Source organism: Pseudomonas nitroreducens NBRC 12694 (assembly GCF_002091755.1).
GTDB lineage: Bacteria > Pseudomonadota > Gammaproteobacteria > Pseudomonadales > Pseudomonadaceae > Pseudomonas > Pseudomonas nitroreducens.
Window position 1 is genome coordinate 1 of sequence record NZ_BDAI01000012.1, and the last position, 55,516, is coordinate 55,516.

Annotated in this window: 52 protein-coding genes (1 of these 52 cut by a window edge); 31 read left to right on the top strand and 21 right to left on the bottom strand. The window is 66.0% G+C overall.

From position 1 onward, the window contains the following. Window positions 1-72: 72 nt before the first annotated feature. The 3 genes from PNI01S_RS23115 to PNI01S_RS23125 form a co-directional block, all read right to left on the bottom strand. Entirely contained in the window at window positions 73-894 is an 822-nt protein-coding gene (locus PNI01S_RS23115) for an SPOR domain-containing protein (RefSeq protein ID WP_084359324.1), read from the bottom strand. A gap of 6 nt (window positions 895-900) precedes the next feature. Continuing rightward, the gene (gene argS / locus PNI01S_RS23120) at window positions 901-2,640 is read right to left on the bottom strand and encodes an arginine--tRNA ligase (RefSeq protein WP_037013402.1); all 1,740 of its coding nucleotides are present in this window, start codon (window positions 2,638-2,640) and stop codon (window positions 901-903) included. 205 nt (window positions 2,641-2,845) lie between these two features. Further along, window positions 2,846-5,065 carry a primosomal protein N' gene (locus PNI01S_RS23125; protein WP_084359326.1) on the bottom strand — a complete coding sequence of 740 codons (2,220 nt, stop codon included), beginning with the start codon at window positions 5,063-5,065 and terminating at the stop codon, window positions 2,846-2,848. A gap of 217 nt (window positions 5,066-5,282) precedes the next feature. Between PNI01S_RS23125 and rpmE the strand changes: the two genes are divergently transcribed. From rpmE to PNI01S_RS23155, 6 genes are all read left to right on the top strand, one after another. Then, the gene (gene rpmE / locus PNI01S_RS23130) at window positions 5,283-5,498 is read left to right on the top strand and encodes a 50S ribosomal protein L31 (protein ID WP_024766509.1); all 216 of its coding nucleotides are present in this window, start codon (window positions 5,283-5,285) and stop codon (window positions 5,496-5,498) included. 24 nt (window positions 5,499-5,522) lie between these two features. Continuing rightward, window positions 5,523-6,323, top strand: a complete 801-nt coding sequence (locus PNI01S_RS23135; RefSeq protein ID WP_084359328.1) for a thermonuclease family protein — start codon at window positions 5,523-5,525, stop codon at window positions 6,321-6,323. Next, window positions 6,320-7,771, top strand: coding sequence for a M48 family metalloprotease (locus PNI01S_RS23140; RefSeq protein ID WP_037007575.1), 1,452 nt, complete (start codon window positions 6,320-6,322; stop codon window positions 7,769-7,771). The genes PNI01S_RS23135 and PNI01S_RS23140 overlap by 4 nt, the downstream gene beginning before the upstream one ends. Before the next feature lie 103 nt (window positions 7,772-7,874). Then, the gene (locus PNI01S_RS23145) at window positions 7,875-9,143 is read left to right on the top strand and encodes a malic enzyme-like NAD(P)-binding protein (RefSeq protein ID WP_024766512.1); all 1,269 of its coding nucleotides are present in this window, start codon (window positions 7,875-7,877) and stop codon (window positions 9,141-9,143) included. Between the two features lie 180 nt (window positions 9,144-9,323). Beyond that, window positions 9,324-10,097, top strand: a complete 774-nt coding sequence (locus tag PNI01S_RS23150; RefSeq protein ID WP_037007577.1) for a phosphatase PAP2 family protein — start codon at window positions 9,324-9,326, stop codon at window positions 10,095-10,097. A gap of 64 nt (window positions 10,098-10,161) precedes the next feature. After that, window positions 10,162-10,896: a substrate-binding periplasmic protein gene (locus tag PNI01S_RS23155; protein WP_024766514.1), complete on the top strand. Its 735-nt coding sequence runs from the start codon at window positions 10,162-10,164 to the stop codon at window positions 10,894-10,896. A 119-nt stretch (window positions 10,897-11,015) separates the two neighbouring features. Here PNI01S_RS23155 and yccS read toward each other — a convergent pair whose 3' ends face one another. Beyond that, entirely contained in the window at window positions 11,016-13,211 is a 2,196-nt protein-coding gene (yccS, locus tag PNI01S_RS23160; protein ID WP_084359330.1) for a YccS family putative transporter, read from the bottom strand. Between the two features lie 203 nt (window positions 13,212-13,414). Then, the gene (gene dbpA, locus PNI01S_RS23165) at window positions 13,415-14,791 is read right to left on the bottom strand and encodes an ATP-dependent RNA helicase DbpA (protein WP_024766516.1); all 1,377 of its coding nucleotides are present in this window, start codon (window positions 14,789-14,791) and stop codon (window positions 13,415-13,417) included. A gap of 320 nt (window positions 14,792-15,111) precedes the next feature. On the opposite strand from dbpA, the gene PNI01S_RS23170 reads away from it, so the two are divergent. Continuing rightward, entirely contained in the window at window positions 15,112-15,321 is a 210-nt protein-coding gene (locus PNI01S_RS23170; protein ID WP_017520182.1) for a cold-shock protein, read from the top strand. A gap of 112 nt (window positions 15,322-15,433) precedes the next feature. Further along, window positions 15,434-15,943 carry a retropepsin-like aspartic peptidase RloA3 gene (gene rloA3, locus PNI01S_RS23175; protein ID WP_065086269.1) on the top strand — a complete coding sequence of 170 codons (510 nt, stop codon included), beginning with the start codon at window positions 15,434-15,436 and terminating at the stop codon, window positions 15,941-15,943. Here rloA3 and mdtD read toward each other — a convergent pair whose 3' ends face one another. Beyond that, a complete protein-coding gene (mdtD, locus tag PNI01S_RS23180; RefSeq protein ID WP_024766518.1) occupies window positions 15,944-17,380 on the bottom strand; it encodes a multidrug transporter subunit MdtD in 1,437 nt (478 codons plus the stop codon). 294 nt (window positions 17,381-17,674) lie between these two features. On the opposite strand from mdtD, the gene PNI01S_RS23185 reads away from it, so the two are divergent. After that, a complete protein-coding gene (locus PNI01S_RS23185) occupies window positions 17,675-18,217 on the top strand; it encodes a DUF2780 domain-containing protein (RefSeq protein WP_024766519.1) in 543 nt (180 codons plus the stop codon). A 97-nt stretch (window positions 18,218-18,314) separates the two neighbouring features. Further along, window positions 18,315-18,869: a DUF2780 domain-containing protein gene (locus tag PNI01S_RS23190; protein WP_054907974.1), complete on the top strand. Its 555-nt coding sequence runs from the start codon at window positions 18,315-18,317 to the stop codon at window positions 18,867-18,869. Between the two features lie 6 nt (window positions 18,870-18,875). Here PNI01S_RS23190 and yihG read toward each other — a convergent pair whose 3' ends face one another. After that, window positions 18,876-19,760, bottom strand: coding sequence for a 1-acylglycerol-3-phosphate O-acyltransferase, YihG family (gene yihG, locus PNI01S_RS23195; RefSeq protein WP_084359332.1), 885 nt, complete (start codon window positions 19,758-19,760; stop codon window positions 18,876-18,878). A 124-nt stretch (window positions 19,761-19,884) separates the two neighbouring features. On the opposite strand from yihG, the gene PNI01S_RS23200 reads away from it, so the two are divergent. The 7 genes from PNI01S_RS23200 to PNI01S_RS23230 all read left to right on the top strand — a co-directional run bounded on the left by PNI01S_RS23200 (window position 19,885) and on the right by PNI01S_RS23230 (window position 26,124). Next, window positions 19,885-21,138 carry a cyclic di-GMP phosphodiesterase gene (locus tag PNI01S_RS23200; protein ID WP_084359334.1) on the top strand — a complete coding sequence of 418 codons (1,254 nt, stop codon included), beginning with the start codon at window positions 19,885-19,887 and terminating at the stop codon, window positions 21,136-21,138. A 74-nt stretch (window positions 21,139-21,212) separates the two neighbouring features. Next, window positions 21,213-21,734 carry a retropepsin-like aspartic peptidase RloA2 gene (gene rloA2, locus PNI01S_RS23205; RefSeq protein WP_054907977.1) on the top strand — a complete coding sequence of 174 codons (522 nt, stop codon included), beginning with the start codon at window positions 21,213-21,215 and terminating at the stop codon, window positions 21,732-21,734. A gap of 65 nt (window positions 21,735-21,799) precedes the next feature. Further along, window positions 21,800-22,489 carry a two-component system response regulator CreB gene (creB, locus tag PNI01S_RS23210; RefSeq protein ID WP_024766524.1) on the top strand — a complete coding sequence of 230 codons (690 nt, stop codon included), beginning with the start codon at window positions 21,800-21,802 and terminating at the stop codon, window positions 22,487-22,489. Then, a complete protein-coding gene (creC, locus tag PNI01S_RS23215; protein ID WP_084359336.1) occupies window positions 22,489-23,904 on the top strand; it encodes a two-component system sensor histidine kinase CreC in 1,416 nt (471 codons plus the stop codon). Before creB ends, creC begins: the two co-directional genes overlap by 1 nt. Window positions 23,905-24,092: 188 nt before the next feature. After that, complete coding sequence (gene creD, locus PNI01S_RS23220; RefSeq protein ID WP_084359338.1) at window positions 24,093-25,535, top strand: cell envelope integrity protein CreD; 1,443 nt, start codon at window positions 24,093-24,095, stop codon at window positions 25,533-25,535. 11 nt (window positions 25,536-25,546) lie between these two features. Further along, window positions 25,547-25,855 (top strand): hypothetical protein, encoded by a 309-nt coding sequence (locus PNI01S_RS23225; protein WP_024766526.1) that lies wholly within the window; start codon window positions 25,547-25,549, stop codon window positions 25,853-25,855. After that, the gene (locus PNI01S_RS23230) at window positions 25,852-26,124 is read left to right on the top strand and encodes a hypothetical protein (RefSeq protein ID WP_037013383.1); all 273 of its coding nucleotides are present in this window, start codon (window positions 25,852-25,854) and stop codon (window positions 26,122-26,124) included. Before PNI01S_RS23225 ends, PNI01S_RS23230 begins: the two co-directional genes overlap by 4 nt. A gap of 32 nt (window positions 26,125-26,156) precedes the next feature. On the opposite strand, the gene PNI01S_RS23235 is transcribed toward PNI01S_RS23230, so the two are convergent. Together PNI01S_RS23235 and PNI01S_RS23240 are read right to left on the bottom strand one after the other, a co-directional pair. Further along, complete coding sequence (locus PNI01S_RS23235) at window positions 26,157-26,780, bottom strand: glutathione S-transferase (protein WP_084359340.1); 624 nt, start codon at window positions 26,778-26,780, stop codon at window positions 26,157-26,159. A 19-nt stretch (window positions 26,781-26,799) separates the two neighbouring features. After that, entirely contained in the window at window positions 26,800-27,750 is a 951-nt protein-coding gene (locus PNI01S_RS23240) for a Vgb family protein (RefSeq protein WP_084359342.1), read from the bottom strand. 80 nt (window positions 27,751-27,830) lie between these two features. On the opposite strand from PNI01S_RS23240, the gene PNI01S_RS23245 reads away from it, so the two are divergent. After that, window positions 27,831-28,688, top strand: a complete 858-nt coding sequence (locus tag PNI01S_RS23245) for a protein phosphatase 2C domain-containing protein (protein WP_084359344.1) — start codon at window positions 27,831-27,833, stop codon at window positions 28,686-28,688. Between the two features lie 184 nt (window positions 28,689-28,872). On the opposite strand, the gene PNI01S_RS23250 is transcribed toward PNI01S_RS23245, so the two are convergent. From PNI01S_RS23250 to PNI01S_RS23260, 3 genes are all read right to left on the bottom strand, one after another. Then, on the bottom strand, window positions 28,873-31,281 hold the full coding sequence (locus PNI01S_RS23250) for a TonB-dependent siderophore receptor (RefSeq protein WP_084359346.1): 2,409 nt from the start codon (window positions 31,279-31,281) through the stop codon (window positions 28,873-28,875). Window positions 31,282-31,472: 191 nt separating this feature from the next. Continuing rightward, window positions 31,473-32,435 carry a FecR domain-containing protein gene (locus tag PNI01S_RS23255; protein WP_084359348.1) on the bottom strand — a complete coding sequence of 321 codons (963 nt, stop codon included), beginning with the start codon at window positions 32,433-32,435 and terminating at the stop codon, window positions 31,473-31,475. Continuing rightward, window positions 32,432-32,935 (bottom strand): RNA polymerase sigma factor, encoded by a 504-nt coding sequence (locus PNI01S_RS23260; protein ID WP_420902314.1) that lies wholly within the window; start codon window positions 32,933-32,935, stop codon window positions 32,432-32,434. Before PNI01S_RS23260 ends, PNI01S_RS23255 begins: the two co-directional genes overlap by 4 nt. Before the next feature lie 177 nt (window positions 32,936-33,112). On the opposite strand from PNI01S_RS23260, the gene PNI01S_RS23265 reads away from it, so the two are divergent. Next, window positions 33,113-33,865, top strand: coding sequence for a glutathione S-transferase family protein (locus PNI01S_RS23265; RefSeq protein WP_084359352.1), 753 nt, complete (start codon window positions 33,113-33,115; stop codon window positions 33,863-33,865). On the opposite strand, the gene PNI01S_RS23270 is transcribed toward PNI01S_RS23265, so the two are convergent. Beyond that, the gene (locus tag PNI01S_RS23270; protein ID WP_084359354.1) at window positions 33,866-34,741 is read right to left on the bottom strand and encodes a LysR family transcriptional regulator; all 876 of its coding nucleotides are present in this window, start codon (window positions 34,739-34,741) and stop codon (window positions 33,866-33,868) included. A 97-nt stretch (window positions 34,742-34,838) separates the two neighbouring features. Between PNI01S_RS23270 and pcaD the strand changes: the two genes are divergently transcribed. Further along, a complete protein-coding gene (pcaD, locus tag PNI01S_RS23275) occupies window positions 34,839-35,636 on the top strand; it encodes a 3-oxoadipate enol-lactonase (protein WP_084359356.1) in 798 nt (265 codons plus the stop codon). Between the two features lie 45 nt (window positions 35,637-35,681). Here pcaD and PNI01S_RS23280 read toward each other — a convergent pair whose 3' ends face one another. Together PNI01S_RS23280 and PNI01S_RS23285 are read right to left on the bottom strand one after the other, a co-directional pair. Continuing rightward, complete coding sequence (locus PNI01S_RS23280; protein ID WP_084359358.1) at window positions 35,682-37,211, bottom strand: NCS1 family nucleobase:cation symporter-1; 1,530 nt, start codon at window positions 37,209-37,211, stop codon at window positions 35,682-35,684. 444 nt (window positions 37,212-37,655) lie between these two features. Beyond that, window positions 37,656-39,833 (bottom strand): malate synthase G, encoded by a 2,178-nt coding sequence (locus tag PNI01S_RS23285; protein WP_084359360.1) that lies wholly within the window; start codon window positions 39,831-39,833, stop codon window positions 37,656-37,658. Window positions 39,834-40,127: 294 nt separating this feature from the next. Here PNI01S_RS23285 and PNI01S_RS23290 point away from each other — a divergent pair, with 294 nt between their 5' ends. Continuing rightward, window positions 40,128-40,577 (top strand): GNAT family N-acetyltransferase, encoded by a 450-nt coding sequence (locus tag PNI01S_RS23290; RefSeq protein WP_038803503.1) that lies wholly within the window; start codon window positions 40,128-40,130, stop codon window positions 40,575-40,577. A 19-nt stretch (window positions 40,578-40,596) separates the two neighbouring features. After that, window positions 40,597-41,115 carry a glycine cleavage system transcriptional repressor gene (locus PNI01S_RS23295; RefSeq protein WP_024763639.1) on the top strand — a complete coding sequence of 173 codons (519 nt, stop codon included), beginning with the start codon at window positions 40,597-40,599 and terminating at the stop codon, window positions 41,113-41,115. Window positions 41,116-41,762: 647 nt separating this feature from the next. Here PNI01S_RS23295 and rarD read toward each other — a convergent pair. The 6 genes from rarD to PNI01S_RS23325 all read right to left on the bottom strand — a co-directional run bounded on the left by rarD (window position 41,763) and on the right by PNI01S_RS23325 (window position 46,318). Then, on the bottom strand, window positions 41,763-42,650 hold the full coding sequence (gene rarD / locus PNI01S_RS23300; RefSeq protein WP_024763638.1) for an EamA family transporter RarD: 888 nt from the start codon (window positions 42,648-42,650) through the stop codon (window positions 41,763-41,765). Window positions 42,651-42,884: 234 nt separating this feature from the next. Further along, the gene (locus PNI01S_RS23305) at window positions 42,885-43,859 is read right to left on the bottom strand and encodes a serine/threonine protein kinase (RefSeq protein ID WP_037015763.1); all 975 of its coding nucleotides are present in this window, start codon (window positions 43,857-43,859) and stop codon (window positions 42,885-42,887) included. Window positions 43,860-43,927: 68 nt separating this feature from the next. Continuing rightward, window positions 43,928-44,299, bottom strand: a complete 372-nt coding sequence (locus tag PNI01S_RS23310; RefSeq protein WP_024763636.1) for a substrate-binding domain-containing protein — start codon at window positions 44,297-44,299, stop codon at window positions 43,928-43,930. 120 nt (window positions 44,300-44,419) lie between these two features. Next, on the bottom strand, window positions 44,420-45,184 hold the full coding sequence (locus PNI01S_RS23315) for a TOBE domain-containing protein (protein WP_038803504.1): 765 nt from the start codon (window positions 45,182-45,184) through the stop codon (window positions 44,420-44,422). Window positions 45,185-45,277: 93 nt separating this feature from the next. After that, entirely contained in the window at window positions 45,278-46,000 is a 723-nt protein-coding gene (locus PNI01S_RS23320) for a ComFC family protein (RefSeq protein WP_084359362.1), read from the bottom strand. Between the two features lie 24 nt (window positions 46,001-46,024). Then, the gene (locus PNI01S_RS23325; RefSeq protein WP_024763634.1) at window positions 46,025-46,318 is read right to left on the bottom strand and encodes a hypothetical protein; all 294 of its coding nucleotides are present in this window, start codon (window positions 46,316-46,318) and stop codon (window positions 46,025-46,027) included. Window positions 46,319-46,562: 244 nt separating this feature from the next. Between PNI01S_RS23325 and bioB the strand changes: the two genes are divergently transcribed. The 9 genes from bioB to PNI01S_RS23370 form a co-directional block, all read left to right on the top strand. Further along, window positions 46,563-47,621 carry a biotin synthase BioB gene (gene bioB, locus PNI01S_RS23330; protein WP_054907998.1) on the top strand — a complete coding sequence of 353 codons (1,059 nt, stop codon included), beginning with the start codon at window positions 46,563-46,565 and terminating at the stop codon, window positions 47,619-47,621. Window positions 47,622-47,705: 84 nt separating this feature from the next. After that, window positions 47,706-48,911 carry an 8-amino-7-oxononanoate synthase gene (bioF, locus tag PNI01S_RS23335; RefSeq protein WP_084359364.1) on the top strand — a complete coding sequence of 402 codons (1,206 nt, stop codon included), beginning with the start codon at window positions 47,706-47,708 and terminating at the stop codon, window positions 48,909-48,911. Then, complete coding sequence (locus tag PNI01S_RS23340; protein WP_084359366.1) at window positions 48,904-49,629, top strand: alpha/beta fold hydrolase; 726 nt, start codon at window positions 48,904-48,906, stop codon at window positions 49,627-49,629. Before bioF ends, PNI01S_RS23340 begins: the two co-directional genes overlap by 8 nt. Next, entirely contained in the window at window positions 49,622-50,428 is an 807-nt protein-coding gene (gene bioC / locus PNI01S_RS23345) for a malonyl-ACP O-methyltransferase BioC (protein WP_084359368.1), read from the top strand. Before PNI01S_RS23340 ends, bioC begins: the two co-directional genes overlap by 8 nt. Before the next feature lie 112 nt (window positions 50,429-50,540). After that, complete coding sequence (gene bioD / locus PNI01S_RS23350; RefSeq protein WP_084359370.1) at window positions 50,541-51,224, top strand: dethiobiotin synthase; 684 nt, start codon at window positions 50,541-50,543, stop codon at window positions 51,222-51,224. A gap of 73 nt (window positions 51,225-51,297) precedes the next feature. Then, window positions 51,298-51,528, top strand: a complete 231-nt coding sequence (locus PNI01S_RS23355; protein ID WP_084359372.1) for a hypothetical protein — start codon at window positions 51,298-51,300, stop codon at window positions 51,526-51,528. Window positions 51,529-51,838: 310 nt separating this feature from the next. Beyond that, the gene (locus PNI01S_RS23360) at window positions 51,839-53,644 is read left to right on the top strand and encodes a phenylacyl-CoA dehydrogenase (protein ID WP_084359374.1); all 1,806 of its coding nucleotides are present in this window, start codon (window positions 51,839-51,841) and stop codon (window positions 53,642-53,644) included. A gap of 165 nt (window positions 53,645-53,809) precedes the next feature. Then, window positions 53,810-55,090, top strand: a complete 1,281-nt coding sequence (locus PNI01S_RS23365; protein ID WP_084359376.1) for a GGDEF domain-containing protein — start codon at window positions 53,810-53,812, stop codon at window positions 55,088-55,090. Window positions 55,091-55,209: 119 nt separating this feature from the next. Then, a protein-coding gene (locus tag PNI01S_RS23370; protein ID WP_084359378.1) for an acyl-CoA dehydrogenase C-terminal domain-containing protein crosses the window boundary here: on the top strand, window positions 55,210-55,516 show its start. The gene runs 1,490 nt beyond the window's last position; only the first 307 of its 1,797 coding nucleotides appear in the window; its start codon is at window positions 55,210-55,212; its stop codon lies beyond the right edge, outside the window.

Consider the following 55,516-nt stretch of genomic DNA (forward strand, 5'->3'; position numbering starts at 1 on the left):
GGCGGGGTTCAAGTCCTGCACCGGACGAGCAGTGCGCATTTCACGCGCCACTCGTCGGTGCGGGCCTTGGAATCAGCGGGTCTGGCGCTGCTGTAACAGCAGGTTGCTGAAGCCGTTGCCGGCCAGTTGCTTCTGCGCGGCGGAGGCCTTGGCGCGGTCGCCGTAGGGGCCGACCATGACGCGGTACCAGGTTTCGTCGCGCACCGTGCCGGACTCCACGCGGGCGTTCTGGCCCATCATGATGATCTGCGCGCGCAGGTGGTCGGCGTCGGTCTGCTTACGGAACGAGCCGGCCTGCAGGTAGTACTGCGTGGCCGCTACGGCCGGCGGCGGTGTCGGCTTGGCTGGCGTGGTATCGCTGGCCGGAGCCTGCGGCAGCGCCTGCTTCTGCGCGGTCGCGACCTGGGTCGCTGGCGGCGTGGTGGGCGTTGCCGGCTTGACCACTGCGGGCGGTGGCGGAGTCTGGCCGCTCAGGGCGGTCAGGGCGCGCTGGGTGTCGATCTTCTCGGCTTCTTCCTTGGTGGCGACCACGGTCGGCGGCGTCTGCGGTTTTGCAGGCTGGGTGGGCGGCGGCACGGCCTCCGGCGGCACGGCGACTTCCGAGCCCGGCAGCAGGGTGTAGAAGTCGTACTTGGGCTTCACCCCGGTGGGCGCGGCCGGCTGTTGCGGCTGCACGGTGCCGGAGGGCTTGTTGGAACCGACCACGGCCTTGGGCGCCTCCGCCTTCTCGCGTTTGACGTCGTTGCGACCCGGCTCCAGCTTCATCAGGAACATGATGAAGCCGCCGATGGCCAGGCCAGCCACCAGCCAAACCCAGCCGGGGACCGAACTCTTCTTGGCCGGGGCCTGGTAGCGGCTGGCGCCGCGCTTGGGAGCGGGTTTCTTCTTCGCCATGGGTGCTTACATGCGCTCCAGGGTTTCCAGGCCCAGCAACTCCAGGCCCTGCTTGAGGGTACGGCCGGTCAGCGCGGCAAGGCGCAGGCGGCTTTCCTGTTGCGCCGGGTCTTCGGCGGTGAGGATCGGGCAGTGTTCGTAGAAGCTGGAGAACAGGCCGGCCAGCTCGTACAGGTAGGCGCAGAGGATGTGCGGCACACCCTTGATCGCCACGTTGTTGAGCAGGTCGGTGAATTGCGCCAGCTGAGCGGCCAGGGCGATTTCCTGCGGTTGCTGCAGGACGATCTTGCCGCCGACTTCGTCATAACCCTTGCCCAGCTTGCGGAAGATGCTCGCCACGCGGGTGTACGCATACAGCAGGTAAGGCGCGGTGTTGCCTTCGAAGCTCAGCATCAGGTCGAAGTTGAAGCTGTAGTCGCTGGTGCGGTGCTTGGACAGGTCGGCGTATTTCACCGCGCCGATGCCAACGGCGTGGGCGATCTGGCGCAGGTCCTGCTCGCTGAAGTCGGGGTTCTTGGCCTTCACCAGGGTGTAGGCGCGCTCCTCGGCTTCGATCAGCAGGTCGATCAGCTTCACGGTGCCGCCGTCGCGGGTCTTGAACGGCTTGCCGTCGGCGCCGTTCATGGTGCCGAAACCCATGTGCTCCAGGTCCATGCTGGCCGGGACGAAACCGGCGCGGCGGGCCACTTCGAACACCTGCTGGAAGTGCAGGGCCTGGCGCTGGTCGACGAAGTACAGCACGCGGTCGGCGTGCAGCACCTTGTGGCGGTAGCGCATGGCGGCGAGGTCGGTGGTGGCATAGAGGTAGCCGCCGCCGGCCTTCTGCACGATCACCGGCAGCGGCTCGCCTTCGGCGTTCTTGAACTCGTCGAGGAACACGCACAGGGCGCCGTCGCTCTCGACCAGCAGGCCCTTGGCGGTCAGGTCGGCGACCACTTGCGCGAGGTCGTCGTTGTAGGCGCTCTCGCCCTTCACGTCGGCCATGGTCAGCTTCACGCCCAGCAGGTCGTAGACCTTCTGGCAGTGCGACAGGGAAATGTCGTTGAAGCGGGTCCACAGGGCCATGCACTTGGGATCGTTGGCCTGCAGTTTCACCACCAGCTCGCGGGCACGGTTGGCGAACTCGGGGGACTCGTCGAAGCGTTGCTTGGCCGCGCGGTAGAAGACCTCCAGGTCGTGCAGTTCGGCCTGGGCGTCCACCGGTTGTTCTTCCAGGTAGGCCAGCAGCATGCCGAACTGGGTGCCCCAGTCGCCCACGTGGTTCTGGCGGATCACGGTGTCGCCAAGGAACTCCAGCACGCGGCTGACGCCGTCGCCGATGATGGTCGAGCGCAGGTGGCCGACGTGCATTTCCTTCGCCAGGTTCGGCGAGGACAGGTCCACCACCACGCGCTGCGCGGGGCCGGCCTTGCGCACACCGATGCGTTCGTCGGCCAGGGCCTTGTCGAGGCTGGCGGCGAGCCAGGCCTGGTCCTGGAAGAAGTTCAGGAAGCCGGGGCCGGCGATCTCGACCTTGGCCACTTCCGGGCTCTGCGGCAGCGCCTCGACCAGCTTGGTGGCCAGGTCGCGCGGCTTCATGCCGGCGGGCTTGGCCAGCATCATGGCGATGTTGCTGGCGAAGTCACCGTGGGTTCGGTCCTTGGTGTTCTCCACCTGGATGTCGGGCGTCAGGCCGGCCGGCAGGGTGCCGTCTTCGGTGAGGCTGACAAGGGCTTGCTGGATCAGGTGGCGAATCGTGTCTTTCATGGTTTTCTCCGTGCTCGCGTGCATCCGGCGCGCGCGACCGGTTATCGGGCTCAGAACCGCGCATTATCCGTGGCTGGGCATGGCTTGCCAACCGCGGAGCGCTCCGAGTTCAGTCTCGCCGCTGTGCCATCCGTCGCGGCTGATGGAAGTCAATGTAGGACGGTTCCGGCACGGCGGACGGGTTCTTGGGAATAAAAGAGGGCCGTCAGAACAGATCGATCGGGTCGACATCCAGCGACCAGCGTACCTGGCGCCCGCTGGGCATGCCCTCTAGCGTCTGCAGCCAGGGGGTGAGAAGACGGTGCAGCGGTGCGCGGGCCGTGCTCATCAGCAGCAACTGGGCGCGATAGCGACCGGCGCGACGCTCCATGGGCGCCGGCACCGGGCCGAGGAGTTCCACGTCGTGGCCCAGGGTGGCCTGCAGACGCTCGGCCTCGGCGCAGGCCTCGTCGAGGAAACCTTCGGCCTGCCCTGGCTTGTGCGCCTCGGCGCGTAGCAGCGCCAGGTGCGAGAAGGGCGGCAGGCCGGCGGAGCGGCGCTCGGTGAGGGCCTGCTCGGCGAAGGCGAAGTAACCCTGCTCGGTGAGTTGTACCAGCAGCGGGTGGTCGGCCAGATGGGTCTGGATCAGCACGCGGCCCGGCTCCTCGGCGCGCCCGGCGCGGCCGGCGACCTGGACGATCTGCTGGGCCATGCGCTCGCTGGCGCGGAAGTCGGCGGAGAACAGCCCGCCATCGGCATCGAGGATCGCCACCAGGGTGACCCGCGGGAAGTGGTGACCCTTGGCGAGCATCTGCGTGCCGACCAGGATGCACGGCTCGCCCTTGTTGATGGTGGCGAACAGGTCGCGCATGGCGTGCTTGCGCGAGGTGCTGTCGCGGTCGATGCGCAGCACCGGGTAGTCCGGGAAGAGAATGCGCAGGCGCTCTTCGGCGCGCTCGGTGCCGGCGCCGACCGGGCGCAGGTCCACGGTGCCGCATTTCGGGCAGTTGCGCGGCGGCCGCTCGCGGTGGTCGCAGTGGTGGCAGCGCAGTTCGCCACTGCCCTGGTGCACGGTCATCCGTGCATCGCAGCGCGGACACTGGCTGATCCAGCCGCAGTCGTGGCACAGCAGGGTGGGGGCGAAGCCGCGGCGGTTCAGGTAGACCAGCACCTGCTGGCCGGCGGCCAGGGTTTCCTTGATCGAGCGCTGCAACGGCATGGAGATGCCGGAATCCAGCGGCAGGCTCTTCACGTCCAGGCGGTGGAACTTCGGCTGGTGCGCGCCGCCGGCCCGCTGGGTCAGGCGTAGCAGGCCGTAGCGGCCGCTCTGGGCGTTGTGCAGGCTTTCCAGCGCCGGCGTGGCGGAGCCCAGCAGGATCGGCACGTTCTCCAGTCGCGCGCGCACCAGGGCGAGGTCGCGGGCGTGGTAGCGCAGGCCTTCCTGCTGTTTATAGGAAGCGTCGTGTTCCTCGTCGATGATGATCAGCCCCGGATTCTTCAGCGGGGTGAACAGTGCCGAGCGGGTGCCGATGATGATGTCCGCCTCGCCGTCGCGAGCCGCCAGCCAGGCGTCCAGCCGCTCCCGGTCGGTCAGCGCCGAATGCAGCAGGGCGATTCGCGCGTTGAAGCGGCGCTCGAAGCGGCTCAGGGTCTGCGGGCCGAGGTTGATCTCGGGGATCAGCACCAGTGCCTGTTTGCCGGCCTCCAGGGTTTCGCGGATCAGTTGCAGGTAGACCTCGGTCTTGCCGCTGCCGGTGACGCCTGCCAGGAGGAAGCTGTGGAAGCTGCCGAAGCCGGCGCGCACGGCTTCGAAGGCGGCACGTTGCTCGGCGTTGAGCGGCAGTTCCGCCTGCGCCAGCCACGGGCCATGGTGCGGTGGCACGCTGTGCTCGCGCACTTCCAGGGTGACCAGACCTTTTTCCTGCAGCAGGTCGAGGCTGTCCTTGTTGATCTGCAACTGGCTGAGCAGGTCGTGGGCGACACCATGGGGGTGCTGCTTGAGGATCTTCAGCGTCTCGCGCTGGCGCGGCGCGCGGGCCAGGCGCGGATCTTCCTCGCGGGCACCGGGTTCGGCGTGCCAGAAGCGCTGCTGGCGCGCCTCGGCCGGGTCGCCCTGGCGCAGCAGGTTGGGCAGTGCCCAGGAGAAGGTGTCGCCCAGGCTGTGCTGGTAGTACTGCGCCGTCCAGCGGCACAACTCCAGCAGGTGCGCCGGCATCGGCGGCTCGCGGTCGAGCACCGCCAGGGCCGGGCGCAGCTTGTCCGCCGGCACGTCGGAGGTTTCCACCTGCTCCACCAGCACACCGACCATCTCCCGCCGGCCGAACGGCACGCGCAGGCGCACGCCCGGCTGCAGGCGCGTCACGTCGACCCCGCGCGGAGGCAGGTAGTCGAACAGGCGGCGCAGCGGCGAGGGCAGGGCGAGACGTAGGATGGCGGGTGTGGGCACGCGACGGATTCCGGGGCGGCTGGGAGCGCTGGATGGTAGCATGGGCAATGCGACGGTCGGTCATGCCTGATCTTGCGTTGAAAGCGTTCTCTGGTATGATCCACGCCCTTAATTTCCGTGCGGTGCCCGGTAAAAGATCCCGCCCGCGGTCCTTGATGACCGTGGCTCGGCTTCTGCCAGAGACTGGGTGGCGGCACACCACTGAGAGGAAGAGACCATGAAACCGGAAATCCATCCCGCGTACGAAGACATCGAAGCCACCTGCAGCTGCGGCAACGTGATCAAAACTCGTTCGACCCTGTGCAAAGGCATCCACCTGGACGTCTGCTCCGAATGCCACCCGTTCTACACTGGCAAGCAGAAAGTCCTGGACACCGGCGGCCGTATCGATCGCTTCAACCAGCGCTTCGCCATGTTCGGCGGCAAGAAGTAAGATCGATTTCCGGAAAGAACCTTCATGGTTTTTTACGGCATCTCGAAAAAGGCGTCCCTCGTGGGCGCCTTTTTTATGGCTGTCCTTTTTTTCCTGGACGCCAGCGCCGCCTGCCCGAAGCCTTCGTCAGCGGAAACGGTACGCGTGGCACGGGTGGTGGACGGTGACACGCTGAAGCTGGCCGACGGCCGCAGCGTCCGCCTGATCGGTGTGAACGCCCCGGAACTGGCCCATCACGGCCGCTCCGAAGAACCCTTTGCCGTTGCCGCCCAGCGTCGCCTGCAGGAGCTGGTGGCGGCCAATGACGGCGAGGTCGGCCTGGTTCCCGGCCAGCAGGGCAAGGATAAGTACGGCCGCACGCTGGCCCACGCCTATGACGCCCGCGGCAACAACCTCGAATCCCGCCTGCTCGCCGAAGGCCTGGGCTACCTTGTAGCTATCGCCCCCAATACGGATCTCACCGCCTGCCAGCGCGCCGCCGAGCGCGAGGCGCGCAGCGCCCAGCGGGGGTTGTGGAGAAAATCTCCGGTGCAGGTGGCGGAACAGCTTCACGAAAGCGGCTTTGCGGTGGTGCGTGGACGGGTGGAACAGGTACAACGCAATCGCGGTGGTCTGTGGATCGATCTCGACGGCCCGTTGGTGCTACGCATTGAGCCCCGACTCCTGAGCCAGTTCGACGATGCAACCCTGCGTGAGCTGAAGGGTCGACAAATAGAAGCGCGCGGCTGGGTCATCGACCGTGCCGAGCGCGGTGGAGTGAAAACCGGACAGGCGCGCTGGATGCTGCCTGTAACCGACCCGGCGATGATGGAGGTATTGCCATGAGCGTGCGCTCGTTCGGAATCCTGGTGTTGCTGGCGCTGCTGAGCGTCCTCGGCGGTTGCGCCACCAACCCGGCCACCGGCAAGTCTGACTTCGTGATGATGAGCGAGCAGAGCGAGCTGGAGATGGGCCAGAAGTACAGCCAGGAAATCGCCAAGCAGTACCCGCGCTATGAGGATGCCAAGCTGCAGGCCTACGTCCAGCAGGTTGGCGAGCGGGTCGCCCGCGCCGGCGACCGGCCGCAGCTGCAGTATCACTTCACGGTCATCGACACCCCCGACATCAACGCCTTCGCCCTGCCCGGCGGCTACATCTATATCCACCGCGGGCTGATGGCGTATCTGGGCTCGGAGGCGGAGCTGGCCGCCGTGCTCGGCCACGAGGTCGGCCACGTGACCGCGCGGCATAGCGTCAAGCAGCAGAGCCAGTCGAGCGCCTGGAGCATCCTCGGCCAGGCCGTGGCCCTTGGCACCGGTGTCGGCGCTGCCGCCGACCTCACCAACGTGCTCGGCACCGCCTTCGTGCGCGGCTATGGCCGCGACATGGAGCTGGAGGCCGACGGCCTGGGCGCCAAGTACCTGGCCCGCGCCGGCTACGACCCGACCGCCATGATCCAGGTGGTGCGGGTGCTGAAGAACCAGGAAGACTTCGCCCGCGATGAGGCGGCGCGCAAGGGCCAGGCGGCCCAGCCGGTCGGCTACCACGGGCTGTTCGACACCCACCCGGACAACGATGAGCGCCTCAAGCAGGTCCTCGGCCCGGCCCAGGCCCTGGCCGGCAGTGGCCAGCGCGAAGTCGCTGCCGAGCGCTACCTGAAAGCCATCGACGGCATGCCCTTCGGCGATTCCGCCGCCAGCGGCGTGCGCCGCGGGCAGAGCTTCTACCACTCGGAACTGGACTTCACCCTGACCTACCCGGCCGGCTGGGGCATCCTCAACCAGCCGACCGCGCTGGTGGGCTACACCGCCGACCAGCAGGCCTACATCGGCATGAAGCTGGTACCGCGCGATGGCCAGCTGACTCCGGCGGAATACCTGCGCAAGGGGGCTGGCGGGCGGTTATCGAACGAAGAAAGCTTCCAGCAGAACGGCCTCGACGTTGCCACTGGCGTGGTTCCCGGCAATCCGGCCCGTCGCGCGGCCGTGGTCTACCAGAAGGACCACGCCTACCTGTTCATCGGTGTGGTCAAAGGTCGCGCCTCGCTGGAGAGCGAGGACGATCACTTCATGCAGGTCATCCGCAGCTTCCGACCCATGCGTGCCGACGAGCAGAAACTCGCGCAACCGCGCCGGATCGCCGTCGTTCAGGTCAAATCCGGGCAGACTGTCGAGCAGTTCGCGAAGGCAGAAACCGGTCCGGAATCTGACTCGATAAATCGTATACGTTTATTGAATGACTTGTATCCAACTGGTCAGCCAAAACCGGGCGACTGGCTGAAAGTCGTACGCTAGAGGTCTTGACAGCTGGGGCCTGGGCTACCTTGGCAGGTGCGGCCTTTCTGCGTATGCTCGGTCCCCCGTCTGTCCAACAAGCAACAAAAGCGGAAGTGCCCAAATGTCTGATCTCAAGACCGCTGCCCTCGAATATCACGCCCAACCCCGCCCCGGAAAACTGAGCGTCGAGCTGACCAAGCCGACCGTGACCGCCCGCGACCTGTCGCTGGCGTACAGCCCGGGTGTCGCCGAGCCGGTCCGCGAAATCGCGCGTGACCCCGAGCTTGCCTTCAAGTACACCGGCAAGGGCAACCTGGTCGCGGTCATTTCCGACGGCACCGCCATCCTCGGCCTGGGCAACCTCGGCCCGCTGGCCTCCAAGCCGGTCATGGAAGGCAAGGGCGTCCTGTTCAAGCGCTTCGCCGGTGTCGACGTATTCGACATCGAAGTCGACGCCGAGAGCCCGCAGGCCTTCATCGATACCGTCAAGCGCATCTCCATCACCTTCGGCGGCATCAACCTGGAAGACATCAAGGCACCCGAGTGCTTCGAGATCGAGCGCGCCCTGATCGAACAGTGCGACATCCCGGTGTTCCACGATGACCAGCACGGCACCGCCATCGTGACCGCCGCCGGCATGCTCAACGCCCTGGAAATCGCCGGCAAGAAGCTGGAAACCGCGAAGATCGTCTGCCTCGGTGCCGGCGCTGCCGCCATCTCCTGCATGAAGCTGCTGGTGAGCATGGGCGCCAAGGTCGAGAACATCTACATGATCGACCGCCAGGGCGTGATCCACGCCGGCCGTAACGACCTGAACCAGTACAAGGCGGTGTTCGCCACCGAGACCGACAAACGCACCCTGTCCGACGCCCTGGAAGGCGCCGACGTGTTCGTTGGCCTGTCCGGCGCCAACCTGCTCAGCGCCGAAGACCTCCAGCGCATGGCGCCGAACCCGATCGTCTTCGCCTGCTCGAACCCGGACCCGGAGATCAAACCGGAACTGGCCCACGCCACCCGCAACGACGTGATCATGGCCACCGGCCGTTCGGACTATCCGAACCAGGTCAACAATGTGCTCGGCTTCCCCTTCATCTTCCGCGGTGCCCTGGACGTGCGCGCCACTCGCATCAACGAAGAAATGAAGATCGCTGCTGCCCTGGCCCTGCGTGACCTGGCCAAGCTGCCGGTACCCAAGGACGTGTGCGACGCCTACGGCGTGACCGCCCTGGAATTCGGCCGCGAGTACATCATTCCGAAGCCGATGGACAAGCGCCTGATCACCATCGTTTCCGATGCCGTGGCCAAGGCCGCCATCGAGACCGGCGTGGCGACCCTGCCGTATCCGAAGCACTACCCGCTGCAGTCGGTGGAAGACGTCTTCAAAGGCTGATTCCGTCTGACCTGGAGAACCCCGCCTCGGCGGGGTTTTTCTTTTTCCGATGAGTGAAACGAAGAGTTACCCATTAATGACTGAAGGCAGGGGCCTTCAGGATCATCCCGACTATCCTTCCCTGCTCATGCATTGACGCGTCCGCTGCCCTGGAGCGGGCCGGGCGCATGGGGGAACATCATGAATCGGACTTTGCTGGCAGTCGCCACCCTGGCGGCCAGCGCCGCGCTCATCGGTTGCGCAGGGGCACCGCAGATGAGCTGGGACCGGGTGGGGGATTCGGCGCAGCGTGCAGTCACCAGCGCCGACGTCTGGGCGCCGGTGGCTGGCGCGGCGGTGATCGCCGCAGGCAATTGGGACCACAAGTGGCAGAAATCGGCGAGCAACCACGACTGGTTCTTCGGCGGCGACGCCAACCAGGCCGCCGACCGCATGCTCAACCTCGCCACCGGCCTGAGCGTCGTCACTGCTTTGGTGGCGTCGCCCAAGGACGTGAGTACCGAGGAGAAATGGAGCTGGCGCGGGCGCAACCTGACCTTGCTGGCGGCGGACCGCTACGCGGTGACCGGTTTCGTCGAGGAGGCCAAGGAATGGTCCGGGCGCGAGCGGCCGGACGGAATCCCCGACGACTCCTTCCCGTCCAAGCACACCGCCGTGACGGCCGTGCACAACAGCTTCACCCGCCGCAACCTGGACTACATCGACATGAATCCGACCTGGCGCTACACCGCCAAGGCCGGGCTCTACACCCTCGACGGGCTGACCGCGCTGTCGCGTGTGGAGGGAGACAAGCATTACCCCACCGACGTTCTGGTCGGGATGGCGGTGGGCAACTTCTTCGCCAACTTCACCTACAACCTGTTCCTCGAAGGGCCGGAAAGTCAGCGCTACAACGTGGCGGTGGTGCCGGAAACCGGCGGTGGCATGAGCCTGCGCGCGGCGATGCTGTTCTGAGGTTGGCGCGCCGCGCTGGGCAGCGTCTAGTCTTGCCGGAGCTTCTCCCTGGACGACGTCCCCGATGCCGCTGCGCCTGTTGCTGACCCTGCTGTTCCTGTGCGTTTCCTGCGCGGCGCAAGCCGACGAAGTGCTGCGCATCGCAGCGGATCGCTGGCCGCCCTATGCGGACCGCCAGTTGCCCGGCAATGGCGTGGCGGTGCATCTGGTACAGGCGGCGCTCAAGCGCGCCGGCTATGCCAGTGAATACATCGAAGTGCCCTGGCCGCGCGTGCTGCACGGTGTGGCGAACGGCGAGTACGACCTGGTGGCGGACGCCTGGTATACGCCGGAGCGGGAGTCCTTCGGCGTGTATTCCGAGCCCTACCTGGTCAACCGCGTGCGCCTGATCAAGCGCCAGGGTTCGCCGATTGCCTATGGCAAGCTGGCCGACCTGTATCCGTACCGCATCGCCATGGTGCGTGGCTACGCGTACTCCGAGGCCTTCGACAACGACCCGAAACTGCAGCGGGTGCCGGTGTTCAGCTTCGTCAACGCGGCGCTGATGCTGCAGGCCGGGCGGGTGGACCTGACGCTGGAAGACGAGATCACCGCGCGCGTGCATTTCAACGGCGACCTCGCCGAACTCAAGGGGCAGCTGGAGTTCCTCCCGGTGCCGCTGGCCGAGAACGGCCTGCACATTCTTGTCGGCCGGCATAACCCGCACCATGCCGAGATAATCGAGGCCTTCAACAAGGCGATCCGCGAGATGCGTGCGGATGGCAGCTACGACCAACTGATGCGCGAGTACGGTCTCTGACAGGGCTTGGGGCTCTCTATAGGAGCGAGCTTGCTCACGAGCCCCGTTTCACGCCTGACCATCCGGTGCAATGCGTTCGCGAGCAAGAACTGGGCGTCCCCCTCGCTCCTACAAAAGCGTCAGGCGGCTTCGGTCTGCTCCGCGCCGATGTCTTTCTTCAGCAGGTGCGCCGCCAGAGTGCGCAATGGCGTGAGCTGTCGGCAGATGAGCGCCAGTTGGGTCTGCACCAGGCGGTGGGCGTCATCCTGTTCATCGGGCAGCTCTTCCAGGCGCTTGGCCAGCGTGTCTTCCTCGTCGCTGTAGATGGCCACCGGGCGCCGCTCGTTGAGGCGCGCGGCGATGTCGTCGAGGCTGGCGGTGAGGCGCTCGGCGGCCTCGGCGATGAGGTCGTCGTTGACGTCCGGCGGCAGCTGGTTGCGGTGCGCGCCGAGGGCGGAAAGGTAGCTGAGCAGGGTATGGGACAGCACCAGGAAGCGGAAGCCGATCTCCGCGTCCTTCCGGAAGTGGCCGGGCTCGAGCAGCATGTTCGACAGGGTGGTGGAGAGCGTCGCGTCGGCGTTGTGCGCGTTGCGCCGGGCAGTACGGTAGGCGAGGTCGTCGCGCTTGCCGTTGGCGTACTGCTGCATGATTTCCCGCAGGTAGCGGCTGTTGCACGCCAGGGTGCCGCCGACCAGCCGGTGCAGGCTGCGCCCGTGCCAGTCGGGCAGCACCAGGAACACCGCGATGCCGGCGATCAGCGCGCCGAGCAGGGTATCGAACAGGCGCGGCAGGATCAGCCCGTAGCCGTCGCCCACCTGGTTGAAGCAGAACAGCACCAGCAGGGTGATCGCCGCCGTCGCCAGGGTGTAGCGGGTACTCCGCGTGGCGAAGAAGGCGACCCCGGCCACTACCGCCAGCAGCGACTGGATCAGCGGGTTGGGGAACAGGTCGATCAGCGCCCAGCCGGCGACCAGGCCGACCAGCGTGCCGAGTATCCGCTGCACCAGGCGGATGCGCGTGGCGCCGTAGTTCGGCTGGCAGACGAACACCGTGGTGAGCATGATCCAGTAACCCTGGGTCGGGTGGATCAGGTGCAGCACGCCGTAGCCGGCAGCCAGCGCCAGTGACAGGCGCAGGGCGTGGCGGAACAGCAGCGAGGTCGGCGAAATCTGCAGGCGGATGCGCTCCAGGGCATCCTTGAACGAGCGCGGCGAGCGGTCCAGCAGGGTGCTGTCCTGTTCGTCGTCCAGCGCATCGGGATTGCTCGCGCCGCTGAGCTTGCGGTCCAGCGTGGTGAGGTTGGCCGCCAGGGCGCCGAGGGAGCGCAGCAGGCCGCGCCAGGCCGGGTTACCCTGCTGGCGCAGGTGTTCCAGCGAGGCGTTGAGGTCGGCCAGGGCCAGTTCGCTGTCGTTGTAGTCGAACGGCTGGCGCAGCTGGATCGCCTTCGCCAGTGCCTTGCACGCCTTGCCCTGCTGGTTGAGCAGACGCTGGCAACGGAACAGCACATCGCTGTGGAAGAACGCCTCGGCCAACTGGTTGTACGGATAGTGCGAGGAACTGGCCCGCTCGTGGACGTCCTGGGCGATGAAGTAGAGCTTCAGGTAGCGGCTGATCTTCGGGCTCGGCCTGCCGTGGGAGAGGCGCGCCAGGATGGTTTCCTTGGCCTGGTTCAGCGCCACCACCACGCGGCCGTTCTGCCGCGCCAGGGCCAGGCGCTGGGCCTCGACATCCAGGTGGCGCAGCGGCTCCAGCAGGGTCGACTTTATCTTCAGGTACTCGCCCAGTTCGAGGAACAGCTTCGCCAGGCTCTGTTGCACCGGTTGATTGGCGAACAGCGCGTTCCACAGTACCGAGAGCAGCCCGTACCAGCCGGCGCCGGCCACCAGCAGCAGGGGCTCGCGCCAGAAGTCGGCGGGCGTGCCGCCGCGCTGGTCGACGCCGATCATGGTGTAGATCGACAGGATCAGGGTCGCCGAGGCGATGGCCGCGTAGCGCTCGCCCAGGGCTCCGAGCAGCGTCATCGCGAAGGTCGAGAGCGCCAGCCCGGCGACAAAAAGGGGCGGGTAGGGGAACAGCAGTTCCACCGCCAGCGAGGCGATGCTGAAACAGGCCAGCGTCACCAGCAGCGCCTGCAGGCGGCCGAGCCAGTGATCGTCGGTTTCCGCCAGGGCGCTGGCGATGACCCCGAGGAACAGCGGGATCACCAGCTCCGGTCGGCCCTGCAGCCAGCACGTGAGCATGACTCCGCTGAGGGCAACGAATACCCGCAGGCTGTAGGCGAACTTGTCCAGCGCCCAGAGGCGCTGCAGAGACTGGAGCAGTGGAGAGGAGAGCATGCGCGTGCGGACTTCCGAATGTCTGCTGCTCAGACTAGCGGAACGTCTGCCGCGCTGCTATCGCGAGCGCGACACGCTGCTGCGCCTGCTTACCAACCGTGGCGCGATGCTCTTTGCAGGAGCGAGCTTGCTCGCGAACAATGGTTTGCCGGCGATACCGTACGGTTCGCGAGCAAGCTCGCTCCTACAGAAAGCAGGCAGAGCTAGAGAATCCGCGCCTTGAACGAACGGCCCTTGATCTTGCCTTCGTTGAAGTGCTTCAGCGCCTGCCTGGCGACGTCACGTTCCACGGCGACGAACGCCTGGAAGTCGAAGATGGCGATCTTGCCGACCTGCGTGCCCTTGAGTCCCGCGTCGCCGGTCAGCCCGCCGAGGATATCGCCGGGGCGCAGCTTGTCCTTGCGCCCGCCGGCGATGGCCAGGGTGGTCATCGGCGGCAGCAGCGGGGCGTCGTTGGCCTTGAGGAAGTCGATGCGCTCCCAGTTCAGTGGCGCACCCTGCAGGTCTTCGATGGCCTGGGCGCGGCTGGCTTCGGCCGGCGTCACCAGCGACAGCGCCAGGCCCTTCTCGCCGGCGCGGCCGCTGCGCCCGATGCGGTGCACATGGACCTGCGCATCGCGCGACAGCTCGACGTTGATCACCGCTTCCAGCGCGGCGATGTCCAGCCCGCGGGCGGCCACGTCGGTGGCCACCAGCACGCTGCAGCTGCGGTTGGCGAACATGGTCAGCACCTGGTCGCGCTCGCGCTGCTCGAGGTCACCGTGCAGGGCCAGGGCGGAGATCTTGCGTGCGTTGAGCTGCTCCACCACTTCCATGCACTGCTGGCGGGTATGGCAGAAGGCGACACAGGATTGCGGGCGGAAATGCTGGAGCAGGCGCACGACGGCATCGAGGCGCTGCTTGGGATCGATCTCGTAGAAGTGCTGTTCGATCTGGCTGTCGTCGTGCAGTGCTTCCACTTCCACGCGCTCGGGGTTCTTCAGGAACTTCGCCGCCAGTTGGCCGATGCCGTCGGGGTAGGTAGCGGAGAACAGCAGGGTCTGCCGGCGCGCCGGAGCCTGGTCGATGATGTCGGCGATGCTGTCGTAGAAGCCCATGTCGAGCATGCGGTCAGCTTCGTCCAGTACCAGGGTGTTCAGGCCGTCGAGCTTGAGGGTGCCGCGGCGCAGGTGTTCCTGAATGCGCCCCGGCGTACCGACCACCACGTGGGCGCCGTGCTCCAGCGATCCGATCTGCGGGCCGAAGGGCGTACCGCCGCAGAGGGTCAGCACCTTGATGTTGTCGGCGGCGCGGGCGAGGCGGCGGATCTCCTTGGCGACCTGGTCGGCCAGCTCGCGAGTCGGGCACAGCACCAGTGCCTGGCAGCCGAAATAACGCGGATTCAGCGGGCTGAGCAGGCCGATGCCGAAGGCGGCGGTCTTGCCGCTACCAGTCTTGGCCTGGGCGATCAGATCGCGGCCCTTGAGGATCGCCGGCAGGGCGGCGGCCTGGATCGGCGTCATCTCGCGGTAACCGAGAGAATCGAGGTTGGCCAGCAGGTCGGCCGACAGCGCGAGGGTGGAAAATGCAGAGGTGGTCACGAAGGGAGCCCGGGTGAATCCATATGGCCGCGCAGTGTAGCAGGAGAGCCCCTCAAAAGGGCTGAGAAGCCTGTATGGCAAGGGTTTGAGGCCACTCGTCAGAATTTCTCCAAGTAGCGATGAACGGTTTTTTCAAGAGATTCGCTTTCCGCAGATTTTTATCGTAGAGTTTCCGGACTGTGTTTGCATGGGTCGCCGTCGATCGTGACCTGATGCGGTCGGTTATTCCACCCCGTCCTGCTCGACTCCTTGTAACTCCTTGCAACTCAGTTCCTGGCCATTCGTGGCTAATTTCAAAAATACGTTCCAAGGAGAACACCATGTCGAATCGTCAGAACGGCACCGTCAAGTGGTTCAACGAGACCAAAGGCTACGGCTTCATTACCCCGGAAAGCGGCCCGGACGTGTTCGTACACTTCCGCGCTATCGAAGGTAACGGCTTCAAGACTCTGGCCGAAGGCCAGAAGGTCAGCTTCGAAGTCGTGCAGGGCCAGAAAGGCATGCAGGCCGAGCGCGTGCAGGTGATCTAAGATCCCCTGGCGTCAGCCGAAAAAGAACCCCGGGTGGAAACATCCGGGGTTTTTTATTGCCTATGTCCTTGTCGCCTATAGTGCTGCCATCGATTTTCCGGAGCTGCCATCCATGCCATCGCCCGCCTTCCGCCTGCTGCTCGCCGGCCTGCTCGTTTCGGGCGGCGCCCTTGCCGCCGACGCGCCCGCCCAGCCCACCTGGGGGTGGGTGGAGACGCTCATGCTGATGCCCGAACAGGCCCCCCTCAAGGCGAAGCTGGATACCGGCGCGCAGACCTCGGTGATGGACGCGCGCAACATCACGCGCATCAAGAAGAACGACGAGCGCTGGGTACAGTACGACGTGATGCTGACTGACCCGGCGACCGGCAAGGAAGAGCGCCTGCCTTTCGAGCGGCGTGTCGAGCGCGTGCTCAAGTTCAAGACCGCCAGCGGCGTCGAGCGCGCTCCGGTGGTGCTGATGGACGTCTGCCTGGGCGGCAAGGTCTACCGTGAGCAGTTCACCCTGCGCGACCGCCAGACCCTGGATTACCCGGTGCTGCTGGGGCGTGGCACCCTGGAACACCTGGGGCCGGTGGACGCCTCGAAGACGCAAACCGCCGCGCCGACCTGCAAGCCCTGATCAATGCTCGTCGACACCATGCTCGGGTTCGACCCGGCGTGGTGTGGTGCGGCCGTCTTCGGCGTTGAGCTGGAAGAAGATTGCGGCCGCCAGCATCGAGAGGATGCCGACGCTGAAGTAGGTCGCGTGGAAGGCCGACAGCACATCGCCCTGCACGCTTTCCTGATCGCCCGTGAACCCGCCCAGCAGCGCTGCCGCACAGGCGATGCCCATGCCGATGGATAGCTGCATGACCACCGAGAGCAGGCTGTTGCCGGCGCTGGCGTTGTCGTCGCGCAGATCGATCAGGGTCAGGGTGTTCATCGCAGTGAACTGCAGCGAGTTGATCCCGCCCAGCACTGCCAACTGCACCAGCAGCAGCGCGTAAGGGGTGTCCTGGTCGACCAGGCCGAGGCTGGCGATCATCGCGCCCAGCAGCAACGTGTTGCTGACCAGCAATTTGCGATAGCCGAACAGGTCCAGCAGCGGTCGCGCCAGCGACTTGATGACCATGGCCGCCAGGGCCATCGGGATCATGGTCATGCCCGCCCGCGATGGCGAGAAGCCCAGGCCGATCTGCAGCAGCAGCGGGGTGAGGAAGGGCAGGGAGCCGCTGCCCAGGCGCGCGAACAGGTTGCCCAGTACGCCCACGGCGAAGGTGCGCGTGGCGAACAGCGACGGTGGGAACAGCGGTGCTTCGATGCGCAGCGCACGCAGCCAGTAAGCCGCCAGCAGTACCAGCCCGCCCACCAGCAACAGGACCACGCGCACGTGGGGCATGTGCAGTTCGCCCAGGCCTTCGAGAGCGATGGTGATCAGCACCATGGCGCCACCGAACAGCAGGAAACCGATCGAGTCGAAACGCGTCGCGCGAACACCGTGCAGGTCGGGCATCAGGCGCAGGGCGACGATGAAGCCCACCAGCCCGACCGGCAGGTTGATCAGGAAGATCCAGTGCCAGCTGGCGTACTCCACCAGCCAGCCACCCAGCGTGGGGCCGGCCAGCGGCCCGAGCAGGCCGGGAATGGTGACGAAGCTGAGGATGCGCACCAGCTCCGTGCGCGGGTACACGCGCAGGATCACCAGGCGCCCTACCGGCATCATCAGCGCGCCGCCGATACCCTGCACCACGCGGGCGCCGACCAGGGTGCCGAGGCTGGGCGAGAGCGCGCAGAGCAGCGAGCCGAAGCTGAACAGGAAGATCGCGAAGAGGAACACCCGACGGGTGCCGAAACGGTCGGAGATCCAGCCGGAAGAGGGGATCAGCAGCGCCACGGTGAGCAGGTAGGCGATCACCACGCCCTGCATGCGCAGCGGGTCCTCGTCCAGCGAGCGGGCCATGCTCGGCAGCGCGGTGTTGAGGATGGTGCCGTCCAGGGCCTGCATGAAGAAGGCGATGGCCACCAGCCAGGGCAGCAGGCGAGCCACGCGGGGCGTGAGAATGAAGGGGTCGCTCATGGTCGGTCCGTCAGGCGGGAATGGCTCTAGCTTAGGGAATCTTTGGCGGTCGCGGGGGAAATTGCCGCGAGCTGGGTACAACCATGTTCGCGCGGATCGCTCCGCAGTCATTGTACGAATGGCCGCCCGTGGACATCGGTGAACAGCGAAAAAGTTCCCGGCCACAGCTCTGCAATCGCAGCGGTCGGCGAAGTTGTGAGCGAGCCGTGCCATTGCCCGATCGCGCTGGCCGGGGTGGAACAACGGCCGCGGCGCCCGGTCGATATGGCGTCCGGTATTCCCTTGGAGTCAGCAATGTCCGTCAAACCCCGCGTTACCCTCGCACTGGCCGCCCTGCTGGCGGCTTCCTCGGCATTTGCCTTCAATCTGGGCGATGCCGCCAAGGCGGTATCCGGCGCGACCGGCGCCGATACCTCGCGGGTCGCCTCCACCCCGCAGACCAGCGGCCTGCTCAACGCCCTGACCGGCCAGCTCGGCGTCAGCGACGAACAGGCCCTCGGCGGTACCGGCGCCCTGCTGGGCCTGGCGAAGAACAAGCTCAGCACCGCCGACTATTCGCAGCTGGCGAAGACCGTCCCCGGCCTCGACAAACTCACCGGCAGCAACGCCCTGGGTGGCCTGGGCGGGCAGCTCGGCAATCTTGGCGGCGGCGCTTCCAGCGGCCTGCTGGGCAACGTCAGCAGCATGGGCGACGTGAGCAAGGCCTTCGGTGCGCTGGGCATGGACCAGGACATGACTGGCAAATTCTCCAGCGTGCTGCTGGATTACCTCGGCAAGCAGGGCGCCAACAGCAACCTGCTCGGCACCCTGGGCAGTCTCTGGGGCACCGGCGCCTGATATCCGCCGGCCGGCGCGGAACCGCCGCGCCGGGCACCGGTCCTATCGACGATCCGGCCCCGACCTGGGGTCGGACAGCCGTTCTCCGGAGCCGTCGATGCCCACCCGTTCCGCCGTCTTCCTGGCCGCCGCCTGGCTGGTCGCGTCCCCTGTGTTCGCCGCTACCTTCACCGACACCAGCGAGCCCGCCGCTGAAACCCAGGGCGTGCCGCCGGCCGCCAATGCACTGCTGGGCAACCTCACCCGGCAACTGGGCGTCAGCGAGCAGCAGGCCATCGGCGGCACGGGTGCCCTGCTGGGGCTGGCGATGAACAGCCTGAAGGAAACCGACACGGCGCAATTGCAGAAATCCCTGCCGAATCTCGACCAGCTCGCCGGCAACAGTTCGCTGGGCGACCTGGGTGGGGCGCTGGGTGGTTTCGGCGGGTTGGGCAACGCCGCGGCGCTGCTGGGTGGAATCAACAACCTGCAGGACGTCGACCAGATATTCGGCGTGCTGGGCATGGACCAGTCGATGATCGGCCGCTTCGCCGGGGTGATCCTCGACTACTTCACCGAACAGGGCCTCAGCAGCCAACTGCTCGGTACGCTCGGCGGACTCTGGGGCACCCCGCTGACGCCGGCGGCGCCGGTCGCCGGGCGGGGTGCGTAGGGAGCCTCAGAACTCCTGGCGCAACTGCTCGATGCGCTGGTCCTTCTGTTCCCACAACTGCGACACCCAGTTCTGCACGTACTGGCGGAATTGCGCATCGTTCTCGTAATCGCCCTGCCATAGCGCGGGGTCGATCTCGCGTGCCTGGATGTCGACGATGACACGCGGCACGCGGCCGCATAGCAGATCCCAGAAGCCCGGTCGCGGGCCCTTCGGGTAGACCAGGGTGACGTCCAGCAGGGTATCGAGCTGCTCGCCCAGGGCGGCCAGCACGAAGGCCACGCCGCCGGCTTTGGGCTTCAGCAGGTTCTGGTAGGGCGATTGTTGCTGGGCCTGCTTGGCCGGGGTGAAGCGCGTGCCTTCGAGGTAGTTCACCACGGTCACCGGCATGCGCTTGAACTTCTCGCAGGCGGCCTTGGTGATCTCCAGGTCCTTGCCCTTGAGCTCCGGGTGCTTTTCCAGGAAGGCCTTGCTGTAGCGCTTCATGAAGGGATAGTCGAGCGCCCAGAAGGCCAGGCCGAGGAAGGGCACCCAGATCAGTTCCTTCTTGAGGAAGAACTTGAAGTAGGGCGTCTTGCGGTTGAAGGCCTGCACCAGCGCCGGGATGTCGACCCAGGACTGGTGGTTGCTGATCACCAGGTAGGACGTGTCGCCGCGCAACTGGGCGGAGCCACGGATGTCCCACACGGTCGGGGTCAGCAGGGCGAAGATGGCCTTGTCGATCTCCGCCCAGGTCTCGGCGATCCACATCACCCCGCGCGAGCAGGCATCCTTCGCTGCTTGTCCGGGAACGATGAGCTTGAGCAGGGCGATCAGCAGCATCGGGCTGATCAGGATCAGGGTGTTGAGCAGCAACAGGAGGCTGGCGAAGACGCCGGTCAGTGCCTGCATGGGGTCCTTTCCTTTTGCGACGGTGGCTGGAGCATGATACGCAGCCGACGTAGGGTTCCCAAGCGCCCCTCCCGCTGCAGTGGCCGGAAGACTATGCTCTGGGGGTCATACTCCGAGGCCTGCCATGTCCGACTCGCCGTACCTGCGCATTCCCGTCGAAGCCGTCACTTTAGGGATGTATGTGCACGAGCTGTGCGGATCGTGGGTGAACCATCCGTTCTGGCGCGCGCGCTTCCTGCTGGAAGATCCCGAAGATTTGCGACGCCTGAAGCACAGTGCGGTGCGCGAGGTGCTGATCGACCCGCGCCGCGGTTGTCTGCCGGTGTCACCGACATCTGCGCAGACTGGCGCGGCAACCGCCGAGCAGACGCGGGAAGCGGCCGCGCCCCTCGCCCCGCCGATTGCCCGGCGCAGCCTGGAGGACGAGCTGCAAGTCGCCCGCCAACTGTGCATCCGCTCCAAGGAAATGGTTCTCGCCATGTTCCAGGATGCCCGCATGGGGCGCGTGGTCGATGCCGAGGGCGCGCACCAGTTGGTGGGTGACATCGCCGCTTCCATGCAACGACATCCCGACGCAGTCATCAGCCTTGCACGGCTGAAAAACGCCGACGAGTACACCTACCTGCATTCGGTCGCCGTTTGTGCCTTGATGATCGCCCTGGCGCGGGAGCTCGGCCTGGATGAAAACCTGGTGCGTGAAGCCGGCCTTGCCGGGCTGCTCCACGACATCGGCAAGATGACGGTGCCGATGGCGGTGCTGAACAAGCCGGGTCGCCTCGACGAGAGCGAGTTCGCCAGTGTGCGCGAGCACCCCTGGCGCGGTGGCGAGATTCTCCGCGAGGGCCGCCATGTCAGCGCGCTGGTGCTGGATGTGTGCCTGCATCACCACGAGAAACTCGACGGCACCGGCTACCCGCACCGCCTCGCCGGCGAGCAGATCAGCCTGTTCGCGCGCATGGGCGCGGTCTGCGACATCTACGATGCGATCACCTCCGACCGCCCCTACAAGGCCGGCTGGGACCCGGCCGAATCACTACAACGCATGTCGCAATGGTGCGGCGGGCACCTCGACCAGCAGGTATTCCGCGCCTTCGTCCGGTGCCTGGGCATCTACCCCATCGGCGCGCTGGTGCGGCTGGAAAGCGAGCGCCTGGCAGTGGTGGTGGAACAGGGCGCGGAACTGCTGCTGCCGGTGGTCAAGGTCTTCTATTCGACGCGCACCCGTGCGGCGATTCCCTTCGAGGTGCTCGACCTGTCGCGGTGCAAGGGCCGCGAGCGCATTGTCAGCCGCGAGTCGCCGGACAAATGGGGCTTCCGCAACCTGGAGGCGCTGTGGAGTGGGCTGGACCGCCGGCGCGGCTCGTTGTTCGACGCGTGAAGCGGGTGTGCTGGCGAACCTATGGCGGGCGTGATAGTCCTATGCGCTACACCCGCCCAACCCGGAGTTCCCGCGTGAAACGCGCCCTCGCCCTGCTATCCCTTTTTGCCTTGCCCGGCCTCGCCCTGGCCGCCGAGACCAAACTCTACGGCCGCTACGAGTGGGTCAGCCTGCCTGAGCTCGATCAGACCCTGCAGGCCAAGATGGACACCGGCGCCTACACCTCCTCGCTGTCGGCCAAGGATATCCAGATCTTCCAGCGCGACGGCGAGGACTGGGTGCGCTTCAAACTGGCCACCAAGGATGGCGGCGACTCGGTGTACGAACACAAGCTGGCGCGCATCTCCAAGATCAAGAACCGCTCGGACGGCGCCGGCGAGGATGAAGAGGAAGAGTCCAGCCCCGGCCTCAGCCAGCGCCCGGTGATCGAACTGCCGGTGTGCCTGGGCGGCGACCAGCGCACCATCGAGGTCAACCTCACCGACCGCAGCCACTTCAACTACCCCTTCCTGATGGGCGCCAAGGGCCTGCGCAAGTTCCACGTCGCGGTGGACGCGGGCGAGCGCTTCGTCGCCGGCAAGCCGGACTGCTCCTGATCCTCGATTGACGCGGCGCGGGGCTTGGTGGACCCTTCCGGGACCTTCCCGGGAATCGGAATCCCATGCCCCACATCCTCATCGTCGAAGATGAAGCCGCCATCGCCGATACGCTGCTCTATGCCCTGCAGGCCGAAGGTTTCGAAACGACCTGGCTGAACCTCGCCGGCCCCGCCCTCGAGCGCCTGCAGCGCGAGGCCTTCGACCTGGTCATCCTCGACGTCGGGCTGCCGGATATCAGCGGCTTCGAAGCCTGCAAGCAACTGCGTCGCTTCTCCGAGGTACCGGTGATTTTCCTCACCGCGCGCAACGCCGAGATCGACCGTGTGGTCGGCCTGGAAATCGGTGCCGACGACTACGTCGTCAAACCCTTCAGCCCGCGCGAAGTCGCCGCGCGGGTGAAGGCCATCCTCAAGCGCACCGCACCGCGTGAAGCGCCTGCCCCCGCGGTGATCGGCAATGGCCCGTTCGAGGTGGACGAGGAGCGTTTCCAGATCCGCTACCGCGGCCAGCCGCTGAGCCTGACCCGCCACGAATTCCGCCTGCTGCAGACGCTGCTGGCGCGCCCCGAGCGGGTGTTCAGCCGCGAACAGTTGCTCGATGCCCTGGGCGTCGCTGCCGACGCCGGCTACGAGCGCAACGTCGACAGCCACATCAAGAGCCTGCGCGCCAAGCTGCGCCAGGTCGCCCCCGCCGCCGAACCGATCCAGACCCACCGCGGCCTGGGCTACAGCTACGCGCCGGACAAGAGCTGATGCGCCTGTCGCTGCGGATCTTCCTGGTCTACTTCTTCTTTGTCGGGCTGACCGGCTGGTTCATATTGCGCACGGTGATGGACGAGATCCGCCCCGGCGTGCGCCAGTCCAGCGAAGAGACCCTGGTGGATACCGCCAACCTGCTGGCCGAGATTCTGCAGGCCGATGTGAAGCGCGGCACCCTCGACCAGAGCCGCCTGCCCGAGATGCTTCGCGCCTATGGCGCGCGCAGCCCGCAGGCGGACATCTGGGGCGTGAACAAGACCGCGGTGAACCACCGCATCTACGTGACAGACGCGCGCGGCATCGTCCTGCTGGATTCCCTCGGCCAGGCCGTGGGCCAGGACTACTCGCGCTGGAACGACGTCTACCTGACCCTGCGCGGCCAGTACGGCGCGCGCTCCAGCCGCGAGTCGGCGGACGACCCGGAATCCTCGGTGATGTATGTCGCCGCGCCGATCCGCGATGGCGAGAAGATCATCGGCGTGGTTTCGGTCTCCAAACCCAACCGCACGCTGCAGCCCTATATCGACCGTTCGCAACGGCGCCTCGCGTGGCTCGGTGCGGGGCTGATCGTGCTCGGCCTGCTGGTCGGCGCGGGGCTGTCCTGGTGGCTGAGCCGCTCGCTGGATCGCCTGACCCGCTACGCCCAGGCGGTGAGCGAAGGGCGCCGCGCGGAACTGCCGCGCTATCGCGGGGGCGAGATGGCGCAGCTGGCCGGCGCCGTGGAGCGCATGCGTGTGCAACTGGAGGGCAAGGATTACGTCGAGCGCTACGTGCACACCCTGACCCACGAACTGAAGAGCCCGCTGGCGGCGATCCGTGGCGCCGCAGAGTTGCTCGAAGGCGAGATGCCCGCCGAGCAGCGTGCGCGCTTCGTCGGCAACATCGCGGGAGAAAGCGAGCGCCTGCAGCAGCTGATCGAACGCTTGCTGAATCTGGCCCAGGTGGAGCAGCGCCAGGGACTGGAGGAGCGCGTGCCGGTGGCCTTGCATGAACTGGCCAGCGAGCTGGTCGATGAGCGCATGGCGCGGGTGCAGGGCGTGCAGCTGGAGAACGCCATCGCGCCGCAGGCGACGGTACACGGCGAGCGCTTCCTGCTGCGCCAGGCATTGGGCAACCTGCTGGACAACGCACTGGATTTCACGCCGGCGGGTGGTGTCATTCGTTTCGATGCGCAGCCCGATGGCGAGGGCTGGCGCGTCGAACTGTTCAACCAGGGCGAAGCCATTCCGGAGTTCGCCCTGCCGCGCCTGACCGAGCGCTTCTACTCCCTGCCGCGCCCGGCGAGTGGCCGCAAGAGCACCGGGCTGGGGCTCAACTTCGTCGCGGAAGTGGCGACCTTGCATGGCGGTGAGTTGAGCGTGGAGAACGTCGACGGCGGCGTCCGCGCGACTCTGTTCCTGCCCTTGTAGGACTGAGGGGGACGCCCAGTCCTGGCTCGCGAACATGCTCCGCTGTGGGGGGCAGGTTCGCGAGCAAGCTCGCTCCTACGAAAAGCCATAGCCACACAATCCCCACAGACTCTCCACATTCCGCCCCGAGCGCCACCACGCGCGAACCCCAAGCTCTCTCCGTCGTCCACCCACGGAGAAAGCCTTCGATGAACCGCCAACTCGGCATCAAGCTCGGCGCCATCGCGCTGTTGATCGTCCTCCTGCTGATACCCCTGCTGATGATCGACGGTCTGGTCGACGAGCGTCAGAACTACCGCGACGAGGTCCTGCAGGACATCGCCCGCAGCGCCAGCTACAGCCAGCAGCTCACCGGCCCGCTGGTGGTCGTGCCCTACACCCGCACCATTCGCGCCTGGCGCCTGGACAAGGCCAGCCAGCAGCGCGTATTGCAGGAGCGCGAGGTGCGCGGGCGGCTGTACTTCCTGCCGGAAGTCTTCAGTCTCGATGGGCAGATGCGCACCGAACTGCGCCATCGCGGCATCTACGAGGCGCGCCTGTTCCATGCCGACAGCCAGGTCAGCGGCAGCTTCGTCCTGCCGGCCAACTACGGCATCACCAGCGACCTGGGCAGTTACCGTTTCGACGACCCGTTGCTGGCGGTGGGCATCAGCGATGTGCGCGGCATCGAGAACGCGCCGAAGCTGAAGGTCGGCGACGAGCTGCGCGACTTCCAGCCCGGCACCCAGAGCCAGTTCCTCGGCAACGGCGTGCATGCCGTGCTGCCGTTCAAGGCCAGCGACCGCGAGCAGCGCTTCGACTATTCCTTCGAGCTGTCGCTGCTGGGCAGCAGCCGCCTGGACATCACCCCGGTGGGCCGCGACAGCCAGGTCAAGCTGGTCTCGGACTGGCCGCATCCCAGCTTCGGCGGCGAGTTCCTGCCCACCGAGCGCAGCGTCAGCAACCAGGGTTTCAGCGCACGCTGGCGCACCAGTTTCTTCGCCACCAACCTGGAGGATCAACTGCGTGCATGCACCGCGCCGGCCCAGGTCGACGTGGCTCGGGCGGTCGGTGCGGACGATCCGGATATCTCCCGCGCCAGCACCGCCGAGTGCAGCCAGTTCGGTGAGCATCGCTTCGGCGTGGCGCTGGTGGACCCGGTGGACCAGTACCTGAAGACCGACCGCGCGGTGAAGTACGCGCTGCTGTTCATCGTCCTCACCTTCGCCGGCTTCTTCCTCTTCGAAGTACTCAAGCGCCTGTCGGTGCACCCGATCCAGTACGCGCTGGTGGGCATGGCGCTGGCGCTGTTCTACCTGCTCCTGCTGTCGCTCTCCGAGCATCTCGGCTTCGAGCTGGCCTACCTGTTGTCCGCTGGCGCCTGTGTCGGGCTGATCGGTTTCTACCTCTGCCACGTGTTGCACAGCCTGTGGCGCGGCGCCGGTTTCAGCCTGGGGCTCGCCGGGCTCTACGGGATGCTCTACGCGCTGCTCAGCGCCGAAGACTACGCCTTGCTGATGGGCTCGCTGCTGCTGTTCGGTGTGCTCGGTGGCGTGATGGTGCTGACTCGCCGGCTGGACTGGTATGGCATCGGCAAGCCCCGTGGCGATGACCTGGAATTTTCCCTGGACGATGTGCGCGTACAGCGCTGAGGAGAGTCGTGATGACCAACGTGATGCGCTTTTCCCTGTGCCTGTTCGCCGGCCTGCTGATCAGTGGTCTGTGCCTGCCAGTGCTGATGCTCATCGGCCGCTTCGACTGGATCGCCCTGCTGGTGGCCAGCGGCAAACCGCTGGCCCACATCGCCCTGCTGCTGCCGGGCGATTGGTGGGAGTTGCTCACCGGCGTCGAGGATGCGGCGAACAATCCCCATGTGCGCTCCTTCCTGGAGATGTGTGTGGGAGTCGCCCAGCTCGGCCTGCTGCTGGCGCTGCCGATCTATCGCTTCGGCCGCCAGGAGCAGCCGTCATGAGTGCGTGGGCCGGGCTGCGCGAGGAGCACGAGGTGGGGCGACGGCTGGCGCGGCGTATCGCCGGGTTGTTCGAGCAGGGGATGGGGCGGAGGGCGATGCGTGATGAGCGTTTTCAGCGGCGGGTGGTGCGGCACAGCCAGCCGATGATGAAGGCCTGGCGCAGCCGGCTTCCCCTCACCCCGACCCTCTCCCGAGGGGAGAGGGGGCTGGGCGGTGCGGGCTGGCAGGTCTGGAGCATGCCGGCCCGCTCTCTGAGCTGCGTACCCTAGGATGGGGGGCGTGCAGCGATGCCCATCGTCAGTCAGGCCGGCACGGTCGCCTGCATCGACGGCCGCTGGCTGACCTCGGCGAACCACTTCGCCAATTGCGGATAGTCCGCGCGCCAGTCCCAGTGCGGCTGGCGGAAGTCCAGGTAGCCCAGCGCGCAGGCGACGCCGATCGCGGCAATGTCGAAGCGCTCGGCCAGCTCGGGGTGGGCCGGGCCGTCGAAATAGGCGAGGGTACGGACGATCTTCAGCTGTTGGTTGTCGAGCCATTTGTCCCAGTGTTTCTCCTGGGGGCGCATGGCGGTTTCGTAGCGAATCAGCACGGCGGCATCCAGTACCGCGTCGGCCAATGAGGCGAGGGTCAGGCGGCGCCAGCGTGCCGCGCCGTCGCGGGGAATCAGCGGCTCGCCGGCGTGCTGCTGGTCGAGGTATTCGAGGATCACCCGGCTGTCATGTAGGGTCTGGCCGTCGGCCAGGCGCAGGGCGGGAATCTTCCCGGCGGGATTGTCCTGCAGCACGCTGGCATCCGGCGCGATGGGTGTGTGGACGGCGGCGTACAGCTCCACGGAGTCGGCCTGGCCGGTCTCGTGCAGCAGGACCATGACCTTGCGCACGAAGGGCGAAGCGGCGGCGTGGAACAGGACGGGACGGGTACTCATCAACGACTCCTCGGTGGGTTCAATCTTGTAGGACGACCAGGCGATCAGTGCCGGATTCGGCGCCCCACACCTCGCCGGGCCGGCCGAGCAGCTGGCGCACGTTGGCGTGTTCGTGGTCGCTCGGGTAGGCCGTGAATTTCTCGCTCTGCGGATCGAAGCGCAGCAGGGCATTGGCGGCGAAATCGCTCAGCCAGACCTGGTCCATGGCATCGACGTAGACCGCATAGGGCTGCGGATGATCGCCCGGCAGCTTCCAGGTTTTCCACTGGTTGTCGCTGGGGTCGAAGCGCGCCAGGCTTCCGGCGTTCCACTCGCTGATCCATAGCCGCCCCACGGAGTCGGCCCACAGGCGACGCGGGCCGCTGTCGTTGCCGGGTGCGTCGAACGTGGTGGCGTTATCGGCGATATCGTCGACCTGGCCGATGTAGTTGCCCGCGAGGGACGCGTACCAGACGCCTCCATCCGGAGTCACGGCGATGCCGTAGGGGCCCTTGCCGCGCGGCGCCGGCCAGACCTTCAGGTCGCGGCTGTCCGGGTCGAGCCGACCGTAGAAGCCATTCTGCCCGGTGAACCACAGCACGCCGTCGTCATCGAATACCGCAGTGTTGAGATTGGCGTTGGGCGCTTCCCTGGGCAGCGGGATGACTTCCACGCCCAGACGCTGTGCGTCCACGTGGACGATGGCGTTGAGGCCACTGTCGGTGATCCAGGCGTCGCCGTTGGCGTCGGCGATCACGCCGTGGGGGCTGGAGCCCTTGCCGAGGCTGATCTGCTCGCTCTGCCCGGTCTGCGGATCGAGCCGGCCGAGCACGCCGAGCTTCTGCGCGGTGTACCAGACCTTGCCGTCCTCGGTGGGCGCCACGTCGTGCGGGCCGGAACCCTTGGGCAGGTCGAAGTACTTCACTTGCGTGGCGTGGGCGCCGGTGGCCAGCAACAGGCCGGCGAGAATCAGCGGCAGAACGCGAAGCATGGGGCTCTCCTTGGTAGAGTCCGGAAGGTGGTGAGACTGTACGCCGGTCAGTGTGGCCGACGAAACGAAGGAGAGCGGTTGTGACGACGATTTCCGTATTGGGAGCGGCGTGCCGCCAGGGCTCGCCGGTGAACGACGATGCCATCGGCTACACCGCGCAGGCGGCCTGGGTGCTGGATGGCGCGACCAGCCTCGGGCAGGGGCTGGTCGGCGGCGAGAGCGACGCGCGCTGGCTGGCGCAGAGCGCCAATGCCCATCTTCAGCGCCTGCTGGAGGAGCAGCCGTACAGGCCGACTCAAGACCTGCTGGCACAATTGCAGGCGGGCATCGCTGCGGATTTCCAGCGCGATTCCGGCGTGGCCGTGAGCCTTGATCTGAACCTGCCCACCGCTTGCCTGAGCCTGCTGCGGGTGCTGGGCGATGGCTCGCTGGAGCTGCTCAACCTCTGCGACACCTGCATCCACCTGGCATGGGATGACGGGCATGTGGAGAGCTTCGGCGACACGCCGCTGGAAGAGATCGACCGCCAGTCGGTGCAGCGCCTGCTGGCGCTGCGCGAGGCAAATCCGGATTGGTCCCACGCACAGTTGTGGCAGGCCAGCCGCGAGTGGGTGCGGCGCAACCGGGCGCTGGCGAACACTCCGCAGGGGTATTGGTGCCTCGATCCGAGCGAGTGCTGGATTGCGCATGTGCAGCGCCGGGTGCTCGATCCTTCAGGATTGAAGGCGTTCATGCTGGTGACCGATGGATTCGACCGGTTACTGGATTTCCGTCGCTACGACCTGGATTCGCTGTTCGCGGCGCTGCCTGAACGTGGCGTCGAAGCGCTGATCGACGAATTGCGCGCGCTGGAAAGCGCCGATGGCCAGGCGTTGGACTATCCACGCCTGAAGATCCACGACGATGCGAGTGTGGTGTGGGGAGTTGTGCGCGGCTGAGGCCCCGACAATTCCGAGGATGGCATTGCGTAGAAAGCAAAAAGCCCCGCTCTTTCGGAGCGGGGCTTTCAGTGCGCAGGATCCTAGGGCGAGTAACCTGGAACAGGTTATCCGCCGGCTTTTGCCCGGCGAATAGCGCTTGCGTGTTATGCGCCCTACGAGTGCCCGCGGCTTCGTGGAGGCGTCAGAACTTGTAGTTGACGCTGGCCACCACGTTGCGGCGGTCGCCGTAGTAGCAGTAGAAGCCGTCGCAGGTGGAGATGTATTCCTTGTCGAATACGTTGTTGGCATTCAGCGCGACGTTCAGGCCGTTGAGGCTGTTGTCCAGACGGCCGAGGTCGTAGTGCACCGCGGCGTCGTAGACGGTGTAGGAGCCGGTGTCGCCGTCCGACTTGTCGCGCACGTAGCCCATGCTGCCGATGGCGATGTTGTGGGTCTCGCCGACGTAGCGGGTGCCGAAGCCCAGGCCGAAGCCGTCGAGCAGGCCGTCATGCCAGGTGTAGTCGGCCCACAGCGAGGCCTGGTTTTCCGGGGTGAGCGGCAGCGGGCGGTTCTTGTCCAGCGGGTTGGCGACCTTGGTCATCTTGCTGTTGGCGTAGGTGTAGGCGGCGGTCACCTTGAGGTTCTCGGTGACGTTGCCTACGGCCTCCAGCTCGAAGCCACGCACTTGTGCTTCGCCCACCGGGCGGCTGATGAAGTCGCTGCCGGTAAGGACGATGTTCTTGCGGGTCAGGTCGTAGACGGCCGCGCTGAGCATCAGGTCGGTGCCCACCGGCTGGTACTTCACGCCCAGCTCGTACTGCTTGCCGGTGCTCGGCTCGAAGGCCGCGCCAGCGGCGCCGCCCGCTTCGGTCTGGAACGACTCGGCATAGGACACGTAGGGCGCCACGCCATTCTCGAACAGGTAGCTGAGCGCCGCGTTGCCGCTGAACTGGCTGTCGCGACGGGTATCGGTGGCGCCGCCGGCGTTGTAGAACTTCGAGCCGGTGTGGGCCCAGTCCTGGCGACCACCGAGGGTCAGGCGCCAGTTGTCGAGGGCGATCTGGTCCTGCGCGTAGAGGCCGGTGTCGCGCATCTTCTGGTTGTAATCGTTGTACGCGGTGAAGGCGACGTTGCTGAAGTCCTGGCCATAGATCGGCTTGCTGATGTTGCTGGTCGGCGCCGCGCCATACAGCCATTTGTAGTTGGTGTTGGCGCGCTGGTGATCCAGGCCCAGCAGCACGGTGTGCTTGAGCGGGCCGGTGGAGAAGTCCGCCTGCAGGTTGTTGTCGATGGCAAACTGGCTGATGTCTTCATCCACCACGTTGGCGCCACGGGCCAGGGTGCCGTCGTCGCTGACCGAGGTTGCGCTGCCGCCAGCGGTGATGCCCTGGAACGACAGGTCGCTCTTGGTGTAGCGCAGGTTCTGGCGGAACTGCCAGACGTCGTTGATGCGGTGCTCGAACGCATAACCCAGGGCGTAGTAGGTCTTGTCGTAGAACTCCCACTCGGGGTCGCCCAGGTTCTTGTGGTACTTCACCTCGCCCGCCGGGGTGGACAGCTTGGTGCCCTGCAGCGGCAGGAACTGGCTGGTGATGCCGGTATCGTCGCGGTTGAACTGCGAGAGGAAGGTCAGCTTGGTGTCTTCGTCGAAGTTCCAGGTCAGGCTCGGCGCGATGTTGTAGCGCTTGTTGTCGACGTGCTCGATCTGCGTGTTGCTGTCGCGCACGACACCGCTGACGCGGTACAGCAGGTTGCCGGCGTCGTCGACCTTGCCGGTGCTGTCGAAGGAAATCTGCTTGTGCTCATAGCTGCCGACCTGCAACTGCACTTCATGGCTGCTTTCAGCTTCCGGACGGCGGCTGGTCATGTCCAGCAGGCCGCCGGGCGGGGTCTGGCCGTACAGCGAGGAAGCCGGGCCGCGTAGCAGTGCGACGCGTTCCAGGTCCCAGGTTTCCAGCTTGGGCATCACGTAGGAGCCCTTGGGCAGCGGCAGGCCGTCGAGGAACTGGGTCGGCTCGAAGCCGCGTACCTTCAGCCATTCGGCGCGGGTGTCGTTGCCGTAGCTGCTGGCGATCACGCCGGGCATGTAGCGCACCGCGTCGTCCAGGCTCTGCACGTTGCGGTCCTGCATCTGCTCGCGGGTGGCGACGGAGATGGAGCGCGGGGCTTCCAGCAGCGGGGTGTCGGTCTTGGTGCCGGCGCGGGTGCGGGTGGCCAGGTAGCCCACGGCCGGGCCGTCCGGGTCTTCCTGGGTGCCGCTGACGGTGGTGGCGGACATCGACAGGGTGTCGCTCGGCGCCGGGCGCAGGCTGTAGCTGCCCGATTCGCTTTCCACCAGCTCCAGGCCGGTGCCCTGCAGCGCCTGGCGCAGTGCGCTGGCGGCATCGAAGCGGCCCTGCACGGCATGCGCGCTGCGGCCCTGGGCCAGCGCCGGGTCGAGGCTCAGGCTCAGGCCACCTTCTGCGGCGATGCGGTTGAGGGTGCTGGCCAGCGGGCCGGCGGGCAGTTGGTAATCACGCACGGCGTCGGCGGCGAGGGCCGAGGAGGTTGCCAGCAGAATGGCGGTGGCCAGCAGGCAGGGGCGAAGCGAAAGCTCGAACGGGCGGCGCATTGAAAACGACTCCTGAATGAAACGTTTCTCGATGCCTCCTTGCCGGACGAGAATCAAAAAGTGATAGGTCTGGGTGAAAAATATTTTTCCGGATGGCTTTTCGCAGGAGCGAGCTTGCTCGCGAACCCCTTGATGCCGTGGTAACCGGGGGGAATCCGTTCGCGAGCAAGCCCGCTCCTGCACAAGAACCTTCAGCCGCGCGGTACCACGCGCGACCACCAGGGGCCGTGCTTCTCGATACGCACCGGCAGCGTCGGCTCCAGCGAGCCGAGCGCCAGGTCGATGTTCTTCAGCGGGAAGCTGCCGGTGATGCGCAGGTCCGCCAGCGCCGGGTCCACCGCCAGGTAGCCGGGGCTGTAGCGAGCCAGTTGGTCGATCAGCTCGCCCAGGCGCACGTTGTCCACCACCAGCATGCCGTGGGTCCAGGCATCGGCGGTGGCGCTGTTGGCCTCCACGCTGCCGAAGCCATCGGCGCGCAAGCGCACCTGCTGGCCCTGGTTGATCACGCGCTCGTCCGGCAGTTGTTCGGGGCGCGCGGCCACGGCGGACTGCAGGACGCTGAGCAAGGTGCTGTCGCCTTCGTCGCGCTCCACCAGGAAACGCGTGCCGAGGGCACGCAGGCGGCCCTCGTCGGTTTCGACGATGAAGGGGCGGCTGTCGCCGTGGGCGGTCTCTACCAGGATCTCGCCGCTGAGCAGCACGATGCGGCGCTGCTGGGCGTCGAAGCGCACGTCGACGGCGGTGCGGCTGTTGAGCTTGAGCAGGGTGTTGTCTGGCAGGCGCAGTTCGCGCTGCTCGCCGGTGGCGGTTACCAGGTCGGAGAAGACGTAGCGTACCGGTGTATAGCGATTGCCGACGCCCAGCGCGAGCGCGCCGACCAGCAGCAGCGACAGCCCGGTGCCGGCCAGCCGGCGGACCTTGCGCCGCGACTCGCCGGGCGAGCGCAGCAAGGCATTGCGTGCGGCCTTGGGGGCGGCGCCGGCCAGGCTGCGGTCGAGCATGCCCAACTGGCTCCAGGCGCGGGCATGTTCGCTGTGGGCGGAGTGCCAGCGAGCGAAGGCGGCCTCATCGTCCGGGCGCGATTCACCGGAGCCCAGGCGCAGCTGCCAGCTGATCGCCTCGTCCAGCACCTGCAGGGAAACCGGTCCCTTCACGTCGGCTCGCCGTACAGGGCGATGTAGCACTGGCGCAGGCCCTGGGCGATGTACTGGCGTACCCGCGGCACGGAAACGCCCAGCTGCTCGGCGATCTCGGCGTGGCCCAGGCCATCCAGGCGGTTGAGCAGGAAGGCGCTGCGCGCGCGGGTGGACAGCTTGCCCAGCAGACGGTCGATCTCGCGCAGGTCGGCGAGGATCAGGCAGTGGTCCTCGGCCGAGGGCTGCACGGCTTCGGGCAGGAACTTCAGCTCTTCGAGGTAGGCTTGCTCCAGCGCCACGCGGCGCCAGTGATCCACCAGCAGGCCCTTGGCGACGGTGACCAGGAAGGCGCGCGGTTCGCGCAGGGAAGGCAGCTCGCGACGGCCAAGCACGCGGACGAAGGTGTCCTGGCTCAGGTCTTCGGCGCGCTGCGGACAGCCCAGGCTGCGGTTCAGCCAGGCAGTCAGCCAGTCGCGGTGATCGCGATACAAGGCGCCAACGAGTTCGCCGCTACCCATCTGGATGGCCGACAAGCTACTCCCCCAATGACCCGAATGGGATCAAGTTCAAAAACGATAACTATTCGCAAATGATCGCAAAGTGCAGTCACGCGCGCAATTGGCGCCCGTCGGCTTTTGTCTGCCGTTCGCGGCACGATCTACAATCGGGCGCCCATTCCTATAAGAAAAACAGCCATGTCCGACCCCGTACTCATCATCGGCTCCTACCTGTCCCCCTATGTGCGCAAAGCGCTGGTCCTGCTGGAGATGAAGGGCGTGGACTACCGCATCGATTCCGTCGTGCCCTTTTACGGCAACGCCGAATTCGAGCGCCTCAGCCCGCTGCGCCAGGTGCCGGTGCTGGTGGATGGCGAGCTGGTGCTCAACGACTCCTCGGTGATCTGCCAGTACCTCGAGGAACGTTATCCACAGCCCGCGCTGTACCCGGCGGATGTCGCCGACCGCGCCTGCGCGCGCTGGATCGAGGAGTTCGCCGACAGCCGCATGGGCCAGGTGGTGATCTGGCAGCTGTTCGACCAACTGGTGATCGGCCGTGGCGTCTGGGGCCGCGAACCGGACGCGGCGGTGCTGGAAAAGACCTATCAGCAGGATCTGCCGTCGATCTTCGACTACCTGGAAGCACAGTTGCCGGCGACCGGCTGGCTGTTCGGCGAGCTGTCCATCGCTGACATCAGTGTTGCCTGCTTCATGCGCAACGCGCAGTTCGCCCGCTACCAGCTCGACGCCCAGCGCTGGCCAAAACTGGCGGCGATGCTGGAAGCGGCCTTCGCCCTGCCGGCATTCGAAAAACTCCACTTATTAGAGCGCGCCATCGCCCGCACGCCGATCCTGCAGCAGCGCGAGGCGCTGATCGCAGCGGGCGCGCCGGTCAGCGAGGTCAGCCACCTGCGCGAGCAGCCAGTGCGCGGACCGATGAGTCGCAGCTGATCAGCTCGCCTGCAGGAAGCTCCAGAGCCGTTGCGCGACCGGGCCGTGGGCACGGTCGCGGCGGCGCGCGGCGACCAGTTCCTCGCGGCGGCCGGGCAGCTGTGCTCCGCTCAGATCGCGCAGGCGGCCATCGGCGAGCTCCTCTTCTATCAGGTGACGCGGCAGGTGCCCCCAGGCCAGGCCGTAAAGCACCAGCTCTTTCTTCATCGCCTGGTCCGGCACGCTGCATTGCGGCGCGCCATCCAGTGTGAAGAACTCCACTGGCGGTGAGTGCCGGGCGCTGTCGCGCATGACGCACTGGGTGAGCGGGCGCAGGTGTTCCGGGCCGGGGCTCTTCATTTCCGGCAGGAGCGCCGGGGCGATGACCGGGATGAAATCCACGGCGCCCAGGTCCAGCCATTCCAGGCGCGGATCGGCCTTGTCGACGCGGTGCAGGATCAGGTCCGCTTCATCATCCAGTAGCCGCTCCAGCGGGCCGCTGACGCTTTCGAAGTACAGCTGCAGGCGCGTCTGCGGTTCACCGGCGAAGAAACGCGCCAATCGCTCCAGCAGGGCAGGGCGCGGGCAGAAGTCGCCGAGCACCACGCGCAGTTCGCTTTCCTCTCCGGCGGCCAGGTGCGTGGCGTGGTCGCGCAGGCTGCCCAGCTCGCGCAGCAAGCCCTGGGCGCGGCGATGGAAGGATTGGCCGGAGACGGTCAAGGTGACGCGGTAGCCGCTGCGATCCAGCAGCACTAGACCGAGCTGCCGCTCCAGCCGGGCGACGGCGGCGAACACCGCCGGGTGCGAACGGTGCAGGTGCTGCGCCGCCGCCTGGAAGCCGCCCGCCGTGGCTACGGCATCGAAGCATTGCAGGTCGTGCAGGGTGAAATCGTGCATGTCAGCTTTCCTGACAGTCTTGGTCAGCTCTTTGTAATTTCTTCGGAATGCCGCGGCAACTACCTTCGTCTGCACCTTTACCGACGGAGATGCTCCCATGAGTCCGCTGCATTACCTGACGACCCGCGACAACGCGCGTATCGCCTACCGCCTGGATGGCGCCGATGGCCTGCCGCTGCTGGTTCTGTCCAACTCCATCGGCACCGACATGCACATGTGGGACGGCCAGATTGCCGCGCTGAGCGAGCACTTCCGCGTGCTGCGTTACGACGCTCGCGGCCATGGCGCTTCCAGCGTGCCGCCGGGGCCGTACTCGCTGGCGCGGCTGGGCGAAGACGTCATCGAATTGCTGGATGCACTGGGCGTGCAACGTGCGCATTTTCTCGGCTTGTCGCTCGGTGGCTTCGTCGGGCAATGGTTGGCGCTGAATGCGCCGCAGCGTATCGAGCGACTGGTGCTGGCGAATACCTCTGCCTGGCTGGGACCGCGGGACCAGTGGGATGCGCGCATTGCCGAAGTGTTGGAGGCGAACGATATGCGGGGCACCGCCGCGACCTTCCTCGGCAACTGGTTCCCGGCGACCTGGCTGGCGCAAGAGCGCCCGGAGGTGGAACCGTTCCGCGCGACGCTGCTGGCGACCAACCGACACGGGCTGGCCGGTTCCTTCGCCGCCGTGCAGGAAACCGATCTGCGCACCGCCTTGCGGGACGTCCGCCTGCCCACACTGGTGATCGCTGGCCAGTTCGACACCGTCACCGCCGCCAGCCACAGCGAGCTAATCGCCGAAGCGATCTCCGGCGCTCGTCTGCTCAGGCTGCCGGCCGTGCATTTGTCGAACATCGAGTTTCCCCGCGAGTTCGAAGGCGCGGTGCTGGACTTCCTGCAGGCTCGCTGAATGAACAAGGCCGCCCGAAGGCGGCCTTGTCGTTTATCCACAACCTCAATGATGGGCAGCGTCCACCGCGATGGATTCGCCGCAGACGTCCACATGGCTGCGCTTGCGGTCGGCGAGGGCGAAGTGGATCAGCGCGCCGAGCCCGGCGCCGAAGAACCAGGAGAAATGCGACAGCGTTTCGAACGCCGGCACCAGCGCGAGGACGATGGCGATCAGCGCGGCGGGGACGAAGGCCGCCACTGCGCACAGGTTGACCCCGCCGCTGAAGTGATAGGCCGCCTCGCGGCTTTCGCTGTAGAGCTCCGGCAGGTTGACCCGGCCACGGCGCACCAGGTAGTAGTCGGTGACCATGATCCCGTACAGCGGGCCGAGCAAAGCGCCCAGGCCGCCGAGGAAATACACGATCACCGCCGGGCTGTTGTACAGGTGCCACGGCAGGATCAGTACGGCGATGGTGGCGCTGAGCAGGCCGGCGCGGCGGAAGTTCAGCAGGTTCGGCGCGAGATTGGTCAGCACGTACGCGGGGGCGACGAAGTTGGCCATGATGTTCACCGCCACGGTGACGATCAGGAAGGCCAGGCAGGCCAGCACGAGGCCGAAGGTGTTGGGGATGGCGGCGACGATCTCGGTGGGGTTCTGCACCAGCTTGCCGTCGATGCTGAACTGCGCGCCGGCCAGCACCACGGCGATCAGCGCGAAGCCCAGCATGTTCACCGGCAGGCCCCAGAAGTTGCCGACGCTGATGGTGCGGCGGTCCGGGCAATTGCGGGTGAAGTCGCAGAAGTTGAGGATCATGGTGCCGTACAGCGAGACCCACAGTGCGGCGGCGCCCAACACCTTCAGCCACATGGTCGAGCCGGTCGGCGGATTGCCGCTGGACCAGGCAATCGATAGCCCGGCGCGCCAGTACATCCAGCCGGCGAGGCTGGCGAAGGCGACGAGGATGATCGGGCCGGCGAAGGATTCGTAGCGGCGCACCATCTCCATGCCGTAGGCGAAGATCACCAGTTGCACGCACCAGATGCCGAGGAAGGTGATCCATCCGAGGCTCGACAGGCCGAGGATCGAGTTCTGGTCGTAGGCCGCTAGACTCGGTGCAATGGCGGTGAGCAGCACCCGTAGCACGACCGAGGCGAGGTAGGTCTGGATGCCGAACCAGGCGATGGCAATCACTGCGCGGATCAGTGCCGGCACCTGGGCGCCGTGGATGCCGAAACTGATGCGGCACATCACCGGGTAGGGCAGGCCAGTCTTCTGGCCCATGTAGCCGGAGAGGTTCATCAGCCCGTAGATCACCAGCGCGCCGAGGGCGAAGGCAGCGAGGATCTGCGCGCCGCTCATGCCCAGCGCGAACAGGCCGATGGCGAACGAGTAGTTGGCGATGTTGTGCACATCGTTGGTCCATAGCGCGAACAGGCTGTAGCGCCCCCAGCTGCGGCCGGTGGCCTTGGTCGGTGCCAGGTCGGCGCTGTACAGGCGCGGGCTCAGGGTTGGCGCGGCCGGCCGGGCGGCGGCCGCGCTATCGACAGATTGGAGGGGGGTAACGCCGGACAGGTGGGTAGGACTGCGGGTCATGGGCTACTCGGCTTTGTATGCACGGCTTTTTATGGTTTGTGTGCAAAAGCCAATTCCGTGCCAGCCTGGTTCTCCTTGCAGTTCCGGTGGATTTTCCACTTCCTTTCGAATCGAGCAGAGCCCTTATTTGGTGCGGCTTTGCCAGGTATCCAGGGGGGCGTGAAATAATTTTCCATAGCAATCATTGACTTGAGAGTCAGCTCTTGCCTGTGTGGAAAACAAGTGGATTGTGGATTTTGTACACAATAATTGTGCACAGGCGTTACTCATGGGCTCCAAAGTGGCCCTGGGACAGTCGCGGACAGAGTCCGCTCCTGCACGGAAGCTATCCGTGTGCGTAGGAGCGGGTGCTGTCTGCGATCGGGTAGGAGCGGCGCCAATCCCAACCGATAGCCATAAAAAAACCGCCCCGGAGGGCGGTTCTTTCAACGCTAGGCGAAGCGCTTACAGACCGTTCTTCGCTTTGAACTCGCGACGACGGCGATGCAGGACCGGCTCGGTGTAGCCGTTGGGCTGCTGGGTGCCTTCGATGACCAGTTCCAGTGCGGCCTGGAAGGCCACGTTGTCGTCGAAGTTCGGCGCCATCGGGCGGTACTGGGCGTCACCGGCGTTCTGGCGATCCACTACCGAGGCCATGCGCTTGAGGCTTTCCAGCACCTGCTCCTGGGTCACTACGCCGTGGCGCAGCCAGTTGGCCAGCAGCTGGCTGGAGATGCGCAGGGTGGCGCGGTCTTCCATCAGGCCGACGTCGTTGATGTCCGGCACTTTGGAGCAGCCAACGCCCTGGTCGATCCAGCGCACTACATAGCCGAGGATGCCCTGGGAGTTGTTGTCCAGCTCGTTCTTGATCTCTTCCGCGCTCCAGTTGGTGTTCGGGGCGAGCGGAATGGTCAGGATGTCGTCCACCGAAGCCGGTGCGCGCTTGGCCAGTTCGGCCTGACGGGCGAACACGTCGACCTTGTGGTAGTGCAGCGCGTGCAGGGTGGCGGCGGTCGGCGACGGAACCCAGGCGGTGTTGGCGCCAGCCAGCGGGTGAGCGATCTTCTGCTCGAGCATGGCGGCCATCAGGTCGGGCATGGCCCACATGCCCTTGCCGATCTGGGCCTTGCCCTGCAGGCCGGTAGCCAGGCCGACGTCGACGTTGTTGTTCTCGTAGGAGCCGATCCACTTTTCGGTCTTCATGGCGCCCTTGCGCACCATGGCGCCGGCTTCCATGGAGGTGTGGATCTCGTCACCGGTGCGGTCGAGGAAGCCGGTGTTGATGAACACCACGCGCTCGGCGGCGGCCTTGATGCAGGCCTTGAGGTTGACGGTGGTGCGGCGCTCTTCGTCCATGATGCCGACTTTCAGCGTGTTGCGCGGCAGGCCCAGCAGGTCCTCGACGCGGCTGAAGATCTCGGCGGCGAAGGCGACTTCTTCCGGGCCATGCATCTTCGGCTTGACGATGTAGACGCTGCCGGTGCGGCTGTTCTTGCGGGTGGCGCTGCCGTTCAGGTTGTGAATGGCGATCAGGCTGGTGAACAGGCCGTCCTGGATGCCTTCGGGCACTTCGTTGCCCTGGGCGTCGAGGATCGCCGGGTTGGTCATCAGGTGGCCAACGTTACGCACGAACAGCAGGGAGCGGCCATGCAGGCTCAGCTCGGAACCATCGGCCTTGGTGTAGACGCGGTCCGGGTTCATGGTGCGGGTGAAGGTGCTGCCGCCCTTGGAGACCTGCTCGGCGAGGTCGCCTTTCATCAGGCCCAGCCAGTTGCGGTAGACCACGACCTTGTCGTCGGCATCGACGGCGGCCACGGAGTCTTCGCAGTCCATGATGGTGGTCAGCGCGGACTCCATCAGGACGTCCTTCACGCCAGCGGCATCGGTCTGGCCGATCGGGCTGGTCGGGTCGATCTGGATTTCGAAGTGCAGGCCGTTGTGCTTGAGCAGCACGGCTTTCGGCTTGGCGGCTTCGCCCTGGAAGGCGAGGAACTGAGCGGCGTTCTTCAGGCCGGTCTCGCTGCCATTCTTCAGGGTCACGGCCAGTGCGCCGTTCTTCACGACATAGGCGGTGGCGTCGACGTGGGAGCCGGATTCCAGCGCGGCGGCTTCGTCGAGGAAGGCGCGGGCGAAGGCGATGACCTTGTCACCACGGACCTTGTTGTAACCCTTGCCCTTCTCGGCGCCGTTCTCTTCGCTGATTGCGTCGGTGCCGTAGAGTGCATCGTACAGCGAGCCCCAGCGGGCGTTCGCGGCGTTCAGGGCGAAGCGCGCGTTCATCACCGGCACGACCAGCTGCGGGCCGGCCATGCGGGCGATTTCTTCGTCGACGTTCTGGGTGCTGGCCTGGAAGTCGGCCGGCTCGGGCAGCAGGTAACCGATTTCCTGCAGGAAGGCCTTGTAGGCGGCCGCGTCATGCGGCTGGCCGGCGCGGGCCTGGTGCCAGCCATCGACCTTCGCCTGGATCTCGTCGCGCTTGGCGAGCAGAGCCTTGTTCTTGGGGGCCAGGTCGTTGATTACGGTTTCGACACCTGCCCAGAACTTGCCGGCGTCGATGCCGGTGCCGGGAATGGCTTCGTTGTTTACGAAGTCGAACAGGACTTTGGCGACCTGCAGGCCACCGACTTGAACGCGTTCAGTCATTGCTTGCCTCACTCTGCTCAGGACCAGCTCTGGACACAGGCAAAACGCCTTGTAGTCCGAGCCGCGGAATACTACATGATGCCGTGGGAAAAATCAGTGGGCTAGCGTCGCGGTTAGACCAAAGTACGCATATCAGTCACGTAGCAGGTCATATGTTCGCAAAAATCTTCTGGATTGTTCCAGATAAATCTTAAAACTGTACACGCATAACATCTTCGGGTACCTGTGGCAGCCCGTCGCAGCCGGCTAACCTCGCCGAGCCTATACTGCTTTTTCCCTTCTGGAGAATCCCGCATGTCCGTGACGCTTGCCACCCCCTCCGATCTGGATGACCTGGTTCTGCTGTTTTCCGGCTACCTCGATTTCTACGAGGTGCCTGCGCCCCACGCAAAGATTCGCGAGTTTCTTGAGGCGCGCATCGGCAGCGGGCAGTCCACGGTCTTCATCGCGCGCAGCATCGATGGGCTGGCGGTCGGCTTCGTGCAGCTGTACCCCTTCTTCGCTTCCCTGGCGTTGCAGGCATCCTGGCTGGTCAGCGACCTCTACGTGCTGCCTGCCGCGCGTCGCGACGGTTATGGCGAAGCGCTGATGAACGCCGCCCGTGCCCACGGCGAGAGCACCGGTGCCTGCGGCCTGATGTTGGAGACGGCGAAGACCAACCACGCGGGCCAGTCGTTGTATGAGCGCCTGGGCTACAAGCGGGACGACAAGTTCTACACCTATTGGCTGGACCTCACGGCCTAGCCCTTCGCGGAGACTGCTCATGGACCACCTCGTATTGACCGTCATCGCCCAGGACCAGCCCGGCCTGGTGGAGCGCGTGGCCAAATGCATCGCCGCCCACGGCGGCAACTGGCTGGAAAGCCGCATGTCGCGCATGGCTGGGCAGTTCGCCGGAATCCTTCGCGTGGCGGTGCCCGCCGAGGGCTATGACGAGCTGGTCGAAGGCCTGCAGGAGCTCAGCGAGCACGGTATCCGCGTGCTGCTGGCGGAGAGCGGTATCGAGCCAGCCTGCAACTGGAAACCGATCCATCTCGACCTGGTGGGCAATGACCGCCCCGGCATCGTCCGCGACATCACCCAGTTGCTGGCCGAACACGGCGTGAACCTGGAGAGCCTGACCACGGAGGTGCTACCGGCGCCCATGAGCAGCGAACCGCTGTTTCACGCCGAGGCCTTGCTGGCCGTGCCGCTGACCTTGCCGCTGGAAACCCTGCAAGGAAAGCTGGAAGAACTGGCGGACGACCTGATGGTGGAGCTGAATTTCCACAGCGGGGAGTAACAGCTCTGCTCCGATCCTCCGTCTTGTGGAAAAACCTGTGGGCTCTCTGTTGATGAATTGACAGAGGGCCAATTTTATCTGGGCCTGGCGCCAATCTGTTTATCCACTTCCTGCCTTGAAGCTGTGCACAGATCGCGGGGATTGCGCCGTGGGCATTCTGTTGATAACTGTCTGCGGTGCACTGTTTTCGGGGGGTTGATGGTGCTGCTTGCTTTTTGTACAGCAGCGTCTCAGGGAAAGCAGCGCTTCGAACCTTCCAGACACTGTGCACAAATCCACTGGAAGAGTCTGTGGAGAAGCCGTTCATGGAACGCTGCAGATAGCGCCGCTTCTGACGTCCAGAGAGTTGTCCACTTTCTGATCGGGCGGCGTTCGCTCATCCACACGAAGCGGGGATCAGCCTGTGGAAAAGCCGGTGGAATGCTCTTGCAGGCCAGACGACGCGGGGATTCTAGGGATTTGATCAGATATTGATCGGTCGGCATTCTGCTGCCGCGGAAATAGGCAGTGAGAGGAGCGGGCCGGGGTCGGTTGTGGAAGAAACGAGCGTTATCCCCGCAATCGCGGGATAGCGCTGTGGACAATCTGCGGGTGACTTCCTGCAAGCCACAGCTGGTGTGGCTTGCAGGCGGTGGATCAATTAATGATCAGTCACCGCGGGAGAGGCGATACCAGATGTCCACGCTGTACACGACCAGCCCCGCCCAGATGCAGCACAAGGAAATCAGGCGCGTCGTGTCCAGGTGCTCGCCGAACAGCAGGATCGCCTGCAGCAGCACCAGGGTCGGCGCCAGGTACTGCAGGAAGCCAAGGGTGGCGTAGGGCAGGTGGCGTGCGGCGGCGTTGAAGCACACCAGCGGCACCAGGGTGATCGGGCCGGCGGCGGCGAGCCAGAAGGCGTCCTTGGTGGTCCAGAAATCGAGATGCGCACTGGGGCCCTCGGCGAACAGCACGAGGTAGCCGATCGCCAGCGGCAGCAGGATCCAGGTCTCCACCACCAGCCCCGGCAGCGCGGCCACCGGCGCCTGCTTGCGGATCAGCCCGTAGAAGCCGAAGGTCAGCGCCAGCGCGAGTGATACCCAGGGCAGGCTGCCCAGCTGCCACAGCTGTTGGGCCACACCCAGCGCGGCGAGGCCGACCGCGACCCACTGCAGCGGGCGCAGGCGTTCGCGCAGGATAACCAGGCCCAGCAGTACGTTGATCAGCGGGTTGATGTAGTAACCCAGGCTGGCCTCGATCATGTGGCCGTTGTTCACCGCCCAGACGTAGACCAGCCAGTTGCTGGCGATGAGCAGCCCGCTGGCGGTGAGCACGGCGATGCGCTTGGGATTCTCGCGCAGTTCGCGCCACCAGCCGGGATGCTTCCACACCAGCAGGAGTAGCGCGCCGAACACCGCCGACCAGATGGCGCGATGGGTAATGATCTCCAGGGCGGGAATGCGTTCGAGCAGCTTGAAGTAGATCGGGAAGAGCCCCCAGATGACATAGGCAGTCAAGCCCAGGGCGTAGCCCCGGCGGGGATTGGCGGTGGCCATGGAACATCCTTGGTTAGGCAGCTAATGAGTGGCTGCACAATTCTAGGGCGTGCCACGGGGCTTGTCTGTGCCGCTGTGGTGGAAGTGGCGAGGGCGCCGATGATTGTGCGTAACGTTGGTTTTACGGGGAGGATGTGTGAAGGGAAGCCATCGCGGACGGAGTCCGCTCATACGAAGCCTGACGCCGCGTAGCAGGGGACTCTGTGCGCGATCCGGCCGCCGGGCCGGTAAGAGTCAGAACAACCGCAACGGTTCCTCATCCAGCGCCGCCAATTGCTCGCGCAGCACCAGTACCTGCTCGCCCCAGTAACGCTCGCTGCCGAACCAGGGGAAGCTCGGCGGGAACGCCGGGTCGTCCCAGCGGCGCGCCAGCCACGCGCTGTAGTGCATCAGGCGCAGGGAGCGCAGGCCTTCGATCAGCGGCAGTTCGCGCGGGTCGAAATCGTGGAATTCCTGGTAGCCGTCGACCAGTTCGGAAAGTTGCCCCAGGCGCTCGTGGCGCTCGCCGGCGAGCATCATCCACAGGTCCTGCACGGCCGGGCCCATGCGGCAGTCGTCGAGGTCGACGACGTGGAAGGTGTCGTCGCGGCACAGCAGGTTGCCGGGGTGGCAATCCCCATGCATGCGGATGGGGGTGTATTTCACGCGGGCGTACAGGTCATCGACTTTTTTCAGCAGGTCGCGGGCCACGGATTCATAGGCCGGCAGCAGGCTTTTCGGGATGAAGTTGCCGTCCAGCAGGGTGGCCAGGGACTCGTGCCCGAAGTTCCGCGGCGTCAGTGCCTCGCGGTGCTCGAAGGGGCGATTGGCACCTACGGCGTGCAGGCGACCGAGCAGTTGGCCGAGGCGATAGAGCTGATCGAGGTTGCCCGGCTCCGGCGCGCGGCCGCCACGGCGGGGGAACAGGGTGAAGCGGAAGCCGGCGTGCTCGAAAAGGGTCTGCCCTTCATGCACCAGCGGCGCCACTACCGGGACTTCGCACTCGGCCAGTTCGGCGGAGAAGGTGTGCTCCTCGAGGATCGCTTCGCTGGTCCAGCGCCCGGGGCGGTAGAACTTGGCGATCAGCGGCTCGCTGTCCTCGATGCCCACCTGGTAGACGCGGTTCTCGTAGCTGTTGAGCGCAAGAACACGGGCATCGCTGAGAAAACCGATGCTTTCCACTGCATCCAGTACCAGATCGGGCGTGAGGTCGGAAAAAGGATGAGACATGGCGACGATCCGGCAGTGGTAAAGCTGCCTAGTGTACCCAGTCCACCGTCAATGGGTGGGAAGTCGCCTCAGTGGTCGGCGCAGTGCTTGCTCAGGTAGTCGACGAAGTCCGTAGCCAGTGCACGGCGCTCGCCTTTCACCAGGGTGAGTTTCTGCATCGAACGGGCTTTGCACGTGACTGCTTGGGACTGCTTGGCCGTGTTGTGCAGCGGCGTCAGCAGCAGGTCGTAGGGCGTGCCCTGGCGGGCCTGTTCGGCGAGTTCATCCTCGTTGCCGCCGATCAGCAGGACCTTGTTGCGGGTTTGGATCTGGTACTGGTCCACCAGCGGTTCCAGTATCGGCATCAGCTCGGTACTGGCGCCAACACGCAGCACGTCGGGGCCGGCGTGGCTGGCAAAGGGCAGGAACAGGAGGGCGAGAAGCAGTAACGGGCGGCGCATGGTGGGAGCTCCGGGTGGCCGGGGTCCCGCCCGGCATGAGCGGGACTCTGGCTGCTATTGGAGCGCGGCGCGTCGTCGCGGGGGTTGATATGAGGCAGGGAATCTCATGTGCCTGGGAGGCTACAGCGGTGTGCCGAGGATCACCTGGGCCGGGGAGAACTGTGCGCGCACCGGCGAGCCAACTTTCAGGCCGAGGATCTCGATGCGCTCCGGGTCGGTCAGGGCGCAGAGCATCTGCCCGCTGGGCAACTGGATGCGCACTTCGCTGGGCCCGTCGTCGGCTTCGCGGATGTCGTCGATGTGCCCTGCCAGGGCGTTCAGCCCTTCCGGGCAAGGGATGTGCGGGAGGTCGACATAGAGCCAGCCGGCCTTCATCAGGGCGACCACCGGAATGCCGTCGGCCAGTTCCAGCTTCTCGGTGCTTTCGCGGGTGACCCGCGCCTGAATGCGCGAGCCGCCGGGCAGCTCGATGCTGATCAGGTCATTCAGCCCGGACGCCTCCACCGCGCAAACGTGCCCGTGCAACTGGTTGCGCGCGCTGGTGCGCATCATCAGGCGGCCGATCAGTTCCAGGTCGGCCTGGTGTTCGACGTGCTCGACGATGTGTTCGCGCAGCGCTTCCAGGCGCTGGTAGAGCGCCAGCAGGCGCTCGCCTTCGACCGTCAGGCGTGCACCGCCGCCGCCCTTGCCGCCGACGCTGCGTTCCACCAGCGGGCGGTCGGAGAGGTTGTTCAGTTCGTCGATGGCGTCCCAGGCGGTCTTGTAGCTCATCCCGGCGGCCTTGGCGGCGTGGGTGATCGAACCGAGCTGGGCGATCTGCGCCAGCAGGGCGATGCGCTGCGGGCGACGGGTAACGTGTTGGGTCAACAGGCTGAGGGTGGTCATGGTTCCGCGGGTACTTATTGGTATGCAGGGAGGCTCCGTTGCTGGCGGGCAAAACGCAAGGGGCAGCTGCCAGGAATGTGGCTGAACGGTCGTCTATTCCGGGGCCGGCGTGCGCGCCAGGCAGTAGACATCCACCCGCCTGGCTCCCGCGCGACGCAGCAGGCGGGCGATGCGTTCGGCGGTGGCGCCGGTGGTCAGCACGTCATCCACCAGCGCCAGGTGCAGGCCATCGACCATGGCTCCGTCGGCCAGGACGAAGGCATTGCGCAGGTTGCGCTTGCGGGTGGCGGCATCGAGGCCTTGCTGTGCCGGGGTGTCCTGCGCGCGCAGCACCAGGCGGTTATCCACCGGCACGCCGAGCGGCCCAGCGATCCAGTCGGCCAGCAGGGCGGCCTGGTTGAAGCCGCGCTGGCGCTCACGCCGACGGGAGAGGGGAACGGGGATCAGCCGCTCCGGTCGCGCCAGCCCCTCGTCGAAGACGTGCAGCAGATGGCGCGCCAGTAGCTGGCCGAGCAGTCGACCCAGCGGGGCGTTGGCCTGGTGCTTGAAGCGGGTAATCAGCGCATCGACGGGGAAGCCGTAGCGCAACGGCGTTTCCACTTTCTGGAAAGCGGGTGCTCGACGCAGGCATTGGCCGCAGGCGAGATCGAGGGTCGGCAGGGGCAGCGCGCAGATCACGCAGTGGCCGGCGAGCCAGGGCAGGTCGTCGTCACAACCGGCGCACAGCGGCAGCACCGCCTGTTCCGCCGTTCCAGCGCAAAGCAGGCATTGCACGCGTGGGCGCCACCAGACGGGGCGCCAGTGAAACAATCGCATTCCGCCCTCCGCAGGGCGGCGCCGTCAGTGGATCAGCCAGCTCAGGACCACCAGGCCCAGCACCGTCCAGATCAGCCCGCCGAAGATCGAGCGCCGCAGGAAGGCGCGGATGCCACTGTAGAGCAGCAGCAGGCCGATAAAGAGCAGGACGAAGCTGAAGATCGAGACGTCGATTCCCACAGCGCGTGCCAGGCCGTGGAAGAAGTCGTCCATGGCGCGCCAGAGGCCGCCGAGTACGCCCGACAGCAGATCGACGATGAAGCGGATGGCCTTGCCGGCCATCTGGCCAAGGCCGTCGAAGAATCCTTCTGTTCCCATCTGGGTAATGACTCCTGAGTGTGCTGTCTGGTTGGAGCGGCAAATGGCCGGATCGGTTCAGAAGCAGCAGCCACCGGCTGTTTGCTTATGATCAATAAGTGATCACTTGTCGACCTGTGTCGTGAGAGTGGTTGACAGCGTCACAGCTCCACATATGATGCCTTGAGCCTGATTTCCCCGGTGGTGCGCCGCCGGGGCACCTTAGACAAGAGGCGCGCCCCCCAAGCGTCGAAGGACTTTGCCGATGAGTGCCACCGCAGCCCAAGTAACCCGCCACGATTGGACCCTTGCCGAAGTCCGCGCCCTGTTCGAACAGCCGTTCAACGACCTGCTGTTCCAGGCACAGACCATGCACCGCGCGCATTTCGATCCGAATCGCGTGCAAGTTTCCACGCTGCTGTCGATCAAGACCGGTGCCTGCCCGGAGGACTGCAAGTATTGCCCGCAGTCCGGCCACTACAACACCGGCCTGGACAAGGAAAAGCTGATGGAAGTGCAGAAGGTGCTGCAGGCCGCTGCCGAGGCCAAGGCCATCGGCTCGACCCGCTTCTGCATGGGCGCCGCCTGGAAGCACCCGTCCGCCAAGGACATGCCCTACGTGCTGGAAATGGTGAAGGGCGTGAAAAAGCTCGGCCTGGAAACCTGCATGACCCTGGGCAAGCTGACCCAGGAACAGACCCAGTCCCTGGCCGAAGCGGGCCTGGACTACTACAACCACAACCTCGATACCTCGCCGGAGTTCTACGGCAACATCATCACTACCCGCACCTACAGCGAGCGCCTGCAAACCCTGGCGTACGTACGTGAGGCGGGGATGAAGATCTGCTCCGGCGGCATCCTCGGCATGGGCGAGTCGGTGGACGACCGCGCCGGCCTGCTGATCCAGCTGGCCAACCTGCCCGAGCACCCGGAATCGGTGCCGATCAACATGCTGGTGAAGGTCAAGGGCACCCCGCTGGCCGAGGAGAAGGACGTCGATCCGTTCGACTTCATCCGCACCCTGGCAGTCGCCCGGATCATGATGCCGAAATCCCACGTGCGCCTGTCCGCCGGCCGCGAGCAGATGAACGAGCAGATGCAGGCCCTGGCGTTCATGGCCGGCGCCAACTCGATCTTCTACGGCGAGAAGTTGCTGACCACCACCAACCCGCAGGCCGAGAAGGACATGCAGCTGTTCGCGCGACTGGGCATCAAGCCCGAGGAGCGCGAGGAGCACGCCGACGAGGTGCACCAGGCTGCCATCGAGCAGGCGCTGGTGGAACAACGCGACTCCCAGCTGTTCTATAACGCGGCTTCGGCCTGACCTGCTTTTCGTAGGAGCGAGCAAGCTCGCTCCTACGGGCTCGGCCTTCAGCCGGAAGCCTGAATTGCAGCTAAGGGGTTGCGTATGCCTTTCGATCTCGCCGCCCGCCTGGCCCAGCGCCATGCGGAGGACCTCTACCGCCGCCGCCCGCTGCTGGAATCGCCGCAGGGCCCGGAGGTGGTCATTGACGGTCAGCCGATGCTGGCCTTCTGTTCCAACGATTACCTGGGGCTGGCCAATCACCCCGAGGTGATTGCCGCGCTGCGCGCCGGCGCCGAACGCTGGGGCGTTGGTGGTGGCGCCTCGCACCTGGTCAACGGTCACTGCGGCCCGCACCACGAACTGGAGCTGGCACTCGCCGAGTTCACCGGTCGCCCGCGCGCGCTGCTGTTTTCTACCGGCTACATGGCCAACCTGGGCACCGTCACCGCGCTCGTCGGCAAGGGCGACAGCGTGCTGGAGGACCGCCTCAACCACGCCTCGCTGCTGGATGCCGGATTGCTTTCCGGTGCGCGCTTTTCGCGCTATCTGCACAACGATGCCGCCAGCCTCGCCTCGCGCCTGGAGAAGGCCGAAGGCAACACGCTGGTCGTTACCGACGGCGTGTTCAGCATGGACGGCGACCTGGCCGACCTGCCCAGCCTTTGCGCGACGGCTCGCCAGCAGAATGCCTGGGTGATGGTCGACGACGCCCACGGCTTCGGCCCGCTGGGCGCGACGGGCGGCGGTATCGTCGAACACTTCGGCTTGAGCATGGAGGACGTGCCTGTACTGGTCGGCACCCTCGGCAAGGCCTTCGGCACCGCCGGCGCCTTCGTCGCCGGTAGCGAGGAACTGATCGAGACGCTGATCCAGTTCGCCCGCCCCTACATCTACACCACCAGCCAGCCGCCCGCCGTGGCCTGCGCCACGCTGAAAAGCCTGGAACTGCTGCGCGCCGAGAGCTGGCGCCGTGATCACCTGAATGCGCTGATCGCGCGTTTCCGCACTGGCGCCACGGCCATCGGCCTGCGCCTGATGGACAGCCCGACGCCGATCCAGCCGATTCTCATCGGCGGCAGCGCCCAGGCCATGGCGTTGTCCGCGGAGTTGCGCCAGCGCGGCATTCTGGTCGGGGCGATCCGCCCGCCTACCGTACCCGCCGGCACCGCGCGCCTGCGCGTGACCCTGTCCGCCTCGCACACCGAGGCACAGGTCGACCGCCTGCTGGTGGCGCTGGCCGAAAGCTGGCAGCGCGTGTCGTCTAGCCTTCTGGCAGAGATCGATGCCGAGGAGGGCGATGATGCGTGACCAACTGATCCTGCTGCCGGGCTGGGGCCTGGGCGGCGCGCCGCTGGAACCGTTGCGCGATGCGCTGCGGGAGCAGGCGCCACATTTGAACGTACAGATCGAGCCGCTGCCCGACGACGCCGACCCGAACGTGTGGCTCGACGAGCTGGACGATAACGTCGCCCACGACGCCTGGATCGCCGGCTGGTCGCTGGGCGGCATGCTCGGCGCCGAACTGGCTGCGCGCCGGGGCGAGTCCTGCCGCGGCCTGATCACGCTGGCCAGCAACCTCTGCTTCCGCCGCCGCGAGGACTGGCCGGAGGCGATGGCCAATGAGGTGTTCGAGGACTTCTTCGAAGCCTTCCTGCTGGAGCCGCACCTGGTGCGCAAGCGCTTCACGATGCTGGTCAGCCAGGGAGCCCGCGACGCTCGCACCCTCGCTCGCCAGCTGCAGGTGGCGCTGCCGCAGATGAATGTCGAAGGGCTCACCGCCGGCCTGCAACTGCTGGGGCAACTGGATACCCGCGCCGCATTGGGCCGCTATCCCGGACCGCAGTTGCACCTGTTCGCTGCCAACGATGCGCTGGTCCCGACGAGCGCCGCGGATGCCTTGCTGGAATGGCTGCCGGATGTCGAGGTCAACCTGCTGCCCGGAACCAGCCACGGGCTGCCACTGGAGCAGCCGGACGAAGTGGCCGGCGCCATCCTGCGTTTCATCCACGAGGGCGACGATGCCTGATTGCAGTAGTACCGGCTTGCCCGACAAACGCCAGGTGGCCGCTTCCTTCTCCCGCGCCGCATCGACCTACGACGCGGTAGCCGAACTGCAGCGTGCCGTCGGCAACCGTCTGCTGGAGTCTTTGCCAGCCGAGGGCGTGCCGCAGCGCTGGATCGACCTGGGGAGCGGTACCGGTTATTTCACCCGCGCCCTGGCGGCGCGTTATCCACAGGCGCAGGGGCTGTCCGTCGACATCGCCGAGGGCATGCTGCGCCACGCCCGCGAGCAGGGCGGCGCGCACCACTTTGTCGGCGGAGACGCCGAGTGCCTGCCGCTGCGCGACGGCGCGGCTGATCTGCTGTTCTCCAGCCTGGCCCTGCAGTGGTGCGCCGATCTTCCGGCGGTGCTCGCAGAAGCGCGCCGAGTGCTGCGCCCCGGTGGCGTGCTGGCCTTCAGCAGCCTGTGCATCGGCACCCTGGGCGAGTTGCGGCAGAGCTGGGAGGCGGTGGACGGTTTCGTCCACGTGAACCGCTTCCGCGCCTTCGAGCAGTATCAACGGCTTTGCGCCGATAGCGGCCTGGATCTGCTGGAGCTGCGTACCGAGGATCGCGTCCTGCATTTCCCCGACCTGCGCAGCCTGACCCATGAGCTCAAGGCACTCGGCGCGCACAACCTCAATCCCGGCCGGCCCGACGGCCTCACCGGGCGCGAGCGGGTGCGCGCGCTGATCGCCGCCTACGAGCGCTTCCGCCAGACCGAGGGGCTGCCGGCGACCTATCGGGTGGTCTACGCCGTCCTGCGCAAACCTTCTTCCCTGTAGGAGCGAGGGGGACGCCAACGTTATTGCTCGCGAACCCGCCCAGCTCGAGTGCTGCCGGTGAATCCCGTTCGCGAGCACGTTCGCTCCTACATCAAAGAGCCAAGAGGAACCCATGTCCCACGCCTACTTCGTCACCGGCACCGACACCGAGATCGGCAAGACCACCATCGCTGCCGGCCTGCTCCATGCGGCGCGGCAGGCGGGCTTGTCCACCGCGGCTGCCAAGCCCGTGGCCTCCGGCTGCGAGCGCAGCCCCGAGGGCCTGCGCAACTCCGACGCGCTGGCGCTGCTGGGCGAGTGCAGCGTGCCGCTGGCCTACGAGCAGGTGAACCCCTTCGCCTTCGAGCCGGCCATTGCGCCGCACCTTGCCGCCCGCGAGCAGGGCGTGAAGCTGACGGTCGAAGCGCTCAAGGGCCCGGTGCGTTCGGTGCTGGAAATGGGCGCCGACTTCACCCTGGTGGAAGGCGCCGGTGGCTGGCGCGTGCCGTTGGCGGGGGAAGAGAGCCTGTCGGACCTCGCCGTCGCCCTCGGGCTGCCGGTAATCCTGGTGGTCGGGGTGCGCCTGGGCTGCATCAACCACGCCGTGCTCAGCGCCGAGGCCATCCAGCGCGATGGCCTGTTGCTGGCCGGCTGGGTGGCGAACATCGTCGACGCGCAGACCTCCCGTCTGGAAGAGAACCTCGCGACCCTCGCCGAGCGACTGCCCGCACCCTGCCTCGGGCGCGTGCCGCGCCTGGCCTCGGCGACTCCGGCGGCGGTGTCTGCGCATCTGGACCTGGGCATCCTGGATTTGTAACCGAGCCTTGGCCTGAGCCGGCGTGTCTGCTTGAATGGTGGCCACTTGCTGCTTTTGTTGTGGAGGCGTGACGATGGAAATTTCCGGTAATGCTTTCTCTGCGGGCCTGTATGGCGTGCAGAACGGCCAGCGCCGCGTCGACCGCGCCAGTACCGACATCGCCACTGCCGGCACCGCGCCCAGCGAAGTGCTCAACGACCGCCTGGTGGACCTGCGCCGCGGCGAGCACGAAGTGAAGGCCAACGCCAAGGTCATTCAGGCAGCCGACGAAACGCTCGGCACCTTGATCGATATCCGCGTCTGATCGCGCCTCTTCCCACTCCCTGATTTCACTGTAGCGGCCGGCTGTCCTCGAGACACGCCGGCCGCTCTGCCATGGGCTTTAATTATCCGCAGGACGTCGCTGCGAATGCGTCGCTCGGACAGCGCCGCAGGCGTGACCGGATGGTCGGTTTGCATGCTTGACAAGGGTATGGCGTAAACGTATGTTTCAAACGCCTGTTTGACTGTCCGGATGCGTGCGCGCACCGACTGGGCGGCCGGGAATGCTCCCGCACTGCGACCGCAGCAACCGGTCGCCCATTAACCAGAACCCTTCGTAGAGGTTTACCGCTATGCCTGATTACAAGGCCCCCTTGCGTGATATCCGTTTCGTTCGCGACGAGCTGCTGGGCTACGAAGCGCACTACCAGAACCTGCCGGGCGCCGAAGACGCCACCCCGGACATGGTGAATGCCATCCTCGAAGAGGGTGCGAAGTTCTGCGAACAGGTAATCGCTCCGCTGAACCGCACTGGCGACCTGGAAGGCTGCAAATGGAGCCCGGAAGGCGTCAAGACCCCGACCGGTTTCAAAGAGGCCTACCAGCAGTTCGTCGAAGGCGGCTGGCCGAGCCTGGCCCATGACGTCGAGCACGGCGGTCAGGGCCTGCCCGAATCCCTTGGCCTTGCGATCAGCGAAATGGTCGGCCAGGCCAACTGGTCCTGGGGCATGTACCCGGGCCTGTCCCACGGCGCCATGAACACCCTGCACGCCCACGGTACCTCCGAGCAGCAGCAAACCTACCTGACCAAGCTGGTGTCCGGCGAGTGGACCGGCACCATGTGCCTGACCGAGCCGCATTGCGGCACCGACCTGGGCATGCTGCGCACCAAGGCCGAGCCGCAGGCTGATGGCACCTATAAGATCACCGGCACCAAGATCTTCATCTCCGCCGGCGAACACGACATGGCCGATAACATCGTCCACATCGTACTGGCCCGCCTGCCCGACGCCCCGCAGGGCACCAAGGGCATCTCGCTGTTCATCGTGCCGAAGTTCCTGCCCAACGCCGAAGGTAACGTGGGCGAGCGCAACGCCGTTTCCTGTGGCTCGATCGAACACAAGATGGGGATCCACGGCAACGCCACCTGCGTGATGAACTTCGACGCCGCCACCGGCTTCCTGATCGGCCCGCCGAACAAGGGCCTGAACTGCATGTTCACCTTCATGAATACCGCTCGCCTGGGCACCGCGCTGCAAGGCCTGGCCCACGCCGAAATCGGTTTCCAGGGCGGCATCGCTTACGCTCGCGAACGTCTGCAGATGCGTTCGCTGACTGGCCCGAAAGCCCCGGAGAAGCCCGCTGACCCGATCATCGTGCACCCGGACGTACGTCGCATGCTGCTGACCGCCAAGGCATTCGCCGAAGGCAACCGCGCCATGCTGTACTTCGCCGCCAAGCAGGTCGACATCGTCCAGCGCAGCCAGGACGAAGAAGAGAAGAAAGCCGCTGACTCGATGCTGGCCTTCCTCACCCCGATCGCCAAGGCGTTCATGACCGAAGTGGGCTTCGAAGCCGCCAACCACGGCGTGCAGATCTATGGCGGCCACGGCTTCATCGCCGAGCACGGCATGGAACAGAACGTCCGCGACAGCCGCATCTCCATGCTGTACGAAGGCACCACCGGCGTTCAGGCGCTGGACCTGCTGGGCCGCAAGATCCTCATGACCCAGGGCGAAGCGCTCAAGGGCTTCACCAAGATCGTGCACAAGTTCTGCCAGGCCAACGAAGCCAACGAAGCGGTCAAAGAGTTCGTTGCACCGCTGGCGGCGCTGAACAAGGAGTGGGGCGACCTGACCATGAAGGTCGGCATGGCCGCCATGAAGGACCGCGAGGAAGTCGGCGCCGCATCGGTCGACTACCTGATGTTCTCCGGCTACGCGTGCCTGGCCTACTTCTGGGCCGACATGGCTCGCCTGGCGGCCGAGAAGCTGGCTGCCGGTACCAGCGAAGAGGCCTTCTACCAGGCCAAGCTGAAGACCGCGCGCTTCTACTTCCAGCGCATCCTGCCGCGCACCCGCGCGCACGTCGGCGCCATGCTGTCGGGTGCCAACAACCTGATGGACCTGGCCGAGGATGATTTCGCCCTCGGTTACTGATCAGGGGGGGGTGGCCCGCCGCCCGTCTGCTGAACAGGAAGGAGCCCGCCGCAAGGCGGGCTTTTTCGTATCCGATACCACACAAATGTCCGCAGAAAATGCCATCATTACGCCACTTGCCGATCGACTGACGGCGAGCCCGGCACCCACCTTGCGGAACCCCTTGTGCGACCCACGGCCCCCTACCGGCTCAGCCACTTCCTCACGCCTTTGCTGCTGATCCCGGCCGGCATCGCCGCCGGCTCCTTGGCCGAACTGTCCGATTTCTTCACCTCACTGTTCAACGTCCTGCCGACCCTGCTGCTGTTGCTCGGTGGCGCGCTATGCCTGGTCTACAACCGCCAGCGCCAACTGTTCATGCTGTCCTGCGTTTACATCGCCTACTTCCTGCTCGATACCCAGGTCGATTACTTCCAGGCCCACCGCGTGGTGATGCCGGAGGCGGCATTGGTCTTCCACCTGTGCTGCGTGCTGTTGCCGCTGCTGTTTGGAATGTATGGCATCTGGCAGGAGCGTATGCACCTGCTGCAGGACCTTCTGGCCCGCAGCGCCGCGCTGATTGCCGTAGCCGTAGTCGCGACGGCCCTGGCCAGGCGTTTCCCGCAGGGCCTGGCGGAACTGCTCAGCGCCACCTACTGGCCGGCCTTGCACGGCCAATGGATGAACCTGGCGCAGTTGTCCTACTTCGGCTTCCTCATGGCTTTCGTCGCCCTGGTCGCCGCCTACGTGCGCCAGCCGCGGCCGCTGCACGCGGCGCAACTGGTTGGCTTGCTTGGCCTGTTATGGATGCTGCCCAAGGTATTCATCCTGCCCCATGCGCTCACCGTGATGACCAGCCTGGTGATGCTCACCCTCGCTGGCGCGGTGGCGCATGAGGCTTATCAGATGGCCTTCCGCGACGAGCTCACCGGCCTGCCTGGCCGTCGCGCGCTGAACGAGCGCTTCCAGCGCCTGGGCCAGCAGTACGTGCTGGCGATGATCGACGTCGACCACTTCAAGAAATTCAACGACAGCCACGGCCACGATGTCGGTGACCAGGTGCTGCGCATGGTTGCCGGCCAGTTGCGCCGTACCGGCGGTGGCGGCAAGGCGTACCGTTATGGTGGCGAGGAATTCACCCTGGTGTTCGCCGGCAAGACCGTCGAGCAGTGTCTGCCGCACCTCGACGGCGTGCGCCAGGCTATCGAGAGCTACGCCATGCACCTGCGCGACCGCGGCAACCGTCCCAAGGACGACCGCCAGGGCCGTAGCAAGCGCAGCGGCAAGGACGCGCAGACCGTCTCGGTGACCATCAGCGTCGGCGTCGCCGAGCGCGACGGCGAGCGGCGCAGCCCGGAGGAGGTCATCAAGGGTGCCGACGAGGCGCTTTACTCGGCCAAGAGCGGCGGGCGCAACCGTGTGGCCGTGCATGGGCAATCCCGTCGCGGAGCGGTGCGTACTGCCTGACCCGGCCGGGTTATGACCACGCATTCAGCGCGTGCAGCGTGATTGTCCGCGCGGTCACGCCCCGTTAGGTTCGAGGTTTCCGCGCCATGCTGGCGCCCAGAACCGAACGGAGATTCGCGATGCCCGAGTACAAGGCCCCCCTGCGCGACGTGCGCTTCCTCACCGACGAAGTCTTCGACTTCACCGGTCGCTATGAAGCCCTCGGCGCCACCGACGCCACCCCGGACATGTTCGCCGCCATCCTCGAGGAAGGCGCGAAGTTCTGCGAACAGGTCATCGCCCCGCTGAACCGCTCCGGCGACGAGGAAGGCTGCCACTTCGACAATGGCGTGGTGACCACGCCCAAGGGCTTCAAGGAAGCCTTTGCACAGTACGTCGAGGCCGGCTGGAACGGCGTTTCCAGCGACCCGGAATATGGCGGTCAGG

Excerpts from the sequence above, each read along its gene's own strand:
- PNI01S_RS23310 (WP_024763636.1), bottom strand. The coding sequence starts at position 44,299 with ATGCGCCGCCCGTTACTGCTTCTCGCCCTCCTGTTCCTGCCCTTTGCC.
- PNI01S_RS23355 (WP_084359372.1), top strand. The coding sequence starts at position 51,298 with ATGGAAATTTCCGGTAATGCTTTCTCTGCGGGCCTGTATGGCGTGCAG.
- PNI01S_RS23340 (WP_084359366.1), top strand. The coding sequence starts at position 48,904 with ATGCGTGACCAACTGATCCTGCTGCCGGGCTGGGGCCTGGGCGGCGCG.
- PNI01S_RS23135 (WP_084359328.1), top strand. The coding sequence starts at position 5,523 with ATGGTTTTTTACGGCATCTCGAAAAAGGCGTCCCTCGTGGGCGCCTTT.
- PNI01S_RS23115 (WP_084359324.1), bottom strand. The coding sequence starts at position 894 with ATGGCGAAGAAGAAACCCGCTCCCAAGCGCGGCGCCAGCCGCTACCAG.
- PNI01S_RS23240 (WP_084359342.1), bottom strand. The coding sequence starts at position 27,750 with ATGCTTCGCGTTCTGCCGCTGATTCTCGCCGGCCTGTTGCTGGCCACC.
- bioF (WP_084359364.1), top strand. The coding sequence starts at position 47,706 with ATGCCTTTCGATCTCGCCGCCCGCCTGGCCCAGCGCCATGCGGAGGAC.
- PNI01S_RS23200 (WP_084359334.1), top strand. The coding sequence starts at position 19,885 with ATGTCCGACTCGCCGTACCTGCGCATTCCCGTCGAAGCCGTCACTTTA.
- PNI01S_RS23235 (WP_084359340.1), bottom strand. The coding sequence starts at position 26,780 with ATGAGTACCCGTCCCGTCCTGTTCCACGCCGCCGCTTCGCCCTTCGTG.
- PNI01S_RS23305 (WP_037015763.1), bottom strand. The coding sequence starts at position 43,859 with ATGTCTCATCCTTTTTCCGACCTCACGCCCGATCTGGTACTGGATGCA.
- pcaD (WP_084359356.1), top strand. The coding sequence starts at position 34,839 with ATGAGTCCGCTGCATTACCTGACGACCCGCGACAACGCGCGTATCGCC.
- PNI01S_RS23270 (WP_084359354.1), bottom strand. The coding sequence starts at position 34,741 with ATGCACGATTTCACCCTGCACGACCTGCAATGCTTCGATGCCGTAGCC.
- PNI01S_RS23150 (WP_037007577.1), top strand. The coding sequence starts at position 9,324 with ATGAATCGGACTTTGCTGGCAGTCGCCACCCTGGCGGCCAGCGCCGCG.
- PNI01S_RS23155 (WP_024766514.1), top strand. The coding sequence starts at position 10,162 with ATGCCGCTGCGCCTGTTGCTGACCCTGCTGTTCCTGTGCGTTTCCTGC.
- yihG (WP_084359332.1), bottom strand. The coding sequence starts at position 19,760 with ATGCAGGCACTGACCGGCGTCTTCGCCAGCCTCCTGTTGCTGCTCAAC.
- PNI01S_RS23140 (WP_037007575.1), top strand. The coding sequence starts at position 6,320 with ATGAGCGTGCGCTCGTTCGGAATCCTGGTGTTGCTGGCGCTGCTGAGC.
- creD (WP_084359338.1), top strand. The coding sequence starts at position 24,093 with ATGAACCGCCAACTCGGCATCAAGCTCGGCGCCATCGCGCTGTTGATC.
- PNI01S_RS23290 (WP_038803503.1), top strand. The coding sequence starts at position 40,128 with ATGTCCGTGACGCTTGCCACCCCCTCCGATCTGGATGACCTGGTTCTG.
- mdtD (WP_024766518.1), bottom strand. The coding sequence starts at position 17,380 with ATGAGCGACCCCTTCATTCTCACGCCCCGCGTGGCTCGCCTGCTGCCC.
- PNI01S_RS23230 (WP_037013383.1), top strand. The coding sequence starts at position 25,852 with ATGAGTGCGTGGGCCGGGCTGCGCGAGGAGCACGAGGTGGGGCGACGG.
- PNI01S_RS23260 (WP_420902314.1), bottom strand. The coding sequence starts at position 32,935 with ATGGGTAGCGGCGAACTCGTTGGCGCCTTGTATCGCGATCACCGCGAC.
- PNI01S_RS23190 (WP_054907974.1), top strand. The coding sequence starts at position 18,315 with ATGCCCACCCGTTCCGCCGTCTTCCTGGCCGCCGCCTGGCTGGTCGCG.
- PNI01S_RS23315 (WP_038803504.1), bottom strand. The coding sequence starts at position 45,184 with ATGACCACCCTCAGCCTGTTGACCCAACACGTTACCCGTCGCCCGCAG.
- rarD (WP_024763638.1), bottom strand. The coding sequence starts at position 42,650 with ATGGCCACCGCCAATCCCCGCCGGGGCTACGCCCTGGGCTTGACTGCC.
- creB (WP_024766524.1), top strand. The coding sequence starts at position 21,800 with ATGCCCCACATCCTCATCGTCGAAGATGAAGCCGCCATCGCCGATACG.
- PNI01S_RS23280 (WP_084359358.1), bottom strand. The coding sequence starts at position 37,211 with ATGACCCGCAGTCCTACCCACCTGTCCGGCGTTACCCCCCTCCAATCT.
- PNI01S_RS23145 (WP_024766512.1), top strand. The coding sequence starts at position 7,875 with ATGTCTGATCTCAAGACCGCTGCCCTCGAATATCACGCCCAACCCCGC.
- bioC (WP_084359368.1), top strand. The coding sequence starts at position 49,622 with ATGCCTGATTGCAGTAGTACCGGCTTGCCCGACAAACGCCAGGTGGCC.
- PNI01S_RS23225 (WP_024766526.1), top strand. The coding sequence starts at position 25,547 with ATGACCAACGTGATGCGCTTTTCCCTGTGCCTGTTCGCCGGCCTGCTG.
- PNI01S_RS23325 (WP_024763634.1), bottom strand. The coding sequence starts at position 46,318 with ATGGGAACAGAAGGATTCTTCGACGGCCTTGGCCAGATGGCCGGCAAG.
- PNI01S_RS23295 (WP_024763639.1), top strand. The coding sequence starts at position 40,597 with ATGGACCACCTCGTATTGACCGTCATCGCCCAGGACCAGCCCGGCCTG.
- rloA3 (WP_065086269.1), top strand. The coding sequence starts at position 15,434 with ATGCCATCGCCCGCCTTCCGCCTGCTGCTCGCCGGCCTGCTCGTTTCG.
- PNI01S_RS23265 (WP_084359352.1), top strand. The coding sequence starts at position 33,113 with ATGTCCGACCCCGTACTCATCATCGGCTCCTACCTGTCCCCCTATGTG.
- creC (WP_084359336.1), top strand. The coding sequence starts at position 22,489 with ATGCGCCTGTCGCTGCGGATCTTCCTGGTCTACTTCTTCTTTGTCGGG.
- argS (WP_037013402.1), bottom strand. The coding sequence starts at position 2,640 with ATGAAAGACACGATTCGCCACCTGATCCAGCAAGCCCTTGTCAGCCTC.
- PNI01S_RS23250 (WP_084359346.1), bottom strand. The coding sequence starts at position 31,281 with ATGCGCCGCCCGTTCGAGCTTTCGCTTCGCCCCTGCCTGCTGGCCACC.
- PNI01S_RS23185 (WP_024766519.1), top strand. The coding sequence starts at position 17,675 with ATGTCCGTCAAACCCCGCGTTACCCTCGCACTGGCCGCCCTGCTGGCG.
- PNI01S_RS23170 (WP_017520182.1), top strand. The coding sequence starts at position 15,112 with ATGTCGAATCGTCAGAACGGCACCGTCAAGTGGTTCAACGAGACCAAA.
- bioB (WP_054907998.1), top strand. The coding sequence starts at position 46,563 with ATGAGTGCCACCGCAGCCCAAGTAACCCGCCACGATTGGACCCTTGCC.
- PNI01S_RS23285 (WP_084359360.1), bottom strand. The coding sequence starts at position 39,833 with ATGACTGAACGCGTTCAAGTCGGTGGCCTGCAGGTCGCCAAAGTCCTG.
- PNI01S_RS23320 (WP_084359362.1), bottom strand. The coding sequence starts at position 46,000 with ATGCGATTGTTTCACTGGCGCCCCGTCTGGTGGCGCCCACGCGTGCAA.
- rpmE (WP_024766509.1), top strand. The coding sequence starts at position 5,283 with ATGAAACCGGAAATCCATCCCGCGTACGAAGACATCGAAGCCACCTGC.
- PNI01S_RS23360 (WP_084359374.1), top strand. The coding sequence starts at position 51,839 with ATGCCTGATTACAAGGCCCCCTTGCGTGATATCCGTTTCGTTCGCGAC.
- bioD (WP_084359370.1), top strand. The coding sequence starts at position 50,541 with ATGTCCCACGCCTACTTCGTCACCGGCACCGACACCGAGATCGGCAAG.
- yccS (WP_084359330.1), bottom strand. The coding sequence starts at position 13,211 with ATGCTCTCCTCTCCACTGCTCCAGTCTCTGCAGCGCCTCTGGGCGCTG.